The organism is Pyrobaculum organotrophum (assembly GCF_055384425.1).
Genome location: NZ_AP042430.1, coordinates 1,597,828 through 1,651,958, shown reverse-complemented (window position 1 = coordinate 1,651,958; position 54,131 = coordinate 1,597,828). Strand labels below are relative to the sequence as shown.

65 protein-coding genes and 1 pseudogene (2 of these 66 only partly in view) are annotated in these 54,131 nt (G+C 53.9%); 40 read left to right on the top strand and 26 right to left on the bottom strand.

The window, feature by feature from the left end:
- On the top strand, window positions 1–507 hold the 3' end of the coding sequence (locus ACZ49R_RS10080; protein WP_464732989.1) for an elongation factor EF-2. Its footprint begins 1,716 nt before the window's first position; the window shows 507 of its 2,223 coding nt (coding positions 1,717–2,223); its start codon lies beyond the left edge, outside the window; its stop codon occupies window positions 505–507.
- Between the two features lie 384 nt (window positions 508–891).
- Here ACZ49R_RS10080 and ACZ49R_RS10075 read toward each other — a convergent pair whose 3' ends face one another.
- Complete coding sequence (locus ACZ49R_RS10075; RefSeq protein WP_464734125.1) at window positions 892–2,145, bottom strand: zinc ribbon domain-containing protein; 1,254 nt, start codon at window positions 2,143–2,145, stop codon at window positions 892–894.
- Window positions 2,146–2,370: 225 nt separating this feature from the next.
- Between ACZ49R_RS10075 and ACZ49R_RS10070 the strand changes: the two genes are divergently transcribed.
- The 4 genes from ACZ49R_RS10070 to ACZ49R_RS10055 all read left to right on the top strand — a co-directional run bounded on the left by ACZ49R_RS10070 (window position 2,371) and on the right by ACZ49R_RS10055 (window position 4,955).
- The gene (locus ACZ49R_RS10070) at window positions 2,371–2,496 is read left to right on the top strand and encodes a hypothetical protein (RefSeq protein ID WP_464732988.1); all 126 of its coding nucleotides are present in this window, start codon (window positions 2,371–2,373) and stop codon (window positions 2,494–2,496) included.
- Between the two features lie 143 nt (window positions 2,497–2,639).
- Complete coding sequence (locus ACZ49R_RS10065) at window positions 2,640–2,804, top strand: hypothetical protein (RefSeq protein WP_464732987.1); 165 nt, start codon at window positions 2,640–2,642, stop codon at window positions 2,802–2,804.
- A complete protein-coding gene (locus tag ACZ49R_RS10060) occupies window positions 2,785–3,543 on the top strand; it encodes an extracellular solute-binding protein (RefSeq protein WP_464732986.1) in 759 nt (252 codons plus the stop codon). The genes ACZ49R_RS10065 and ACZ49R_RS10060 overlap by 20 nt, the downstream gene beginning before the upstream one ends.
- The gene (locus ACZ49R_RS10055; protein WP_464732985.1) at window positions 3,504–4,955 is read left to right on the top strand and encodes an ABC transporter permease family protein; all 1,452 of its coding nucleotides are present in this window, start codon (window positions 3,504–3,506) and stop codon (window positions 4,953–4,955) included. The genes ACZ49R_RS10060 and ACZ49R_RS10055 overlap by 40 nt, the downstream gene beginning before the upstream one ends.
- On the opposite strand, the gene ACZ49R_RS10050 is transcribed toward ACZ49R_RS10055, so the two are convergent.
- The 4 genes and pseudogenes from ACZ49R_RS10050 to ACZ49R_RS10035 form a co-directional block, all read right to left on the bottom strand.
- Window positions 4,952–5,695, bottom strand: coding sequence for an ATP-binding cassette domain-containing protein (locus ACZ49R_RS10050; protein ID WP_464734124.1), 744 nt, complete (start codon window positions 5,693–5,695; stop codon window positions 4,952–4,954). The two genes, ACZ49R_RS10055 and ACZ49R_RS10050, sit on opposite strands and share 4 nt — an antisense overlap.
- 67 nt (window positions 5,696–5,762) lie before the next feature.
- Window positions 5,763–5,876: pseudogene (locus ACZ49R_RS10045) on the bottom strand (ABC transporter ATP-binding protein); the annotation flags it as partial.
- Window positions 5,877–5,988: 112 nt separating this feature from the next.
- Window positions 5,989–6,567, bottom strand: coding sequence for a hypothetical protein (locus ACZ49R_RS10040; protein WP_464732984.1), 579 nt, complete (start codon window positions 6,565–6,567; stop codon window positions 5,989–5,991).
- A 371-nt stretch (window positions 6,568–6,938) separates the two neighbouring features.
- A complete protein-coding gene (locus ACZ49R_RS10035; RefSeq protein WP_464732983.1) occupies window positions 6,939–8,111 on the bottom strand; it encodes a (Fe-S)-binding protein in 1,173 nt (390 codons plus the stop codon).
- 87 nt (window positions 8,112–8,198) lie between these two features.
- On the opposite strand from ACZ49R_RS10035, the gene ACZ49R_RS10030 reads away from it, so the two are divergent.
- Window positions 8,199–8,774 (top strand): hypothetical protein, encoded by a 576-nt coding sequence (locus ACZ49R_RS10030; RefSeq protein ID WP_464732982.1) that lies wholly within the window; start codon window positions 8,199–8,201, stop codon window positions 8,772–8,774.
- On the opposite strand, the gene ACZ49R_RS10025 is transcribed toward ACZ49R_RS10030, so the two are convergent.
- Window positions 8,751–9,089: a TusE/DsrC/DsvC family sulfur relay protein gene (locus tag ACZ49R_RS10025; RefSeq protein WP_464732981.1), complete on the bottom strand. Its 339-nt coding sequence runs from the start codon at window positions 9,087–9,089 to the stop codon at window positions 8,751–8,753. The genes ACZ49R_RS10030 and ACZ49R_RS10025 overlap by 24 nt on opposite strands.
- 103 nt (window positions 9,090–9,192) lie before the next feature.
- Here ACZ49R_RS10025 and ACZ49R_RS10020 point away from each other — a divergent pair, with 103 nt between their 5' ends.
- On the top strand, window positions 9,193–10,335 hold the full coding sequence (locus ACZ49R_RS10020; protein ID WP_464732980.1) for an acyl-CoA dehydrogenase family protein: 1,143 nt from the start codon (window positions 9,193–9,195) through the stop codon (window positions 10,333–10,335).
- On the opposite strand, the gene ACZ49R_RS10015 is transcribed toward ACZ49R_RS10020, so the two are convergent.
- From ACZ49R_RS10015 to ACZ49R_RS10005, 3 genes are read right to left on the bottom strand one after another with little or no spacing between them, the layout of a single operon-like run.
- Complete coding sequence (locus ACZ49R_RS10015; RefSeq protein ID WP_464732979.1) at window positions 10,332–11,468, bottom strand: amidohydrolase family protein; 1,137 nt, start codon at window positions 11,466–11,468, stop codon at window positions 10,332–10,334. The two genes, ACZ49R_RS10020 and ACZ49R_RS10015, sit on opposite strands and share 4 nt — an antisense overlap.
- Before the next feature lie 2 nt (window positions 11,469–11,470).
- Window positions 11,471–12,613: an RAD55 family ATPase gene (locus ACZ49R_RS10010; protein ID WP_464732978.1), complete on the bottom strand. Its 1,143-nt coding sequence runs from the start codon at window positions 12,611–12,613 to the stop codon at window positions 11,471–11,473.
- 14 nt (window positions 12,614–12,627) lie between these two features.
- Window positions 12,628–14,238 (bottom strand): alpha-amylase family glycosyl hydrolase, encoded by a 1,611-nt coding sequence (locus ACZ49R_RS10005; RefSeq protein WP_464732977.1) that lies wholly within the window; start codon window positions 14,236–14,238, stop codon window positions 12,628–12,630.
- Window positions 14,239–14,274: 36 nt separating this feature from the next.
- Between ACZ49R_RS10005 and ACZ49R_RS10000 the strand changes: the two genes are divergently transcribed.
- Complete coding sequence (locus ACZ49R_RS10000; RefSeq protein WP_011763690.1) at window positions 14,275–14,604, top strand: tunnelling fold family protein; 330 nt, start codon at window positions 14,275–14,277, stop codon at window positions 14,602–14,604.
- On the opposite strand, the gene ACZ49R_RS09995 is transcribed toward ACZ49R_RS10000, so the two are convergent.
- The 3 genes from ACZ49R_RS09995 to ACZ49R_RS09985 are packed head-to-tail and all read right to left on the bottom strand — an operon-like array spanning window position 14,601 to window position 17,097.
- The gene (locus ACZ49R_RS09995; protein WP_464732976.1) at window positions 14,601–15,326 is read right to left on the bottom strand and encodes an ABC transporter permease; all 726 of its coding nucleotides are present in this window, start codon (window positions 15,324–15,326) and stop codon (window positions 14,601–14,603) included. The two genes, ACZ49R_RS10000 and ACZ49R_RS09995, sit on opposite strands and share 4 nt — an antisense overlap.
- Window positions 15,313–16,179 carry an ABC transporter ATP-binding protein gene (locus tag ACZ49R_RS09990; RefSeq protein WP_464732975.1) on the bottom strand — a complete coding sequence of 289 codons (867 nt, stop codon included), beginning with the start codon at window positions 16,177–16,179 and terminating at the stop codon, window positions 15,313–15,315. Before ACZ49R_RS09990 ends, ACZ49R_RS09995 begins: the two co-directional genes overlap by 14 nt.
- Before the next feature lie 36 nt (window positions 16,180–16,215).
- A complete protein-coding gene (locus ACZ49R_RS09985) occupies window positions 16,216–17,097 on the bottom strand; it encodes a winged helix-turn-helix transcriptional regulator (protein WP_464732974.1) in 882 nt (293 codons plus the stop codon).
- A gap of 111 nt (window positions 17,098–17,208) precedes the next feature.
- On the opposite strand from ACZ49R_RS09985, the gene ACZ49R_RS09980 reads away from it, so the two are divergent.
- Window positions 17,209–18,327 carry an MFS transporter gene (locus ACZ49R_RS09980; RefSeq protein ID WP_464732973.1) on the top strand — a complete coding sequence of 373 codons (1,119 nt, stop codon included), beginning with the start codon at window positions 17,209–17,211 and terminating at the stop codon, window positions 18,325–18,327.
- Here ACZ49R_RS09980 and ACZ49R_RS09975 read toward each other — a convergent pair.
- Window positions 18,324–19,577, bottom strand: coding sequence for an MFS transporter (locus tag ACZ49R_RS09975; protein ID WP_464732972.1), 1,254 nt, complete (start codon window positions 19,575–19,577; stop codon window positions 18,324–18,326). The genes ACZ49R_RS09980 and ACZ49R_RS09975 overlap by 4 nt on opposite strands.
- Before the next feature lie 55 nt (window positions 19,578–19,632).
- Between ACZ49R_RS09975 and tenA the strand changes: the two genes are divergently transcribed.
- From tenA to ACZ49R_RS09960, 3 genes are read left to right on the top strand one after another with little or no spacing between them, the layout of a single operon-like run.
- Window positions 19,633–20,271: a thiaminase II gene (gene tenA, locus ACZ49R_RS09970; RefSeq protein ID WP_464732971.1), complete on the top strand. Its 639-nt coding sequence runs from the start codon at window positions 19,633–19,635 to the stop codon at window positions 20,269–20,271.
- On the top strand, window positions 20,258–20,848 hold the full coding sequence (locus ACZ49R_RS09965; RefSeq protein WP_464732970.1) for a thiaminase II/PqqC family protein: 591 nt from the start codon (window positions 20,258–20,260) through the stop codon (window positions 20,846–20,848). The genes tenA and ACZ49R_RS09965 overlap by 14 nt, the downstream gene beginning before the upstream one ends.
- Before the next feature lie 14 nt (window positions 20,849–20,862).
- Window positions 20,863–21,717: a PD-(D/E)XK nuclease family protein gene (locus ACZ49R_RS09960; protein ID WP_464734123.1), complete on the top strand. Its 855-nt coding sequence runs from the start codon at window positions 20,863–20,865 to the stop codon at window positions 21,715–21,717.
- Between the two features lie 120 nt (window positions 21,718–21,837).
- On the opposite strand, the gene ACZ49R_RS09955 is transcribed toward ACZ49R_RS09960, so the two are convergent.
- Window positions 21,838–22,713, bottom strand: a complete 876-nt coding sequence (locus tag ACZ49R_RS09955) for a PD-(D/E)XK nuclease family protein (protein WP_464734122.1) — start codon at window positions 22,711–22,713, stop codon at window positions 21,838–21,840.
- 52 nt (window positions 22,714–22,765) lie between these two features.
- On the opposite strand from ACZ49R_RS09955, the gene ACZ49R_RS09950 reads away from it, so the two are divergent.
- The 3 genes from ACZ49R_RS09950 to ACZ49R_RS09940 all read left to right on the top strand — a co-directional run bounded on the left by ACZ49R_RS09950 (window position 22,766) and on the right by ACZ49R_RS09940 (window position 23,818).
- Complete coding sequence (locus ACZ49R_RS09950; protein WP_464732969.1) at window positions 22,766–22,948, top strand: hypothetical protein; 183 nt, start codon at window positions 22,766–22,768, stop codon at window positions 22,946–22,948.
- Window positions 22,949–23,001: 53 nt separating this feature from the next.
- Window positions 23,002–23,307, top strand: a complete 306-nt coding sequence (locus ACZ49R_RS09945; protein WP_464732968.1) for a zinc ribbon domain-containing protein — start codon at window positions 23,002–23,004, stop codon at window positions 23,305–23,307.
- Window positions 23,308–23,494: 187 nt separating this feature from the next.
- Window positions 23,495–23,818: an aspartyl protease family protein gene (locus ACZ49R_RS09940; RefSeq protein WP_464732967.1), complete on the top strand. Its 324-nt coding sequence runs from the start codon at window positions 23,495–23,497 to the stop codon at window positions 23,816–23,818.
- On the opposite strand, the gene ACZ49R_RS09935 is transcribed toward ACZ49R_RS09940, so the two are convergent.
- Together ACZ49R_RS09935 and ACZ49R_RS09930 are read right to left on the bottom strand one after the other, a co-directional pair.
- Window positions 23,778–24,785, bottom strand: a complete 1,008-nt coding sequence (locus ACZ49R_RS09935) for a hypothetical protein (protein ID WP_464732966.1) — start codon at window positions 24,783–24,785, stop codon at window positions 23,778–23,780. The two genes, ACZ49R_RS09940 and ACZ49R_RS09935, sit on opposite strands and share 41 nt — an antisense overlap.
- Window positions 24,766–25,461, bottom strand: coding sequence for a hypothetical protein (locus tag ACZ49R_RS09930; RefSeq protein WP_464732965.1), 696 nt, complete (start codon window positions 25,459–25,461; stop codon window positions 24,766–24,768). Before ACZ49R_RS09930 ends, ACZ49R_RS09935 begins: the two co-directional genes overlap by 20 nt.
- 74 nt (window positions 25,462–25,535) lie before the next feature.
- Between ACZ49R_RS09930 and ACZ49R_RS09925 the strand changes: the two genes are divergently transcribed.
- The 3 genes from ACZ49R_RS09925 to ACZ49R_RS09915 are packed head-to-tail and all read left to right on the top strand — an operon-like array spanning window position 25,536 to window position 28,675.
- Window positions 25,536–26,081, top strand: coding sequence for a TorD/DmsD family molecular chaperone (locus ACZ49R_RS09925; protein WP_464732964.1), 546 nt, complete (start codon window positions 25,536–25,538; stop codon window positions 26,079–26,081).
- Complete coding sequence (locus ACZ49R_RS09920; RefSeq protein ID WP_464732963.1) at window positions 26,065–26,922, top strand: 4Fe-4S dicluster domain-containing protein; 858 nt, start codon at window positions 26,065–26,067, stop codon at window positions 26,920–26,922. Before ACZ49R_RS09925 ends, ACZ49R_RS09920 begins: the two co-directional genes overlap by 17 nt.
- A complete protein-coding gene (locus ACZ49R_RS09915; RefSeq protein WP_464732962.1) occupies window positions 26,912–28,675 on the top strand; it encodes a tetratricopeptide repeat protein in 1,764 nt (587 codons plus the stop codon). The genes ACZ49R_RS09920 and ACZ49R_RS09915 overlap by 11 nt, the downstream gene beginning before the upstream one ends.
- Here the strand turns inward: ACZ49R_RS09915 and ACZ49R_RS09910 are convergent.
- A complete protein-coding gene (locus tag ACZ49R_RS09910; protein ID WP_464732961.1) occupies window positions 28,646–29,074 on the bottom strand; it encodes a hypothetical protein in 429 nt (142 codons plus the stop codon). The genes ACZ49R_RS09915 and ACZ49R_RS09910 overlap by 30 nt on opposite strands.
- Window positions 29,075–29,159: 85 nt before the next feature.
- On the opposite strand from ACZ49R_RS09910, the gene ACZ49R_RS09905 reads away from it, so the two are divergent.
- The 14 genes from ACZ49R_RS09905 (at window position 29,160) to ACZ49R_RS09840 (ending at window position 43,886) form a co-directional block, all read left to right on the top strand.
- On the top strand, window positions 29,160–30,047 hold the full coding sequence (locus ACZ49R_RS09905) for a 4Fe-4S dicluster domain-containing protein (protein WP_464732960.1): 888 nt from the start codon (window positions 29,160–29,162) through the stop codon (window positions 30,045–30,047).
- Between the two features lie 4 nt (window positions 30,048–30,051).
- A complete protein-coding gene (locus ACZ49R_RS09900; protein ID WP_464732959.1) occupies window positions 30,052–30,774 on the top strand; it encodes a cytochrome b/b6 domain-containing protein in 723 nt (240 codons plus the stop codon).
- Window positions 30,714–34,733: a molybdopterin dinucleotide binding domain-containing protein gene (locus ACZ49R_RS09895; protein ID WP_464732958.1), complete on the top strand. Its 4,020-nt coding sequence runs from the start codon at window positions 30,714–30,716 to the stop codon at window positions 34,731–34,733. Before ACZ49R_RS09900 ends, ACZ49R_RS09895 begins: the two co-directional genes overlap by 61 nt.
- Window positions 34,730–35,296, top strand: a complete 567-nt coding sequence (locus ACZ49R_RS09890; protein ID WP_464732957.1) for a hypothetical protein — start codon at window positions 34,730–34,732, stop codon at window positions 35,294–35,296. Before ACZ49R_RS09895 ends, ACZ49R_RS09890 begins: the two co-directional genes overlap by 4 nt.
- A complete protein-coding gene (locus tag ACZ49R_RS09885; protein ID WP_464732956.1) occupies window positions 35,293–35,682 on the top strand; it encodes an ATP-binding protein in 390 nt (129 codons plus the stop codon). Before ACZ49R_RS09890 ends, ACZ49R_RS09885 begins: the two co-directional genes overlap by 4 nt.
- A 36-nt stretch (window positions 35,683–35,718) precedes the next feature.
- Window positions 35,719–36,207: a hypothetical protein gene (locus ACZ49R_RS09880; RefSeq protein WP_464732955.1), complete on the top strand. Its 489-nt coding sequence runs from the start codon at window positions 35,719–35,721 to the stop codon at window positions 36,205–36,207.
- Window positions 36,189–36,869, top strand: a complete 681-nt coding sequence (locus ACZ49R_RS09875; protein WP_464732954.1) for a formate dehydrogenase accessory sulfurtransferase FdhD — start codon at window positions 36,189–36,191, stop codon at window positions 36,867–36,869. Before ACZ49R_RS09880 ends, ACZ49R_RS09875 begins: the two co-directional genes overlap by 19 nt.
- Before the next feature lie 59 nt (window positions 36,870–36,928).
- A complete protein-coding gene (locus ACZ49R_RS09870) occupies window positions 36,929–37,138 on the top strand; it encodes a hypothetical protein (protein WP_464732953.1) in 210 nt (69 codons plus the stop codon).
- Complete coding sequence (locus ACZ49R_RS09865; protein ID WP_464732952.1) at window positions 37,135–40,641, top strand: molybdopterin-dependent oxidoreductase; 3,507 nt, start codon at window positions 37,135–37,137, stop codon at window positions 40,639–40,641. Before ACZ49R_RS09870 ends, ACZ49R_RS09865 begins: the two co-directional genes overlap by 4 nt.
- 2 nt (window positions 40,642–40,643) lie before the next feature.
- Window positions 40,644–41,480, top strand: a complete 837-nt coding sequence (locus tag ACZ49R_RS09860) for a 4Fe-4S dicluster domain-containing protein (protein WP_464732951.1) — start codon at window positions 40,644–40,646, stop codon at window positions 41,478–41,480.
- 35 nt (window positions 41,481–41,515) lie between these two features.
- Window positions 41,516–42,223, top strand: a complete 708-nt coding sequence (locus ACZ49R_RS09855; protein ID WP_464732950.1) for a cytochrome b/b6 domain-containing protein — start codon at window positions 41,516–41,518, stop codon at window positions 42,221–42,223.
- Entirely contained in the window at window positions 42,207–42,788 is a 582-nt protein-coding gene (locus ACZ49R_RS09850) for a formate dehydrogenase (protein ID WP_464732949.1), read from the top strand. Before ACZ49R_RS09855 ends, ACZ49R_RS09850 begins: the two co-directional genes overlap by 17 nt.
- 116 nt (window positions 42,789–42,904) lie before the next feature.
- On the top strand, window positions 42,905–43,690 hold the full coding sequence (locus ACZ49R_RS09845) for a sulfide-dependent adenosine diphosphate thiazole synthase (protein WP_053240513.1): 786 nt from the start codon (window positions 42,905–42,907) through the stop codon (window positions 43,688–43,690).
- The gene (locus tag ACZ49R_RS09840; protein WP_464732948.1) at window positions 43,674–43,886 is read left to right on the top strand and encodes a hypothetical protein; all 213 of its coding nucleotides are present in this window, start codon (window positions 43,674–43,676) and stop codon (window positions 43,884–43,886) included. The genes ACZ49R_RS09845 and ACZ49R_RS09840 overlap by 17 nt, the downstream gene beginning before the upstream one ends.
- Here the strand turns inward: ACZ49R_RS09840 and ACZ49R_RS09835 are convergent.
- Window positions 43,864–44,919: an amidohydrolase family protein gene (locus tag ACZ49R_RS09835; protein ID WP_464732947.1), complete on the bottom strand. Its 1,056-nt coding sequence runs from the start codon at window positions 44,917–44,919 to the stop codon at window positions 43,864–43,866. The two genes, ACZ49R_RS09840 and ACZ49R_RS09835, sit on opposite strands and share 23 nt — an antisense overlap.
- A 106-nt stretch (window positions 44,920–45,025) precedes the next feature.
- Here ACZ49R_RS09835 and ACZ49R_RS09830 point away from each other — a divergent pair, with 106 nt between their 5' ends.
- The gene (locus ACZ49R_RS09830; protein WP_464732946.1) at window positions 45,026–46,189 is read left to right on the top strand and encodes a helix-turn-helix domain-containing protein; all 1,164 of its coding nucleotides are present in this window, start codon (window positions 45,026–45,028) and stop codon (window positions 46,187–46,189) included.
- Here the strand turns inward: ACZ49R_RS09830 and ACZ49R_RS09825 are convergent.
- Entirely contained in the window at window positions 46,186–46,671 is a 486-nt protein-coding gene (locus ACZ49R_RS09825; RefSeq protein ID WP_011763724.1) for a hypothetical protein, read from the bottom strand. The two genes, ACZ49R_RS09830 and ACZ49R_RS09825, sit on opposite strands and share 4 nt — an antisense overlap.
- 128 nt (window positions 46,672–46,799) lie before the next feature.
- Here ACZ49R_RS09825 and ACZ49R_RS09820 point away from each other — a divergent pair, with 128 nt between their 5' ends.
- The 4 genes from ACZ49R_RS09820 to ACZ49R_RS09805 are packed head-to-tail and all read left to right on the top strand — an operon-like array spanning window position 46,800 to window position 48,811.
- Complete coding sequence (locus tag ACZ49R_RS09820) at window positions 46,800–47,735, top strand: tRNA guanosine transglycosylase family protein (RefSeq protein WP_464732945.1); 936 nt, start codon at window positions 46,800–46,802, stop codon at window positions 47,733–47,735.
- Between the two features lie 41 nt (window positions 47,736–47,776).
- Window positions 47,777–48,199 (top strand): Trm112 family protein, encoded by a 423-nt coding sequence (locus tag ACZ49R_RS09815; protein ID WP_011763726.1) that lies wholly within the window; start codon window positions 47,777–47,779, stop codon window positions 48,197–48,199.
- The gene (locus ACZ49R_RS09810; RefSeq protein ID WP_464732944.1) at window positions 48,199–48,543 is read left to right on the top strand and encodes a DUF134 domain-containing protein; all 345 of its coding nucleotides are present in this window, start codon (window positions 48,199–48,201) and stop codon (window positions 48,541–48,543) included. The genes ACZ49R_RS09815 and ACZ49R_RS09810 overlap by 1 nt, the downstream gene beginning before the upstream one ends.
- 34 nt (window positions 48,544–48,577) lie before the next feature.
- Window positions 48,578–48,811, top strand: a complete 234-nt coding sequence (locus tag ACZ49R_RS09805) for a hypothetical protein (RefSeq protein WP_464732943.1) — start codon at window positions 48,578–48,580, stop codon at window positions 48,809–48,811.
- 121 nt (window positions 48,812–48,932) lie between these two features.
- On the opposite strand, the gene ACZ49R_RS09800 is transcribed toward ACZ49R_RS09805, so the two are convergent.
- From ACZ49R_RS09800 to ACZ49R_RS09785, 4 genes are all read right to left on the bottom strand, one after another.
- Window positions 48,933–49,352 carry a hypothetical protein gene (locus ACZ49R_RS09800; RefSeq protein WP_011763729.1) on the bottom strand — a complete coding sequence of 140 codons (420 nt, stop codon included), beginning with the start codon at window positions 49,350–49,352 and terminating at the stop codon, window positions 48,933–48,935.
- Between the two features lie 18 nt (window positions 49,353–49,370).
- Complete coding sequence (locus tag ACZ49R_RS09795) at window positions 49,371–49,787, bottom strand: hypothetical protein (protein ID WP_464732942.1); 417 nt, start codon at window positions 49,785–49,787, stop codon at window positions 49,371–49,373.
- A complete protein-coding gene (locus ACZ49R_RS09790; RefSeq protein WP_464732941.1) occupies window positions 49,771–50,223 on the bottom strand; it encodes a hypothetical protein in 453 nt (150 codons plus the stop codon). The genes ACZ49R_RS09795 and ACZ49R_RS09790 overlap by 17 nt, the downstream gene beginning before the upstream one ends.
- A gap of 91 nt (window positions 50,224–50,314) precedes the next feature.
- A complete protein-coding gene (locus ACZ49R_RS09785; protein WP_464732940.1) occupies window positions 50,315–50,950 on the bottom strand; it encodes a superoxide dismutase in 636 nt (211 codons plus the stop codon).
- 191 nt (window positions 50,951–51,141) lie between these two features.
- On the opposite strand from ACZ49R_RS09785, the gene ACZ49R_RS09780 reads away from it, so the two are divergent.
- From ACZ49R_RS09780 to ACZ49R_RS09770, 3 genes are all read left to right on the top strand, one after another.
- Complete coding sequence (locus ACZ49R_RS09780) at window positions 51,142–51,435, top strand: hypothetical protein (protein ID WP_464732939.1); 294 nt, start codon at window positions 51,142–51,144, stop codon at window positions 51,433–51,435.
- Window positions 51,429–51,833: a hypothetical protein gene (locus ACZ49R_RS09775; RefSeq protein ID WP_011763734.1), complete on the top strand. Its 405-nt coding sequence runs from the start codon at window positions 51,429–51,431 to the stop codon at window positions 51,831–51,833. Before ACZ49R_RS09780 ends, ACZ49R_RS09775 begins: the two co-directional genes overlap by 7 nt.
- Before the next feature lie 169 nt (window positions 51,834–52,002).
- Window positions 52,003–52,167 carry a hypothetical protein gene (locus tag ACZ49R_RS09770; RefSeq protein WP_464732938.1) on the top strand — a complete coding sequence of 55 codons (165 nt, stop codon included), beginning with the start codon at window positions 52,003–52,005 and terminating at the stop codon, window positions 52,165–52,167.
- On the opposite strand, the gene ACZ49R_RS09765 is transcribed toward ACZ49R_RS09770, so the two are convergent.
- The 3 genes in view from ACZ49R_RS09765 to ACZ49R_RS09755 are tightly spaced (at most 21 nt apart) and all read right to left on the bottom strand, a layout consistent with a single transcriptional unit that may run on beyond the window.
- On the bottom strand, window positions 52,154–52,924 hold the full coding sequence (locus ACZ49R_RS09765) for an ABC transporter permease (protein WP_464732937.1): 771 nt from the start codon (window positions 52,922–52,924) through the stop codon (window positions 52,154–52,156). The two genes, ACZ49R_RS09770 and ACZ49R_RS09765, sit on opposite strands and share 14 nt — an antisense overlap.
- Window positions 52,921–53,874: an ATP-binding cassette domain-containing protein gene (locus tag ACZ49R_RS09760; RefSeq protein ID WP_464732936.1), complete on the bottom strand. Its 954-nt coding sequence runs from the start codon at window positions 53,872–53,874 to the stop codon at window positions 52,921–52,923. Before ACZ49R_RS09760 ends, ACZ49R_RS09765 begins: the two co-directional genes overlap by 4 nt.
- Window positions 53,875–53,895: 21 nt before the next feature.
- Window positions 53,896–54,131: the final stretch of a signal peptidase I gene (locus ACZ49R_RS09755; protein WP_053240517.1), read on the bottom strand. Its footprint extends 307 nt past the window's final position; 236 of the gene's 543 nt are visible here — the last part of the coding sequence; its start codon lies beyond the right edge, outside the window — the gene reads right to left on this strand; its stop codon occupies window positions 53,896–53,898.

Sequence of the window (54,131 nt, the reverse complement as noted above, 5' to 3'; positions counted from 1 at the left end):
TTTAGATGGGCCACTGAGGCAGGCCCCCTGGCGCAAGAGCCTATTAGAGGCGTAAAGGTAGTTCTAGTAGATGCAGTAGTACACGAAGACCCCGCCCACCGCGGCCCTGCGCAAATTATGCCAGCTACAAAAAACGCCATATTTGCAGCTATGTTGTCAGCCAGGCCAACGGTGTTAGAACCTTTGTTAAGACTAGATATAAAAGTAGCCCCTGATTACATAGGCGCGGTGACCTCTGTGCTTAATAAACACAGAGGGAAGATACTCGATATGACACAACAGGAATATATGGCGTATCTAAGAGCTGAACTCCCCGTATTAGAGTCTTTTACAATTAGCGACGAGCTCCGCGCGGCGGCGGCCGGCAAGATCTTTTGGTCAATGCAGTTCTCTAGATGGGCGCCTGTGCCGGAGTCTATGCTTCTCGACTTGGTAAAACAACTTAGGAAGAAGAAGGGGTTGAAGGAGGAGATTCCAAAGCCGACAGATTTCGTCGAAGTGTATTAATTCAGTATAGAAACACTTCTTCACGTTTCGTGTCACGGCCGTTTCATCATCTGTTTTTCCAACTGCCTAGCTTAATATTTTTATAGAGATTCGAAATTTCTTGCATGTCCATTAGGACTTTATTGGCGGTTGTAATAATAATAGCCGCCCTCTTGGCGGCGCTCTTGGCTTGGCAAGCGTTTCAACAACAGTCGGCGAAGAGACTTGTGATAGTGGCTCCCCTTTGTATAACCGGCCTTCCCCGGGGGAGCTCGGGGCGCGCGCCCGAGCCGCACAGGGGCAACCCAGGCGCGCGGGGGCCCGGCCGTGCCCGGGCGGAGGGGCTCGCCAGGTGTAACAGTCGGCCGGATCCCCAAGGCCGGTTGGTTCATGTAGGAGAATTAGTTACGAGGTTAAAAGTAAGATGGACGCCAAAAAAGCGGGTTGTTTTGTCTTCTGGAGGATTTCCCAGTAGCGTTTTTTGGCCCATATCAGTGGCACGTTGTCTCTGTGGTCCGTAAAGCCGCAAGCGGGACAACGCATTATGCGCTTTCTCTCCTCCTCCATTTTCGCACCACAGCGGGGGCAGATGGTTGAGTACAACCTCTCCTCTACATACGGCAAGCCGTACCACTGCGCGAGCGCTTGTAGGCGTCTCCTCAGTTGGCCCAACCCGTCTAGGAGGTGTTTCTTCTCTCCACTCCAGTTGCCCTCCTTGAGCTCTCGATATGTTTCGTCTTCCATTGTGTCTACCACGATTGCGGCTTGGTGTTCCCTTGCTAATTTTATGATTTCGCCAACGATGTCTTTAATGACACCTCTTATCTTCCTAAACCGCTTTGATGCAAGGTGGCGCGCCCTCTCCTCGAGACGTCTCTTTCTCACGGGGTCCGCCTCCCTCGCGGCTCGCTCGTCGAGACGGCTTATCTCCTCGTGGAGTCTTCTCAGCTCTCTCACCGCGTCTTCGTCTAGAAGTCTCAACGTCTGTCTCAGTTTTCCGTCCACGAGGAGACCAACCGCGACGCCGTGGTCGAGGCGGTTTACGTCGACAACGACAATAGCCCTGGGCTCCACCGGCGTCACCTCTCTGGCGAATACTAGGGCGACGTAGAGTCTTCCATAGCTCGGTTCCTTCTCACAATCTCTCTTCTCAACGCCGAGGAACGCCAACTTCAATTTAGCGCCCTCTTCTACCCTCTCTCTTATCCATGCGACGTTGCCCTTCTTCAACTCGACGGCGAAAGGCGGTATGCCGAGTTTTCTTACTCTGAGAACGCCGCTCTTGAGATCGACGAAAACCGCCTTACTCGTATTTCTTTCGTTTTCGATCCTAAGTTGGGCGTTGAGCGGAACCGCCCTAAAGAATACCATATTGCGCCAAAACACCTTTCCCTGGTCTATGAAGTACTTCTTGAGACCGTACTTGGGAAACACCTCCTCGATAATCCGGCGCGCCAACTCCCGCTTGTCCGGCATGAGGAGTCTGTCCAACTCCTCCGTAGTTAGCTTCGGCTCCTCTTGCCCCGCAATCTCCTTCAACAGCCTTCTGGCGTACTCCTCCACCGCTAGGCACATCCTCGTGACGAGGTTTAGGACGTCTGGCCTCTCTTCTACCAACTGCCAGGGGATTTCCACCTTCAGCGTTCTGTATACGTACATGGCCTTGTATGTGGTGGGGTTGAAATCTCTGTTGGTTATAGAAGACACACGGGGGCAGGCCAAAAGTTTTACAAGACAAACCCACGGCGCCGTGCCCCGCCTCTCCTCAGAGCCGGCGAAACCCGCCCCTCTCCCCTGGCGCCGTCGTGAAGGCGGCGTTGAGAGATGCGTGCCGGCCATGTTGCTAATCTTCGCCGCCACTAGGGCGGTTGCCGTCGTGAGCTATTGATACCCGCCGGTGTCATACACACGCCGCCGTTGCCACCCCTCGCGTTGTTCATACCAGTGCCGATAATTGCAATGTTGACGGCGCTTATGGTGAAAACCACAATAGAACAAACTCGTTTTTAACCCACCCACACCTCTAAACAACGCAACCACACACCACTTTCTACTCCCTCGGTTCACCTGCCTGACAGCGACGACGTGGGGCAGGTGTGTGAAAGGAGTTGAAAGGGCACGTCAAGCTTTTCCGTACATGTGGCGGGAGAGGTATGGGTCCGCTGTTACTCGTGGTTGGGCTCGCCGCCGTGGCGGTTAGCAATGTGGTGTTGGCTTTGTCAAACTTCGCCGTGTTTGCCAATGCGGTGGTTGGGTTTCTGTCGCGGGGTAAGAAACAGAGACAACCCGCCCTGGGACGTGGCCATTGGGGTGCCTGAGTTCTACTACATGGTGCTTATCGAAAGGGGCGTGCTATATTGTCCGGGCTTCAAGGTGGAGGGGGTGCCGGCCGAGGAGTACTGGGATCCCCACGGCTGCGTTTACCCGCTTGATAAGTCGTACATAGGGATTGTCTACAACGAGACAGCTCTCGCCGCGCGGGGCCTCAAGCCGCCTCAGACCCTCGACGATCTTCTGAAGCCGGAGTACAGGGGGCTTGTCACATATCCCAACCCGGTTCAGTCCGGCACCGGCCTCGCCGTGCTCTCGTGGGTGATGTCTGTGAAGGGGGAGGAGGAGGGCTGGCGCTACCTCAAACAGCTGGCCGGCCAGATCTCTAAGATCGGCTATCCTTCAGGATTTACGCCATTGAGAAGCGCATTGAAGAGGGGTGATGTATTGATCGCCCTCTCGTGGTACAGCCACGCCATCGACCCAGGCACGCCGAATATAAAGGCCGCGACGTACAGCGCCTTCTTGTATAGGGAGGGGGTTGCTGTGTTGAAAAACGCCAGGAATAGAGACCTGGCTGTGGAGTTCGTCAAGTTCGCACTGAGTAAAGAGGGGCAAGATCTTGTCGACCCATACAACTACATGCTCCCGGTTAGGCCAGACGCCGTTATTAAAAACAACAAGGGCCTCCCGCAGCCCCAGTCTGTGGTGGTGTACAACTCTGCCCTGGGCGCAAAGGCCGACGAGTGGAGGCTGAGGTGGCAGAGAGAAATCGCCTCTGGGTGAAGCCCTACGGAATCCCAGCCCTCTTTTTCTTAACTGTATTTTCAACGCCATATGTCCTACTCCTGACACAATTCGGGGTTTCCCTCCAGCTGGACTCCTATACTCTCTGGGTTTTTCTCTTCACGGTGGTTCAGGCAGCCGCCTCCGCCATCTTGTCTATAGCGCTGGGGCTGGCGCTCCTCCCCGCCTACCTGAGGGCCCCCTGGGTGAGACCTCTTGTTTTAATTCCATTTTTCGCCCCTGCTCTATCAACAGTAGACGCGTTGGTTCGTATCCACGGCGACTTTATGTACGGGCCTTGGGGGATTGTTGTTGCGCATGCAGTTTACTACAGCCCCTACGTCGCTTTGCTTCTAGAGTCTAACCTGAGGTCCATCCTCTCAGATCTTCTTGACGCACTTATTCTTTATACAAGACGCCGCATAACTACCATAAGGGTCTTCTTAGCAGAGCTCAAGCCATCTCTCCTCTACTCTCTATATACGACCTTTGTCTTTAGCTTCTTGAGCTTTACCACGCCGCTTCTCCTCGGCGGGCGCTGCCCAACTGTAGAGCTTCTCGTCTATATATACGCTACTTCCTTCGCCACAACAAACCTAGTCTCTACGTTGGTCTTGGTTATGTTAATATCTTCAATAGCTCTCGCCATCCCCCTTTTTAAGATCCCCCCACCGCCTGCCGCAGGCCCATCTCTCTCGGCTCCCCGTCCAAGTCTACTTATGCTGTTTCTCTCATTTATAGTTGTGTCATATTTCGCGGCAGTTGCCACATATATATTCCTTCCTCTGTCAAATCCTAGAGGTCTTGAAGCTATGGCGCAACCGCTTGCTAATAGCGTTTCTGTAGCTTTTGTTTCCTCGGCGGCGGCTATAGCATTTTCTCTCGCTCTTTTAGTTGGAGACGTAGCGATGTCTAAGACGTCGGCAGTCGCATATGTAATATCTCTTTCGCTTTCTAGAAGTCTTTTTGCACTCGGCTTTTTCCACCTTGCGCAACCTCTCTACGGCACGCTTTTTATTCTCGCCATAGCACACGCCCTGGTACTTACGCCTCTAGTATACTCAGTTATAAAGCCGGCGTGGGAGAAAATTAGGGCAGACGCGAGAGAGTCTTGCGTACTTTATCTAGGCCCACTGAGGTGTGTTTTAAGAGTGGTCACAGAGTCTCTAGGCCCCACTCTAGTCCAAGCCTGGCTTATAGCCTTTGCCGCATCTATTTCAGAAACTACGCTGGCGTTTATACTTACCGCCGGCGGCGCGTCGACACTTGCGGCAGAGACAGCACGTCTTCTCACCTCTAGAGCGCCGGATTTTATAGAAACGGGGCATTTTTACTCGGCGGTTCTTGCGGCTTTAGTTATGGCGGCTGTGGCTATCTCTAGAGTTATTAAACCGCGGCCGTATTCGTTTTAGACAGAGAAACACCTCCCCCTAACTATATCAAATGTCACAACTCCAGAGGCCGGAGGCTGCGGCAGGATTAGCCTCACCGGCTGCCCGCCGACTTCAGCCAAAACTTCGTAAAGCCCAGCCCGATACCAACTGGCTAAAATACGGCCGCTGTATTTACCGCCTGGCGTTATGTCCCAGGGTCTGAAATATAGATAGCCACAGTCGGCTCTGATCTTGTTGACGTAGCCTAAAAACTCTGCCACCTTAGGCGCCGGGGGGTTTTCAAATAGCTCTACGGCGTCTCCATCTGCTACAATACGCCCATCCATAAGGACTACGACCCGCTTGGCTATATACGTAGCTTCTTCAAAGTCATGTGTCACATAGAATACAGTCCGCCCTCGAGATGCCTCGTATATATATGGCAGAATCTCGCCGCGGAGCGGCGGGTCTAAGGCAGTGAGAGGCTCGTCTAATACTAAAATCGGCGGGTCTGCCGCCAGAGCTCTCGCTAATGCAACTCTCTGTTGTTGCCCTCTGCTGAGTTGTGCAGGATATCTACCGGCTAGATGCCCCAACTCAAGTCTCTCTAAGACCTCTTTCGCAATTTTAAATGCCTCTCTTTTTGCAACCCCCCTAGAGAGGAGGGGCTCTGCCACGTTTTCTAACACAGTTAGAGAGGGGAAGAGGGCTGGGCTTTGAAATACAACTCCAACACCGCAGCGCCACGGCTCTGTATCTGTTACGTCTACTCCGTTTATATATATATATGCATCCCCTATCTGGTTTTATAAAACCCGCGACTATGCGGAGGAGAGTTGATTTTCCAGAGCCCGAAGGCCCTATGATAGCCACTCTCCCGCCGTTTTCAATATCGAGATTTATGGGGCCTAGGCGGAAGTCTCTAAAATTCTTCTTAACGTCCTTAAGGACTATCGACATCAACCGCCCTCACCTAAACAATTTTTATACACAAGCGCCTAACCCCCTCTGCGAGTGACAAAATTCCCGACTGTCCTCTGTAACATGATCACTTTTAGAGAGGTAAAGGGGGTTACTTTTTCAGCGCTTTGACGCGGAGGATTCCTGGCGCCGTTACAACTTCTTTCAGCTCGTAGCCGAGTTCCTCTAGTAGACACTGGACTGCCCTGGCGGTGGCTTGTACACTTTCTATACTATAGCCAACCCCTACTGTATCCATGGAGAACTCTCCCCCTTTGGCCTTGATTTCAAAACGTCTGGCTGGCACAACTCTAGCTAAATGTGGCAACAGCTCTACTGCTTTCTCTAGGTCTCCAAACACCGCCTTTATATATGCTGCGAGCATCCTCCCTGCGTCACACCAGGCGCGGTGTACGACCTCTGGGTTTTCTTTAGCCATATCTGTAATCATTCTATCGAGTAGTCTGCCGGGCACAGGCACGCTCTCGAGTTCTATCATAACTTTGTAAAATAGTGTAATTTCTTTAATTTGAGCCAGGCTGTAGCCTTGGCGTAGAAGTTCAAGCCCTACGCCGAGGATTTGATTCGCCAACGCATATTGCGTCATGCCGAGTTCTTCAGCTACCTTAGCCAGCTCTTCTGCGATTTCTTTAGCAACAGCTATGTTAACACGGTCTTTTCTCATGCTCATAGTCTACAAAAATCCTCAGCTTTAAAAATATTATATAAACATAACCACAATTATATGGCATATATCCAATCTAACAAGGGGGTATAACATCTCTATGTGTTGAAGTACATACATAAACGCTTTCTCAGCCTTTATGTACGTAACATCTATCTTAGCTGTTTTAGTCGGCTAGGGCGCTGGTCTTGGGGAAGGCTATAACGGGGAAACCACGGTATTTCTCTCACATGAACCAACCGGCCTTGGGGCCCTGGCCGACTGTTACATCTGGCGAGCCCCTCCGCCCGGGCACGGCCGGGCCCCCGCCCACCAAGGCGTCTGGCGGGGGCGAGCCCCGAGCCCCCCGGGAAAGGCCGGTTGTACAAAGGGGGACATTAGTCGGCCGCTTTATACAATAATTCGACGACCCCCGTCGTCTCTGCCTTTATACCCATTGTGTTAAACACTCGTTTTAGCTGTGCTTTACATGTCGCGCAAGGCCTTACGGCAGTTGTAAATTCAATGCCGCCATATGCCCTTTTCCAATACTCCACAGCTGTATTTAACATCTCTGGCGCTATGAGTCCGCCACCTCCTAGACAACATAACGACTCTCTTGGGTTTTTCCAAAGTTCTACATATTGGCCAACCGCCGCTTTTAACAACGCCCTTGGCTCCTCTATTAGGGGTACAGCCCCTCTGCTGTAGTTACATGGGTCCATATACACAACAGGCCCTCTAGTCTCTATACGCCTAATTTTCAACTCTCCACGTGTCAAAGCTCTATGGAGTATCTGGTGGATATGGGCGGAGGGCCGCGGCGATTTTGGAGCTACAAGTCTAGTGAAGATATGCCAGCCGTGGCCGCATTCGCCAAATATCGTAATGTGTGGCGAAACGCGTTTAATCTCCTCTAGATACATATTGGCAATTTTATACATATGCGCCCCGCTTAGGTAATAGCCGTAGTTTGCTGTGTCTGCAAGCCGTAGACTAATAACAACGTCGTATCCCACTCTATTGAGCAGATATATATAGCCCTTGAGCGCGTCTTCAAATTCAAAAATGTCGGAGGAGGAGGGGAATAGCAAGGCGTATCTACCGGAGGGCTTAACCTCGGCGCCTGAAACATCGGTGAATTTCTCGCCGTCGTATAAATATAAGCGCGCCGTCTCGCCTTTTTCACTCTCAATTTTTTTCACAACAACTCTGAGCGTCGCGGCTACAACTTTCGCCGGCATGCCTATGTTATTACCTCGCCTGAGGAAATTCTCAACGACTTTAGCCACATATGGTTGCGCCATCCCCCTAGCCGCGAGGAAATCTCTAACTTGTCTAGTCACTTCTGCGACATCCAGCCCCAGGGGGCAGAAGTAGGCACATCTCTTACACATAGTACATAACGAAAAAACCTTAAATTTCTCCTCCTCAGAGGCTCCCTTCCTCAACAGCTCAAGTCTACCCATTGGTGAATATTTTATATCTCTAGTGGCGATATATGAGGGGCAAATCTCGACGCAGTTTCTACATTTAACACAAGCTCTCGCGGCTAGGGAGGCGTATGCCATATGCGTAATTCGGCGCGTGGATTTATACAGTCTGAAGCGTGCAGTATTTGCACAAAAAGCCATATAAAAAGACACATGTATATTGTCATGTTGACGGCCTTTCTCCTAGTCTTGGCGGCTTCGGCAGTTGTAACACTCTATAGAGCCTATAGAGCTATCTCTACATCTCCAACTGCCGTAGCTCCACAAGAGTTTATGCGGTTTTTGACATTTGGCGCGGTTAGAGATAGGAGATTTAGAACTACATCATTGGCCTTTCACATTGCCATAATTACATCATTAATGGGGCACCTCTTTATATTTGTAAAAAATGTACCAACGACGTTGTCTAAGGCAGGCATGGCGATTGGCCTAGTTGCCCTGGCGTCTCTAATCGCCTTGATAGTGAGGAGGATTTTTACGGGCGATGTTCTTGCAGTATCTCTCCTAGCTTTGGCAACTGTGCTGACGGGGACTATGCTTGGCTTTGTCGCGCCGAGGGATTACCTAGTGGAGATAGCCCTCTCTATGCCCACGTCGTTTGATTTAGCCACGGCGTTGTTGTTGATACATGTCGCGTGTGCATCTGCATTAGCCGCCGCGTTGCCTATCACCTCTATGTGTCATATTACGGCTGTCATCACATATTTTGTCTATAAACTACGTGGAAGACAACATTTTTGACAGACAGCCGGCGGGAGGCTCCGCCCCCGCGAGTATACAAATGGCGTCGTAACTCCCGCCAAAGGTCTCTAGTAGCGTTTTCCTATCGATATTGAGCTCAGACTCTATTACAGAGACAGGGGGACATATCTCGTTTTCCAGCCAGAACCTCCTCACGTATTCTACAACTCTCCTGGCTGTTTCTGTAAATTTTATGCCGTTTATCTCTGCCAACAATTTTGCAAGTTCTAGACTCCACTCGCTACGGTTTTTGGGTATGCAGTTTTCTAGCTCAATTTTCTTGCCTGATATCACAACGGCGTTGGGACATTTCACAGCTATGTCTACAAGTCTCTTCTTAAAAACTTCTAAAGAGATGCAAAAAATGCATTAACAGATGGCGAATAACTATTTTTAATGTGGCGATAATCGGCATTTAATGTTTCCACAACTAGATGAAATACACGCACTTGTTAGAAAAACAGCAAGAGAGTTTGTAGAGAAGAGAGTTGAGCCTAACGCTCGGCGTATAGACCAAGGCTGGTATCCCAAAGAGTTGCTTAGAGAAATGGGAGAACTCGGCTTGCTGGCGCCACACGCTCCGCCGGAATATGGAGGACCTGGGCTAGATTTTAGAAGTATGGTAATTGTTGTCGAAGAACTCGCCAAGGCAAGCCCCGCTTTGGCTACAGTTACAGAAGTCCAGGGGTCTATGATAGTTTACGACTTGATACATTATGCAAGCAGCGAGTTAAAAGAGAAGTGGCTTCAGCCGGCGGTTAGGGGAGAGAAGATAATTGCTTTTGCTCTCTCTGAACCTTGTTGTGGTTCTGACGCCTTTTCGCTTGAAACTACTGCCGAGCGCGTCGGCGGCTCCTGGGTGATAAACGGAACTAAGCTATGGATAACCTCCGGCCTCTATGCCGACGCTTTTCTTGTCGCAGCTAGAACGGGGTCTCCAAAGGAGAAACACAAAACGGTAACGCTATTTCTCGTAGAGAGAGGGCGTTGTGTAGAGACCGCCCCAGTTGCAGTAATGGGCGTTAGAGGAACTGGCACAGCTGAGGTTAAGTTTAACAACTGTGAGGTAGGCGACGAGGCTATCGTCGGCGGGTTAAATGGCGCGTTTAAAGTTGTCCTCGAAGATTTAAACAACGGACGTACTTGTGTTGGGGCTATTGGGCTCGGCATAGCACAAGGCGCAATTAAAGAGGCCGAGTCTTATACAAAGAGGAGAGTTGCGTTTGACATGCCGATTATAAACTTCCAGGTGGTTCAACACTACATAGCGTCAATAAAGGCACAGATCGAGGCTGTGAGAGGCGTTGTTTATACGGCGGCGTATTTTAGAGATAAAAATAGCGAATTATTCCCACTATACGCCCAGATAGCGAAATATCTAGGTTCTCGACTTGCCGTAGATGCAACTAGGACAGCTATGCAGATCATGGGGGGCTTCGGCTATTCAACAGATTCAAAAGTAGAAATGTTATATAGAGATGCAAAAGCCACGGAGATATATGAAGGTGCAAACGAGATTGTGCTCAACACTCTCTTTAAACTAGCGGAGAAATACGGCTAAACGTCGTACACTTCGCCATTTCTAAAGAAGATTTTTCCGCCAACTGCAGTGGCGACGACTACGCCAAATGCTCTAAACCCCTCAAACGGCGTATATTTACACCTGCCGGCAAATTCCTCCCCCCTTACTGTAAACTCCTCGAGCTTGATAATTGTAAATACGCCGCCTATAATATCGTTGTTTACATTGAGGAAACGCGCGGGTCTGTGGGAATATAGCCGTACGACGTCGTCTAGTGTTAACACCCCCCTCTTCCAGAGAGAAAGCAACAAGCTGAGCGCTATGTCTAAGCTACATATGCCCGGCGGCGGGCTGTCTGACTTTTTCTCCTCCAGCGTATGCGGGGCGTGGTCTGTGGCGTATATATCCACAAGCCCGGCGGCGAGACGGGCGAGGAGTAGTTTTCTAAGTCCCGGCTCCCTAAGCCTCGGGTTGACTAGACATAAACCGCCTAGCTTACAGTTCTCTCTGTCTAGAAATAGATGGTGTGGAGTTACGTCCACCGTGGCCCAGCCCCTGGCTATATCGACAGTCTGAGGTAGAGAGACATGTGTCAGATGGACTCTGGCCTCTGTATCCCAGGCGAGACGTCTCACCTTTTCAACACACGCCATCTCAGCCTCCGGCGGCCTCTCGCCGTCTTTAAAATAAGCCGGGTCCTCACAGTGGAAAATTAATGTACATCCAAGGCCGGCACATCTCCTCGCGAGCGCCTCTATATGCCCCCAGCCGAACTCTGCTACATCCTCTGGGTAAACCTTCACAGTAGGAGGCCTTGCTCTATCTAACTCTCTAAGATCCACAGGCACTCCCATATGCACTCTGTATACTATGGGCAACCGCGCCCCCTCCCCTAGCCTCTTCTTGTAGAGCTCTGCAGTTCTAATATGGGGTTTTGTATTTGGCATATCGCCTACGGCGACTACGCCTCCTGCCAACGCCGCGGCGGCTCCGCCTTCCAAAGTCTCCTTATGTGCCAACTCCCAGTCGCGGAAGTGGACGTGTATATCAACCATCCCGGGCAGTATTATGTAGTCGTTTGAAAACTGTACAGTCTTACACCCCTCCCTCCCCAGTCTTATCCGGACGAAATGTCCACCTATATACGCTCTGCCTTCGACTCTTATACACACGTCTAACAAACAAGGCGGGGCGCCGGCTGCGTCTCAAAACGACATACGGCCCTCCCACTGGGTGTATACACCACGGCCTGATCCCGCTTTATATACGCCACGGCGTCTGCAAAATATCTAAAGCCAAAGTCTCGCTTAGCGCCTGCCAAAATTGTAATGCCGAGGTTTCTCAACTCGTCGGTTTCAAGCCGATTTATCTCGAGAGCTTTCCTCCCATATACTAAATATTCGACGTCAATACCTTCTGACACAACTACGTCTGCGTCTGTCTCAGTCAGCGCGTCGTAGAGACTTTTTACATGGGTGAAGTGACTCAGAGGGCTAGGCGACGCCCTTTGCACTACGGCCTTTCCACCGAATTTTTCAACAAGCTTAGAAATCACGTCTACGTCTCCAGAGAAGACGCGATAAAGTACCCTAAGTCCCTCCTTAGACAACTCAGCGGCTGTTTTTGCAAGAAGCGGCGTCACCATCTTTCCAACCAGGAAATACACATGTCCGCCAGCCAAGGGCCCAAAAGCCGGCGAGAGAGACTCAACCCATTTATTCCATGGACCTCTCTTATGCGGTTTTGGCAGTTCGTCTATAAACACCACGCCCCGTCCCTCTAATATGTCAAACTCGATATAGTACCCGGCCCGTCTTCCTCTTGCTTTAATTATACACATCCTTCTCTCTGCAACGCCGTTTTCCATCCGGAGCTCTAGACGTATGAGGTTATCTGCTATATAATCCAGAGGCGTTGTAGTCTCTTCTTCGGCGATTCCTATAAAGTCTATTTTTGCAGGTTTAAACACTCTATATACGGCATTTATAAGCCACTCCCTGCTCTGAGTCCCCTCTATAAGGGCCGAGATAGAGTCTGCCACAACCAGGTGATACTCGTTTTGAGAAACGGCTGAGACTATCTGGTTTAATATAATGTCTGGTCTTACAAAGATCATGTCCCAAAACTCGGCATTTGAAAGATCATACCCCAGCCTGGTTGCATTTTCGAGGAAGGTCTCTCTATCTTCATACAGCGAGACCCACAAAACTCTCTTCCCTCTTGTCAAATATTCGTGGGCGATACGCATGGCGAGACTAGTTTTACCAACTCCCGGCCTTCCAGAAATTGCTGTAACACCCCTAAAGTTAAACTCCATATTTAATACAACACCTATAAAAACTTGTGTTCTATATATCTCTCGGTATTACTCACTGTAAGTTTATTTATGCCAACGGCGACGTCTACAGCCCCCCTGTGTATAACGAGCTCAGAGCGCCTTGTCTCAACCCACGCAGGCCCTTTGTAAAGAGCTAGTTCTCTCCTCGTCGTGTATAATCTCTTTAAAAACTCCCTAAGTGGGGAGTCGGGACAGGGGCTGTAAGGCCTTCTATTAGTGTGGTCTTCTGCTCTGCCGACTTCTCCACATTCGCCACCTGCGTAAATAGAGGGGACTCCCGGCAGTGAGAAAATCAGAGCATACCCTCTATATAGCGTATTTATGTCAAAAATAGAGGCGGCTCTGTCTGTATCATGGTTTTCAAGAAAGGTGTTCATATATGGCAACGCCGCCGGCGGCGTAAGCGCTATGTATAAGTTTATCCACTTCACAAATCTATCTAGGTCTTTAGCCAGCCAATCTACCGCCGCCTTGTAGAGTAAATACGCTGTAAACCCTGGTACTGCCCAATAGAAAGGCGCTGGGTTTCCCATGTGTTCTCCAAATATATAAAGCCCCTCCGCCGGTTTTAAAATCTCCGCCCAGGCGCCAGGCGGAATTCCGTGAGCTACATCTAGCCTAAATCCATCTACGTGGCTTTTCCAAAACTCGACGACTTTCCTCCCGTATTCCACAGCGCTGGGCTTTGAATAATCGAGCTTTGGCATTAGCCAGACGTCTAGAAAAGTCTCATATGGCGGCTCCCCCCTAAATAATTCGCGAAGTGCCTCCATAGGCATCTTCTCTGCTATCTTCTTGACAAGATGTGTATAGCCTAGGTTTTTAAAAACAAAGGGGCCCTCTGGAAATATGGCGTTTCGCAACCCCACGTGGTAAAGCACGATATCTAACACAAGCTTCATCCCCCGCCGTCTCAATGTCTCTCTCATCGTCACAAAGGCGCTCCAGCCGCCTAGTTTTTCGTCTACCTGTAGGTGGTCAACTACGTCGTAGCGGTGGTAGCTCATTGCGGGGTATATCGGGTGGAGATAGAGCGTATCTGCTATATCAAGCGCTGTAATTGCGAGCTTAGCCACATCTTTTAACGTCCCGCCACAGTAACCCCGCCTGAGGTCTCTACAGCCGAGTCTATCGGCGGCTCGGTCTGGCAGAACTTCATACATCGCAATCACTCCAGGCGCATTGGCCACCGGTGGGGATTTAAAACGCCTAGTTTTACCACAACAACGGAGTGTATACCTCCTCCCTTTGACTAACCCGAGGTAGATAGAGAAGGGCCCTAGGTCTGCAAGTTTTACAACTCTGCCACGCCCCACCTCGGGCTCCTCTGGGGCGTATATACGGATTTCTACAACATCTCCCCAGTCCACCGCCATGTAGGGAACTGCGAAATGCCATGGGTATTCAGGCGGCGCCACTACGCACCCCTCTCGTCTGCCGTCTACAACAACCTCATAGACCCCCGGCGGGAGCTCTACGTACTCTCTAAAAGCCCCGCGGATCCAGCCTGAGAAATCGCCTACAGTCTCGCCGCCGGCTATTCGTACTTTAGCAACCTCGCCGTAGTAGGGATGCGCCCTCCAGCCCTCAACTACGCAAGTCATGTGCACAAGTTCAAATAGTGTTAAATATGATGGGTTATGCTCAAGCTTTCTAAAAACCCCTCTCTAGTCCGTTTGAAAACACGTGGCGAGTCTATATGCCCCATTAGCAAAGTGGTAGACTCCTTTGAGATATCTCTAGAGTATATCCCAAGAGGCGTCGCGTTGTCTATAGAGGAGTTTAAAAAAATGGTAGATAGCTATAGAGGCAGAGAAATACTTCACGAAGAACTCGCCGTAGATATAATGGAGAGAGTAAAAGCGGCTGTCAACCCGCCGTATGTCAAAGTAGTTGTAAAGTCTATATATATGGGCGTTGAGGTTGAAGTTATAGCTGAGTCTGGGGGCGTCCCGCCGGTGTATATCTAAGGCTCCCGCCACTTAGCCAGCTTAATAAGGAAGTAGAGGCCAGATATGCTCTGTATAGCTAATGCAACCGCCGCGGCGACAGTCAGCCAAATATCATAAGCCGCAAGGCCGGCGGCTTGTTGTATAAGTATGCCGGCGGCGCCCGTGGGCATCACCACGCCGAGATACGGACTCGGCAAAAGACTTGCGGGGTAGTAGACGGGGGCGGCCACTGTGAAGACTGTAGATAGTATCTGTGGCAGAGACCAAGCATATCTCATGTGTTTAACAAGAGAGGAGAGAGTGAAGCCAATTCCGGCTGAAGCTAGCCACAGCGTTATTAAGGCATATGCGGCGGGCAGCGTGAGGAGCCCCAAGCCAAGCCACAGCGAGATAGCTACATACGCCGCTAGCGTTGGCAGAGAGAAGACAAAAGAGCTGAGGGCGAGGCCTAGGGCGTAGCCGATGGGAGATACAGGGGCCGCCGTGAGCATACTCTGGTATTTAATAGCTAAGCGGTAGTAGGCGGCGTCGCCAATAAGAGAAATTCCGTTGGAGGCCACAGTCCACACCAAGCCGCCTGCTAGCCCCCACCTAAGGCCCTCGGCGCCTCCATAAACGGCGAGAATCGCTAAGAAAGACAGCGGCGTGATGGCATTTGTAACTACCCACACCCAGCCCCTAACTGCGGCAATCCACCCATTTATCCAAGCTATGACGAGGGCGTCTCTAATCGCCTTCATGACCCCCCACGGCGCCTATCTTAAGGAGGATGTAGTCTTCCAGCGACTTAGGCCTTACAACTGCCCCCTCTACATAGGCGGGGGTTTCGACATAGTAAAGTCTCCTATCTCCCACCTCAGCAACTGCGAGACTGTTTAGCTTAGTTCCATCTCTGCCGTAGATCTCCACGACGTATCTACCGGGCACGCTTTCCACAAGCTTTGCGGGCGGGGCGAAGTCAACTACACGGCCGCCATTTAAGACTAACACCCAGTCGGCGAGGGCTGCCGCCTCTTCTGCGTAGTGAGTTGTCAATACGACAGTGGCGCCGCGGCGCTTTAACTCAACGACGGCGTTCCAAACGACTCTCCTCGAATACACGTCTAGCCCTGTCGTCGGCTCGTCGAGAAATACCACCTCTGCCTCTGCCGCAAAGACAGCAGCTACGAGAGTCCTCCTCTTCATCCCCCCGGAGAGAGTGTCTATCTCTCTATTACGCACATCCCATAAGCCGAACTGTTTCAACACCTCGGCGCCCCGCCTCTTGGCCTCTTTGAGAGAGTAGCCCCTCAGGAGGAGGTAGCTTACTACAAACTCGTGGGGGGTGAGGAAGTCGATCGGCCTAGCCTCCTGAGGCACAGCGGCTATAACTCTCCTCAGCTTCTCCGCCTCTCTCACTACGTCAAACCCGGCGACTTGCGCCCTGCCCTCTGTCGGCGCGAGCTCTGTAGTCAATATTCTAACTAATGTCGTCTTTCCAGCGCCGTTGGGCCCCAGCACCGCCAGCACAACGCCCCTCCCCACCTCAAAGGTCACCCCCCTGAGAGCCCACGAACTGCCGAACCTCTTCCCGAGGTTTTCGCACAGGATCACAATTTTGAAAATTCTAGATGCCCCCTTAAAAACTCTTTAGGTCGTGTAAACTTTCCGCCTGGGGTCTGTGGGGTCTATAATAGATTTTACCAAACCGGCTTTTCTAAGACGCTCAAGCGCATATCTAACAGTCCTGGGAGATAGGCCGGAGAGAGCGGCTATCTCTGAGGCGGCGAGGGGCCCTCTTTCTTCAATAATCTTCTTCACCAATAGAGCACTTGGGGGGAGCCCCGCCGCTTGTTGGAAATTCTGCACTCTCGTCACAAGTCTAGCTGTGCCGACTTTTCTAACAATGGCAACTCCCCTGTATTTAATCTTCTCTACGCCGTCTCCAATTAAATAGACGTCTGACCTACTTTTTACATCGCGGAGTTCTATTACTACGTCCGATGGAAATACATGTGGCGGCTTTCTCAACGCGGAATTTACAGGCACCACCTCTACAACATGTGCCCTTGGGTTTATAACTGCGCCGCCTGCAGACAGAGCGTAGGCGGTTGAGCCTATAGGCGTTGAGATTAAACAGCCGTCTCCCATGTCGTTAAACACAAAGGCCCCATCTACGTAGAGCGAATACCGCACAAAAGTCGCGGGTTCTGCAGACAGAAGCGCCACCTCATTTATTGCAGTCGCCCTCTGGCCCCCGCTCTCGGCTTCAAGCCTTATTACGTCGATGATTTCAAAGACAAACTCCGCCAATAGCGGCACCTCTCTAAGCTCCAGCGCGGCGAGTTTTGCATCTACCCCAGGCGGCGATATTCCCAACACAGGTCTCTCTTCGACACGGAGAGCTCTAAGTATGTCGCGGTCTCTGCCATATACAGCCACTACTGGCGCCCCCTTCCTCACCTCTATACCGTGTTTTACAAGCACCTCGGCAAGTGTCGTGCTGTCAGTTTCCACTTCTGTAATTTTCACAGCGGCTTTACTTAGGTGAAATAAAAATTTGCCGGGTCTCTTATGTCCAAGAGAGGGAAGGAGGAAAATTTTGACATATATACACTTAAAAAAGCGAGTTTTGCCAACTGCATGATTTCCCAATGGAAGTTGATAACTATAACAGGCATAGGCTGGCTCTTCGACGCCATGGACGTCCTCCTCTTGTCGTACATACTAGTGGCGTCGGCGGCTGAGCTAGGGATGGGGGTCTGGGAGAGATCCGTAGTGGTACTAGCGAACAACCTCGGCATGTTAATCGGCGCAACTGCCTTTGGGAGACTGTCAGACAGGCTTGGCAGAAGGGCCGTCTTCACAGCGACACTCCTCCTCTACAGCCTTGCCACGGCTGCCACAGCCTTTGTAAAAACCGGATGGGAGCTCGCAGCTGTGCGTCTTATCGCCGGGCTGGGCCTAGGCGGCGAACTCCCCGTCGTCGCCTCCTACGTATCTGAGCTCTCCCCGCCAGACAGGAAGGGGAGAAACGTGGTGATTCTAGAGAGCTTCTGGTCTCTCGGCGCGTTGGCGGCAGCCGCCGTGGCGTACTTCCTCTTCCCCCACCTCGGCTGGAGAACCGCCCTGCTCCTCCTCAGCCTCACCGCGTTATACGCCGCGGTGATAAGGGCAACGCTCCCCGAGCACAAACCCGCGGCCAAGGGGGCTGTCTCTATTGAGACGAGACGGCTCTACCCAGTGTGGTACATATGGCTAGTGCTGGCGTTTGGCTACTACGGCGTCTTCCTCTGGCTACCCACCATCCTCGTCAGAGAGAGGGGACTAGCCGAGGTGCAGACCTACCAGTTCATGTTAATTACGACAATTGCTCAGATCCCCGGTTACTTCACCGCCGCCTACCTCGTGGAAAAAATCGGGAGGAAACCCACCGCAGCGATCTTCTTCCTCGGCTCCGCCGCATCGGCGGCCGCCCTCATATACAGCGTTAGCTTGCCCCAGCTTTACATCTCCGCCATCGCGCTGAACTTCTTCAACCTAGGCGCCTGGGGCGTGGTATACGCCTACACGCCCGAGCTTTTCCCAGAACACGTCAGAGGTTTTGCCACTGGGACCGCTGGCTCTGCCGCACGGGTGGGGATGATCCTCGGCCCCTGGCTCTACCCGGCGGCCGGTCTCTACGCCCTAGTGGCAGTGCCCCTCCTCTGGCTCACCGTCCCCGCCGCCGTATATACCCTTCCGGAGACCAAGAGACGCTAGGCCAGCTCCTCCAGCTCTCTCGCCGCGCTCTCAACGCCCCTCCTGTGCCAGTAGCCCGCTGCGGCCGCCCCAGCCGCCCACAAGGCGACGAGAAGGGCGAAGAAGGCCTCCGCGCCTAGGACGCCCTCTGTGAAGACGGCGCCGGCGTTTATCAGCCAAGCCGCCGCAGTCACCACTCCCACGGCTGTCGACCTAACGGCGGTGGGGAAAAGCTCGCTCTCTAACACGCTCACCGCAGCCCACGCCCACTCGGAGAAGACCAGGTTGACGAAGAGTACGGCGAAGTAGAGCGAGGCGGAAGCCCCGTGCACCGCGGCGAGCGCCGTCGCAGTTGCCAAACCGCCGAGGAAAGCTACTAGGAAGGACGCCCGCCTAGATCTGTCTATAAGCGGGAGGAGTAGGAAAGCCCCGGCCGCCGCCCCCGCGTTGGCCACGGCGATGTTCACCGCCGCCGCGTCTGCGCCGTAGGCGAAGCCCGGGGCGTAGGGGAGGTAGTAAGCCGCGATGTTGTACGTCAGTAGCTGGGCGGTGAAGGCAGCCGCCAGGATGGCCACCCTCCCCCAGTAGCCCCTCAGCGAGGAAGACGCCGGCTGCGCCTTAGGGAGGGGAACTCCGTATCTCTCTGCCAAAGCCCTCGCGTCGCCCTCCCTACCCCTTGCAAGTAGCCACCGGGGGGACTCGGGTATGTGGAGTCTCGCCAGAAAGACGATGGCGGCAAGCGCCACTGCGGTGAGGAAGGTGTAGAAGACGGCGGTCTTGGGATCCGCCGCCAGCGCCGTGTAGTAGAGGGAGGCCACGGCGATAGCCGCCGCCCCAATGTTCCAGAAGTTGGTAGAGAGCATCAGCGCGGCGCCCCTCCGCCTAGGCGGCGAAAACTCAGCGAGGGCGGCGTAGGCCGGCCCCACCTCGCCCCCCACGCCGAAGTTAATGACGGAGGTGGAGAGGAGGGCAGACGCGAGGTCGAGCCGGCCGGCCCAAAACGCCGCGGCAAACCACAAGGCGCCAGCCGTATATATGGCGAGGGAAATGACAAGGCCCAGCCGCCTCCCCACTGCGTCCCCCAGCCTCCCGAGGAGGAAGGCCCCCAGCATGAAGGCTAGGGAGTTAGCGGCGAATATTACGGGGGCGTGTTGCGCCAGATCTGTCAGATATATAGTGGTGGGGACTAGGCTGAAGAGCACCCCGTCTAGGAAAAAGCTGGCGGAGACTATCGAGAAGAGAGTCCAGTGCACCCTCTTCCACTCGGCCATAACTAATTGATCTTTTCCATATAAAAAATTTTTATAGGCGGAAGATCTGACGTATATGGCAACGGAAAAACTCCGGGCCTGGGCAGACCCCATCTGGCAGGAGATCTTCCGCCACCCCTTCGTCGTAGAGGTCTACCGCGGCTCTCTCCCCATGGACAAGTTCAGATACTACCTACTACAGGACTACAACTACCTCGTCAACTTCGCCAAGGCCCTCTCCCTAGCCGCTGCCAGAGCCCCCGGCGTGGAGCAGATGAAGACGGCGCTAGAGCTGGCCTACGGGACTGTCACAGGCGAGATGGCCAACTACGAGGCCCTCCTCAGGGAGGCCGGCCTCACGCTGAAAGACGCCGAGAGGGCCGAGCCCAACTTCGTAAACGTGAGCTACATGTCCTACCTCCTCTCCGTCTGCTCCCTGGAGGGCTTTTATCAATGCATGGCGGCCCTCCTCCCCTGCTTCTGGAGCTACGCCGAGATAGCCCAGAGGCACAGAGACGCGCTGGAGAGAAACCCGGTGCCGCTGTATAGGAGGTGGGCCTCGGTCTACCTAACGCCGGAGTACAACGCCCTTGTGGAGAAGCTACGCGCTCTGCTGGACAGCTCCGGCGCGCCGCCGGAGGCCCTCTGGCCCTACTTCAGACAGGCGTCGATATACGAACTCAAGTTCTGGCAGGCCGCCTATGAGGGTCATTGAGACGCTGAGGCGGGAGCTCGAGCCTCTAAACAGGGAGATACTAGCCGCCGCCAAGCCCAGCCGCGAGGCGCTTAGGCGCTTCGTCGCCAACCAGCTCTACATAGTCCCCCACGACTTGAAGGCCCTCTCAGCCGCCATGGCCAAGGCCAGAGAACCAGACGAGTACAGACTAGTCAAGATGCTCATAGACGGCGACTGGGAAGCCCTAAAGGCCCTCTGGGAACTCGCCGCCGAGCTCGGCGCGGAGTTCACCTGGGATCTGCTCGACCCCACCGCCGTGGCCTACACCCACTTCCTCTCCTGGCTGGCGCTAAACGGCACCATGGGGGACCTAGCCGTAGCCGCCGCCGTAAACCTCCCGGTGTGGGGCCAGAACTGCGCCGCCTTCGCCGCGTGGGCGAGGCAAAACGGCGTGAGAAACACCAGGTTCATGGACCTCTTTGCCGGCCCCTACACAGAGCTGGAGGAGCTAGCCGAGGGAGTGGCACAGCGCCACCTCAACTGGCCAAGATACCGCTTCGTAGCAAAGGCGATCCAGAAATACGAACTAGACTTCTGGAGGGCGATAAGTTATTAAAAAACAAATAATGTATATACGTGGTAGAAGAGGTTAGGAGGGTTTTGCTTGAGCATCCTGAGATTATTGCTGAGGCTCTTGAGGCTAGGCCTGAGGTGCTCTATAGGGCACTTGCCAAGCTTATGCCGTGGCAAAACCTAGCCACCAAGGAGGACGTGAGATCGTTGAGAGAAGAGATGCAGAAGATAGAGGAGAAGATGGCCACTAAAGATGACCTAAAACACTTGGCAACTAAAGACGACGTCAGTAGGCTTGAGGAGCGGCTTGAGGAGACGAGAAGAGAGATGGCCACGAAGGAGGAGGTTAAGGGTCTCGCCACTAAGGAGGAGCTCAAGGCGCTTGAGGCCAAAATGGCCACCAAGGAAGATCTCAAGGCCCTGGCCACGAGAGAGGAGCTGAGGGCTCTCGAGGAGAGGATGGCCACAAAGAGGGACGTGGAGGAGCTGTGGAGGGCTATCAACAGGCTGGAGAGGAAGCTGGACGCGCTGGGGGCCAGGTGGGGGGTAATCAGCGAGGAGGCGTTTAGGGAGGGCATGAGGGCTATGTTGAGGGAGGCCGGGTGGTCGGTGTCTAAGGAGATCCTCTACGACAGGGAGGGCTACGTATACGGCACCCCCTCTGAGGTGGACTACGACGTGGTGGTCAGAGACGGGAGGCTGATAATCGTCGAGATCACGTCCTCGCTGAAGCGGAGCGACCTGCCCACCATAGTGAAGAAGAGGGAGCTCTACGAAAGGGCCAGGGGGGCCAAGGTAGCCGCCGTCTACGTGGTCACCCCCTACATAGACGACAGATACCCCGAGCGGGTAAAGGCAATGGCCAAAGACCTAGGGCTGGAGGTGGTCTACCCGGCCCCACCCCAGGAGTAGCAACAGATAGAGGGTCTGGAATTTGGGAACACCGGCGGCGGCGCGGTAACGAAGGCCTCTGGTGGACGGCTCAGTCATCTCGCCAGCTGGTGTCGTTGAGTTGCGGTTCGCCTACAGCCGCTAGAGGTCTCCGGGGGCTACGATGTCTATGCCGTACTCCTTTGCCTTGGCTCTGACCAGGTCTGGGTTTCTGTCGTGTATAAACGGCGTCACCACTATCACTCTGTCCAGCGGCCTGCCGGCTGTCCGCTGGTAGAGCTCGGCCTTCTTTTTGACGTACTGGAGGTCTCCCCTCTTGAGGGCGGCTGTGAGCTCTACGGCTATTGTTTTGCCGTCTTTAGCCACGACGTCTAGCTCCACCTCCGCCGGGTAGCCGTAGACGTAGCCCTCGCCGTCGTAGTAGACCCACCGCTCCACCGTGTATCCCACGTCCCGCAGAAGCTCCCTCACCCCCTCTCTATATATATCCTCGCTGATTACCCCCCATCTAGCCCCCAGCGCGTTGACATACGCCATGAGGCGTTTTTCAAACGCCACAAGTTCATCCTTCGTAGCCATAACTCTTCTCACCTCCTCCAACTGCTCTTCGAGTCTCTTAAAGTCCTCCTTTGTGGCTAAGGCCTTGAGATCCTCCTTCGTAGCCATGTTCTTTCTCACCTCTCCCACTTGCTCCTCAAGTCTTCTCACGTCTTCTCTAGTGGCCATCCTTGCTTCAATATCCTTTATATCGTCCCTGGTGGCCATCTCTCTTCTCGTCTCCTCAAGCCTACTGACGTCGTCTTTAGTTGCCAAGTGTTTTAGGTCATCTTTAGTGGCCATCTTCTCCTCTATCTTCTGCATCTCTTCTCTCAACGATCTCACGTCCTCCTTGGTGGCTAGGTTTTGCCACGGCATAAGCTTGGCAAGTGCTCTATAGAGAACCTCAGGCCTAGCCTCAAGAGCCTCAGCAATAATCTCAGGATGCTCAAGCAAAACCCTCCTAACCTCCTCTGCAATACTCACATTATATCTTTTACAATGTCTTATAAAAAACTGACGGCCCTCGACTGTGGCCGATAGGCGGGTAATCGCTTCGGTTTCAACTCCCGCCGCGTCCTCCGTTATCGTCCTCAAGGACTTCGGCATGAGGATACGCCGGGGTGATAAAGTGGTCTGGGAAGCAGGGAAGGCTGGAGATCGTCTACAAGTGCGGCAGTTTCGGAGGTCTACGTCGGCTATCCAGAGAACATAGCCCACGATCCACAGAATGAGTACGTAGTCGGCGTCTGGGGCTACAGAAGGCTTATGCAGAGGCTTAGGGAGGTGTTGACGGAGTACGGGATAAGGCTGTACGCCGCCGACGAGCGCAATACGTCCAAAACGTGCTCTGTCTGCGGCGAGGTGCATGAAAACAGCAGAGTGCATAGGGGGCTGTACGTCTGCAAGAGGTTTAACGTCGTTCTGAACGCCGATGTAAATGCCGCGAGAAACATAGCCGCGAGGGTCGGCCACAAGACGCCGACGCCAAGGAGGATAGAAGCCTATTATCCCACGTCGAACGGATTAACTCCGGACAACGGCCGAGACCCCCACAGTGGAAACCCCGCATGAGCGGGAAGTGGTTACTGTAAATACAAGCAGAAGACCTAAATACATGCGCACACCCCCTTAGGGGCTCTGTCCCGAAGACGCTCGCAGAGGGCCGCGTGCCGCCCGGCTCCACGCCCGAGGCATCGTGGATGCCCATAAAGGCGTGGGCAAGGAGAAACCCCGACCTTTAAGGCGGGGAGCGCGGTTTGTGAAGGTTCGGGTTAAGATTTTCAACCTGGTTGAGCCTGGCACTTCTCTAGAGGTAAAGGCTCTGGTTGATACGGGAGCTATCTACAACGTGGTGGGGAGGGATTTGCTTGAGCGTCTTGGGGTGAAGCCGCTTGAGAAGACGAAGTTTAGAGTTTTCGGCGGCGTTGTGGAGAGGGAGGTGGGTGTGGAGCTGATGGGGAGGAGGACGGTGGTGGTCTTCGGCGAGACGGGGGATCCTGTGGTGTTAGGCGTGACGGCTCTTGGGCGTGGGGTTGATGTCGTTAGGGGGGTTCTGAGGGAGGCTGAGCTGTTGTTGTTCTAAGGTAGAGGCGGCGTGGCTTTATCTCTACGCCGTAGATCTCCAGCTTGGGCTTGAGCCTGGGTATCTCTATGTCGAATTTGGCGAGGGCCACCACCCTCTTGCCCCGGTACTTCGCCAGCATCTTGTGGCCTACCGCCTCTACTGTGGGGGCCACTACCTCTCCGCCGTCTACATATACGCCAAATTCCTCGTCTAGCTGAGCCGCCACGTCTATGCGCTCCACTTGGAAGATTGCCTTCTTCGCGGCTTCTCTGTAGGTGGGGTTGAGCCTCCGGCCGTCGAAGACGCCGGGGAGTAGAGCAACATCGCCTATGAACTCGTCGTAGGGCACCACAGGCGTGTCTTTAAAGACGGCGGATCTGAAGTAGGCATAGCCCCTGGGGTTCCAGAAGAGCCTCTCCACAAAGCTCTTGACGTAGGCGTAGGCCTCTCCGCCTAGCTCCTCCTTAACCGCGGCGGAGATCCGCTGGAAGACGGTGCTGTACCATCTGGGGGAGCAGTAGAAGTGTCTCGAGAGGGTTGGGTCGTACTTCCTGTAGACGAGGCCGGCGGCCCTCAGTTGCTCTGGCCGGCCCTGAGCCATCGCCAGGTAGGCCTCGAGCTCCTCGGCCTCCATACAGCGGCTGTAGGGCCCCTCCTCCGTCTCCCAGTAGAGGTGTTTGATGTAGAGCGACGCGGGGCCCCACAGCTCCTCCCTCCCGATTACGGCCTGGGAGATCCACTGGTGGAGGCCGTTGAGGAACTGCTGGTCTTGGCCTAACTGGCTTAGAACCTCGGCCAACAACTCCCGCTCCAACCGCTCTACGGCTTGCCTCACGTAGCTCCCCAGCTCCCGCGGTAGGCCCATGGCCTCTGCCTCCTCAGCTGCGTCGCCTCCCTCGAACTCCACCAAGACGAGATAGGCCAGCGGTGGGAAGTAGCGGAGGAGGTTCCTCACTCCCGTCTCTTTAATGTGAAATGGAAGCATAAATGATCTTCCTCACCTCTGGACATTCGTCGGGAAAGTCGTGAGAACATGTCCTCCACCGGGGACATCGGGCTGCAACTATATCTACATCCCCATTTCGAACTCTTATGAAGATCTCTATGTTGCCTCTTCTAAACATATAAGGCTTCATAATTTCGAGATGAGCTTCATAAGCTTTCGCCAGAATCTCTTTTTCTATGCCGAGAGTGTCACTAAGCGACCTAAATCCTCCGCGGATAAACTCGGAGACATATACGGCGGCTCCGCGGGGTGAACAAATATAGGCCGATTTTATATCAAAACCGAGCTTAGAAAGCGACGCGCCGAGGATTATAAGCCAAGCGAGAATGGAGAGAGGAGGGGCTGTCAGACCCCATATCTTAGCCACGTAGGGCAACGCCAAGGTATTGCCGTGGAAGAGAAGCGCTATGGCGGCTTTGACGCTGGCGATGTATTTTCCCCCAAGCAACGGAAGAACTAGTCTATTATACGCTAGTCTTCTAAAAGCTTTGTATACTGAAGAAAGTTGTAACGGCGTATTCTTATACACCTCGTAGGGACTACAGGGAGAGGGAAACCTAGAAAGACAGTATTCTAAAATAGCTCTCTGGTTCTCCGTAAGAGAGGGAACTAAGCCTTTCCACATCTCTCTAAATCGAGAGAGAAAATATTCCATAAATTACCCTACCGACATTTTTTAAGTTTTTACTACACCGCATAGGTATAGCAAAGCTCATATATTTCTGCGCCATGAGACAAGTGTCTAGTGCTGGGATGTATTTCTTCTTAGGCAGATTAATTCTCAAGGAGCTTGAGCCGAGCGAGTTACCTCTGGTGGAGAAAGTCGCCGCCGAGCTTCCAGAGCCCTATAGAAGCGCTATGTTAGGCGAGTTGAAAAAAGAGGACGCTTACCTCAGGCTGAGGGTGGATTACACCAAGACCTTTATCCAGTATGTCCACCCCTACGAGTCTGTCTTTAGAGACCCCTCTGGTTTGCTCTGTACAGATATATCAAGTGAGGTGATGAGGTTCTATAGGAAGATGGGCTACGAGCCCGACCTCAGGGAGGCTAGGGTGAGATGTGGAGATCACCTAGGCCTAGAGCTGACCTTCGTTGGAATACTCCTGGAGGGGGGTAAGACGGCTGAAGCCCTCCAGTTTCTAGAACAGCACCTACTTAAGTGGGGGCCTCTCGCCGGGATCGCCATTAGAGAGACCGCCTCTACCCTCTTCTACTCGGCGGTGGGAGATCTCGTCGTGAAGTTCCTACTTGAGGACTATGAAAATCTACGCTGACTTCGGCAGGTGCGTCAGGAGCTTCTGGACAAGTGCGAGCTGTAGAAAATGCGTCGACGTGTGTCCCGCGGGCGCGCTCTACGTCGACGGGAGGTGGGTAAAGGCCGAGCCAAGCCTCTGCGTTGGCTGTGGCGTCTGCATGTCTGCATGTCCCACCGGCGTCTTCACAGCCCAGCTGGGGCCCTACATCAGCTGTAGAGAGGGCGGCGTCTGTATAAACGGCCTAAGGGCGGAGGACTATGTGAAGCTGGTGGAGAAATACGGCGAGGTTACGGTAGACGCCAGATGCGACGACTGTAGCCTCAGGGGTAGGGGGCTAGAGGAGCTTGAGAGGGCGGTGAAGGCAGGTTTAAAAATTAGGGTTATCAGAGGCCGCGGCGGCGACGTAGGCAGAAGGATGCTCCTCCGGAGGGGCCTCGCCAAGCTCGCCGGCGGCGATAATCTACTTGAGGTGAAGTGGGGTCCGCCCCGGCGTATCTCTTACGACAGAGAGAAGGCGGTGGAGCTAGGCCTAGTCAACCCCAGGAGGCCAGTTATCGACATGGAGAAATGCACAGCCTGTTTCCTATGCGCCGGCGTGTGTCCAACTCAAGCCATTGAGGTAGACGAGGACGAAGTTATGCTAAAAGTAGATAGCTACAAATGCGCGGAGTGCGGCCTCTGCGCCGAGGCTTGTCCAGAAGGCGCGATCAAGCTCGTGGAGGGGGGAGAGCCCGTGGAGACCTACCTATTCGAGGTGGAGCAGTGCCCCAACTGCGGCACGGTGTATCCCAAGAAGAGGGGCGTGTGTCCTGTGTGTGGAGTTGGGAGAGAACTGATTAGGGAGGTATATGGAGTGTAGCTACTGGCCCAGGCCCGTTGACCGGGAGGTGCTGGCAGATCTAGAGCAGAGGAGGCCCGGCGCGTTGTTAGGGCCGAGGAGATCCGGCGTTTCTACAACGGCAAAGAGACTAGCTAATATCGCAGGGGTGGAAGTTGGCGAGGATTTAAAATGCGGTTCTTACGCTGTCGTAGAAGTCTCTCTTGCAGAGGTTGAGAGGGCCGTCGAGTGTGGCGCTTTTGCAGTAGCCACAGGGCCGCTTGCAGAGGTGATGGAGGTGGCTGGGAGGGTTGGGGCCTACGTTATGCCGCCGATGAGCAAGGCGGAGCTGCTGGAGTTTCTCGCAACGTTTGGCCAAACGACTGATCCAGACGTCGCCGAAGACTTGATATACGTCACAGGCGGCTACCCCGAGGCCCTTTGCGCTGCCCTCGAGAAGTTGAACTACCCTGGGAAAATTACAAAAAGACACATTGAAGAGCTGGGCTTGAAGCCGCGGTGGTTTTTAGAAGCTGTGGAGTCCTTCGGGCCTGACTTTATAAAGGGCGCAATCCTCGGCTACCTCTCGGAGGAGGAGCTAAAGCAACTCGGCATTAGGCCGGGAGTGTGGTTCGAGAAGCGGGGTGACACATACGTACTTAGGTTGCCGTGGCTTCAGTTTTTTGCCGTGAAGTACGACCCGGAGCTGGCCAAGGGGCTTCTAGAGGAGGCGTTGAAGATAGTAAAAGACCCCGTCCGCCGGCTCTACTACGAGGCGTTGCTCTGGAGGCTGGGGGTCGATAAATACTTGGAAGACAGTGCAAAATACGTTGACGCCCTCTTCCAAGCCCCACCGCAACTGGCCGCCGACTTAGCTATTTACTTTCTAGAAAGTCAGGCCGGCGGGAGGAGAGCTGAGGCGAAAGCACTTCTAGCCCTAAGCGAGGCTATGCGGTATTTAGAATTCACCACAGCCGACGTCGTATATCTCGCCAGAAGGGCCGCCGCATTGGCGCCGGCGGAGGAGGCCTACCGTGCCCTCTATAACCTGGGAGCCCTCCTCCTGGGCCGGGGGAAGTACAGAGAGGCGGAGTCCGTCTTCTCGATAGTTGAGGACCTACTCTTCAAGCTGGAGGGCGAAGACTGGATAAGGGCAAAGAGAGTTCTCCACCTCCTCCTCGCCTATAGAGAGGCTCTGTTAGGCAACTGGAAGGAGGTAAAGCGCCTCCTTGAGGAGGAGTACGCGGCTCTCCGCCTGGAGAGGAGCTTTGAAGACGTGGTGAAGCTAAACTTGGGCTGGGCCTACATCGTGCTTGGGGAGTTCAAGGCGGCGCGGGAAATACTGAGGAAGTACAAGAGCTTCCAAACTGCGGCGTTGTTCTTCCTAACGTCGAAGAAGGCCGCTGCAGTTAGGGAGTACGCCAGGAAGGTGGGGGCAGACGTAATCGCGACGCTGGCTGGCCTAGCCGCGGGCTTAGACGTCAGAGGCGAGCTGGAGAAACTAGACATCAGGCCAGAGCTGAAGACGTTGTTGAAGCTGTTGGCCGAGGGGGCTGAGCCGAGGGCGCTCGCCTCTGTAGCCTCTAGGATAGACCCGATGGACAAGCTGACGCTGTTTTACCACGCGGTAGAGGCATATCTCCTCTTGAGATGGGGCGCCGCGAGGAGGGAGGAGGTGCTGGAGTTCTACGAGAGGCTGAAAAACGCGGTTGACCAAGCCGGAATCCCCGGCGCGGCGCGGTTTATGAAGCCGGAGCTCCCCTCTCTAGCGAGACTGGCTGTATTCTTTCTTTAGCCTTAGAAAGCCTTGGTAGATCCTGGCGGTCTCCCTAATCCTCTTCTTCAGCTCCTCAACCCTCTCAAGACTCCACCTGAGGTACTCGCCGGCCTTTGGATACTTGTTTACGTAGGTGGCCACCTCCCTCGCCCTTTCGTCTATGAGCTTAGTTAACTCCTCTAGAAACGCGTCTAGCTTCTCCATGTCGAGAGCCGCCTTCATGACCTCCTCGAAAAACCACTGCCTATCGTTGCGAGGCATGGCCGGCACGCCGAGAGATTCGGCGATCTCCAAAACGTCGGGCACCGAGATGTAGAACCCCACCTTAGCCGGCGTAGAGAGAAGCCTAGCCAACTGCCTAATTGCCACAAGTACGCCGTAGCCTTGTACATACAGCTTCTTTTCATCGAGACTCACCCACAATGTTCTATCTCTAGTTTATAGACCTTGCTACACCGGACGTGGGAAATTTGCAATATAAAACCTTGGCAGTAAAAGGGATATGCCTAAACTCGCGATGGCCACGATTGAGGACCTCTGTATGCTATGTTGGGCGTGCGTCGCGGCGTGCAAGCAAGAGTTCGACGTGCCACTTGGAAAATGGAGGCTGTTTATAACAGAGTATTACACCGGCGAGTATCCAAACGTCGTTGGCTACATACTCCATTTGCCCCAGTGTAACCACTGTGAAAACGCCCCCTGCGTCAACTCGTGCCCCACCGGCGCTCTTAGACATAACCCAGAGACGGGCATAGTCCAGCTGGACAAAGACCTCTGCATCGGCTGTAGGGCGTGCACCAGGGCGTGTCCCTACAATGCCGTTTATATAGACCCCCGTACAAACAAGGCGGATAAGTGCACCTTCTGCGAGCACCTTGTCTACTCGGGCCTCCTCCCTGCATGCGTCGCGGCGTGTCCCACGGGAGCCCGCATATTTGGAGACATCGAAGACCCCAACTCCCTCATTGGGAAGCTCTACAGAGAGGGGAGGATTAAGCCAGTGGGCAAGGTGGCGGAGGTGGTGAAGCCGAGGCTCTTCTTCGCGCCGTTTGGAGCAGAAAGGCCCATAAACACAGACGCCGGCGCGTTTAAGAAAGTGGTCACAGCCGAGGCCAGCAACAGAGCTCTTGTCGACACCGTCGTCGACCTCAGCACTTGGAACCCAAACGCAGACCCTGCGCTACAGCCCGGCGCACACCCCGAGTGGTCTCCTGAGCCAAACGTGCTGGGGCTCTGGAAGCAGTACAGACCGACGAAGGACCCCTCAACTGCGGAGCTGAGCAACGCAGTTAGGGATACCCGCCAGGCGTTGGTATACGCGGCCATTGCGCTGTTGGTAATCGCCGGCGCGGGCGCGGTATGGACAGGGCTAATAAAGCCGGCGCACTAGGGCTATGAGGCCGTTGATAAAGACCGAGGGGGGCAAGGAATACGTCCTTAGGTTTAAGCCCGCTACGCAGATTGCGCATTTGTTCCTACTCGTGGGCATGACCATCAACTTCATAACGGGCCTCCCCATGTTCTTTAAATTCGGCGAAGTCAACATATTCGAGGGACTTGGGGCGGCGCTAGGCCTGTCGGCGCCGCACACCTCCGGCCAGCTGATAAGCATACTCCACGACTGGGTTGGGCCAATACTGATGCTCATAGGAGTGTTGATTGTCCTGGCCGCCTCAGACAAGAGGGCTGGGCTTAGGGAAATCACGAAGTTCGGCGAGGCGCTCCGCGTGCTTAAGGAAGTCGCCGAGTACAGGCTAGGCCGTAGAAAGGAGTATCCGCCCACGCCGTTCTACCACCCGTTCCAAGTTGTGTGGGTGTGGGGCGTCATCTTGGGGCTACTCCTCCTGGGCGTATCCGGGCTGTTCCTGGTGGTGGAGAAGTGGTTCTATATGCAGATCCTACCGCCTTGGTGGAGGGGCTTCATGTCGCTGTTGCACATATTCGGCGCATTCATCTTCTTCGCCGCACTCCCCATACACTTCCTCATGGCGATCTTCCCCACCAACTGGCCGATGCTGAAGTCGCAGTTGTTGGCGAAAGGCTATGTGCCGATTGAGTGGTGGATGGCGCACCACAAGGCGTATGTGGAAGAGGTGAAAAAGAGGGGTGGGCCATGACGGAGGCGGTTCTCTCTAGGAGAGACTTCCTAAAGGCGAGCGCCGCGGCGATAGCTGTGGGGATCGCCGCCGGCGCCTTTGTAAAAGCTCAGCCCTACAGCGAGGTGGAGCAGGACCAGAACTGGTGGAGCGGCGCCACCGGCAAGTTCAAGGGGTACCCAACCCTCTACCGCGTCCCGCCTACTGGCGGGGTGAAGGAGGTGGGCGGCTCCTTCGAGGTGAGCACCCCCGACGGGCTGAAGACCATATCTCTGAAGTGGTGGGAGAACTGGATAGACTGGCGGGAGTACGACGCAAAGGCATGGCCTAAGCCCAGGGAGAGGAGGTACTTCATAGCCACCGGCGGAGTCTGCGGCGGGTGCGAGGTGAGTTGCCACTTCGTGGTGTGGATAGACAAAGACACGAGACTGGCGCGGAAGGTAATGGTCAACCCGCTCAACAAGAGCAACTGGGGGCTCTGTGTACGCGGCCAGAGCGCCGCCGCCGCGGCGGCCCACCCAGACCGGATAGTGTATATACTGAGCAAGATAGACCCCAAGACGGGCAAGAGGGTAGGCGCCAGAGGCGACGACAACTTCGTGAGGATAACCTACGACGAGTCTCTCGAAATCGTGTCTGACTACTACGCCAAAGCCTTCTACGAGTATTTCGTCGAGGGCAACCCCATAGGCTCGACGAGGTTGCACTGGCACGAGGGCAGACCTCTACAGACCGGCTACTTCACCCACCACCCCTGGGTTAAAGACTGGGAGCAACAACACGCCTTCGGTAGCCACACCAACCTGTGTTCGGCTGGTGTCCGCCTAGCCAACAACCTCTGGATTGCCATGGACCGCAACTCGCCGGATTACTACAGGGCCAAAGTAGTTGTTCAACACGGCATGGGCCACCTAGGAGACGCTGCTCACTTCTTAATGTCCCACGGCCCTAGGCTGGCGGTGGCGAGGTTCAAGGGGGCTAAGATCATCTCGGTGAGAGAGAAGTACTTCCACACGGAGCTTCTAGCCGACTACTGGGTGGCTCCGTGGCCTGGCACCGAGGCGTGGCTGTGGGCGGCTGTGGCAAACGTCCTCATCAACGAGCTAAACGCGGTGGATTGGGAGTTTGTCAGGAGGTGGTGGAACTGGGACTGGTTCCTGAGGGATAGGAAGCTGTTGCAACACCTCTACAACATGGGCTACATAAAGACGCTCCCGCCCGATGACATATACGGCGTGACGGAAGACGGCGTGGTTTACATAAAGGACTACGCCAAGGCCTGGGACTACTTCCAGAAGTTCCTAAGGGAGTACTTCGCGAACTTCACCCCCGAATACGCCGCGTGGGTCACAAGGCTAAACGCCAAGACGCCGCCGCCCGACCCGTTGAGTGAGGAGGAGGTCAGAAACGCCGCCACCTTGATACGCGCCATAGCTAAAGAGGTCGCCGCGGCGGGCAAGGCGCTGTCTATAAACCAGTGGCGCGGCCCCGGCCAGACCTACGGCGGGTGGATGCTGGCGAGGATGTTCTTCTTATTAATAGCGCTGACAGGCGCCGTCGGCACTGTGGGAGGCACCGGCGCGGCCTCGTGGCACAACACCGACTTCATGTACTACTGGTGGCAGGGCACTCTCGCGGCCCAGGTGCTGAAGAAGAAGCTAGACGGGCCCGCCGTTTGGAACATAAACATGATAGCGCCAGAGGAAAGCGCCTTCGGGGCCTACGACCCCACCAACACCATACCCTTCAGGATGTACGACCCCGAGTGGCAGGAGTACTGGAGAAGCCTCGGCTTCGCAGTGCCCGACAGAGTGTATGTATGGATATGGCGTGTGGTGAATCCGCCAGCCACATATCAAGCCGGCGCCCAGTGGGTGAGGTTCTTCGCAAACCCAGATAAAGTAGAACTTACTGTACACATGACCCAGTTCTGGAACGAGAGTTGCTACTTCTCAGACCTCTGTATATCTGAGGGGCACTGGTTCGAGCGCCACGACCCCCAGCCGGCCGCCCCCGGCATATATGCGCCAGATAGGTGGTTCAGCGTGCGGTGGCCCTCCTACGTCATATTCTTGATGAGGATGGGCTGGAGGCCGAAGGACCCGCACAGATCTGCGCTTGAGGCCCACCAGCAGATAGGCCTTGGCGACGTCATCTCGCCGGAGGAGTGGTATCTGGAGTTGGCCTGGAGAACTATAGCGAAGACGGTGCTTATGGCTAAGAAAAACGGGAGGCCAGTGGAGGACCTGCTGAGGGATAAGGAGGTGGACTACCTGGGGGCTAAGGTGAAGATACCCAGTCTCGCCGACAGGCTGGCCTTCCTAATCGATGTCAACAGAGGCAAGCGCTACGCGGCGCAGCTCGGCATTCCGCCCGAGCAGTTGCCCGAGAAGCTGATTAGGGACCTTTACGACGGGAAGATTACCTACGAGCAGTTCGTAAATGACATTAGGAAGCAAGTGATGCCGACGATATGGGATATGTACAACTGGGCTGTATACGCCTACTCGCCCACCGTCGTCAAGTTCTCAAAGGACAAAGGCCTGGAGCCCGTGGAGGCGCTGGAGTTATACCAGTTCGTCATACACGACACTAACGTATACGCCGAGAAGACCTACCTAAAGAAGGTGCCGAGGGAGCAGGTGGCTAGGGTAGACCCCATCACGAAGCTGGCTTACGATAGCGCTGGCAACATAGTCGGCATAGAGATCGACGGCGAGATATACCTCGGGTTCAACGTCCTCGGCACCGTCACCCACACTCTGAAGCTTGAGTGGTACAGCCCGGCCATGGCCGAGCAGGAGCTAAGAGAGGTGTCTATACCCATTATCCCGTTGGAGGCGGACCTAAAGAAGGCCATTGCAGGAGACTTGGCGACGGTACAGAAGCTGATAAACGCGAAGCTACACTTCGTCATACCGATTCACGACTTCTGGGCGAGGATCCCCGGCTTAACCACCGGCATCGACCCGAGGAAGGGCGAGTTCGACTTCGTCGCCAACTCCCGCTTCTTGTACCAAGGCGAGAACTCCCGCGTGCAGCAGATGTGGTACTCCTTCGAGCTGTGGCCCTCGCTCTACCTCTGGATGAACCCCATAGACGCCCAGTTGTTGGGCCTCAAGACCGGCGACGCGGTGAGGGTGAGGTTCTTAATCCAGGCGTTGAACGACCTAGAGGTGTCTAGCTTTGTAACAAAAGTGTGGGTCACTCCCAGGGTGAGGGAGGGCGTCGTGGTGCTTTTACACGGCGCATATAGGTGGAGGCCAGCTTGGTGGAACTACAGCAAAGTGTTGGAGGTCGCCGGCTCCTACCCAACCTCCGCGGTCTTCCAGACCGTCGACATCAAGGTAGACGGCGCAAGCCTCGTGGATAAGATACGGGCGGGGGACTTCAACTGGAAACGCCTCAAGTGGACTAAGGTCGCCGACCCCGCGCCTGTGTCTGAGGAAGAGCTTGGCAAGATCGCGATTACGAAGCTGTACAAGGAGAGGGGCATGCCCTATTGGGACCTCGCCAAGTACGTCTGGTGGAAGGAGACCGGCACCACCTACGACTTCGTACTCCCGCAGACCAACGACCCCATCGCCTGGACTAACCTCTGGCACTTCAAGGTCAAGATAGAGAAGGCGGACCCCAAGGAGTACGGCTCTATGGAGTTCGACTTCGAGGCCGCGAAGGCCGCCTTCGACTTCTTCTACAAACTACTGACACACGGCAGCAGGGGCAAGCTGGCCCAGGGCATATACAGCCTGTGGTCCCAGAGGTGGGGCGGGCTGAGGCTGGAGTTCCCACGTATACTCGGCATAATCAGGGGAGAGGTGCTGTGCCCCAACAAGAAGCCCGGCGCGCCCGGTTGCGCAAGACCCGACCTCATTGGGATGAGGCGCACGTTCCTGTGGGGTCTGGGCATAGGCCCCAAGCCCGCCAAGTCTGCCTACTACTGGCCGCCGAAGGTGCCGGACCTCCGCGAGCTTCCGTGATATACATATACTCCGTCCCCGAAACCCACCCCTTTTTGATAAACCTCCTGAGGGGGAGGGGCAAAACCCTCTCCCTCCCCCTGGCCCACTGCCCTCTCCTCATCTCCCATGTCTATGGCTATCTCTCAAAGAGACAACTGCTCGAGAAGACGGGCTTCTCTGATGCCTTCTACGCGAGGGGCGAGAGTCTCATTAGACAGTTGCACGCCCTTACGAAGAGGTTCGAGGTTAGGTGCTACTACGACCCCGACCTAGTAAAAGGCCGGGAAAGGGCGATGTATCAAGCGGCGCAACTGGCCTTCCTCAAGCTACGGGGGGTTGAGGCAGTTGTGAAAATCGAGTTTCCAAGACTAGGTGGTTGCGTGGAGGGGGACTTCGTCGTTGTCGACAACTACATCGACTTCCTCACGCTGAGGGGATGCGGCGAGTGGCTCTACCTCAGGGAGCCCAAGCCAACTCCCGTCGAGGAGCTCATACTAACGGGAGATCTCGACGTGCAACGCTACCTAGCCTACCTCTCAGTGGCCCACAGAGAGGGGCTGGCCCGAGCCCTCTCGCTATGAAGCTCACGAGGAAAGTTGCGGCGATAGACGGAGACAGATGTGTTAAATGTAACCTCTGTGTAAGAGCATGTCCTACAAGTGCTCTGAGACCTCCGCATGTCCTCTATTCGCGTTGCACTGGCTGCGGCCTCTGTACGTATACATGCCCAAGGGGGGCGATAAAGATGGCGACTAGGCTAAGCCTTGCCGCCTACGTATTTATCGTGGCGGTGGCCCTTGCCGGCGTAGCCCTAGCTGGCCTTGCAGTGCTAACTCCATACTTCTACCCAAGCAACCACCCCACGATAAATTTTACTACAAACATAACAATACCCACCTTCATCCCCGTCAATGTTACTATGCCCACAGGCGAGGAGGCCGCCGGCGCAGGCTCCGGCTTTGGGTAGTGAGAAAACTTAAGTATACATAGCTATTAACGATAGGTGTCGGTCACGTGGGTTCTGAGAAAGGCCTTGGAGTTGGGGGTCTTTTCTGTCTACCGTCTGGCTCGCCTCTCTCCATTTTCCAACTCTACGGTCTACTACGCGGTGGAGAGACTGTCAAGAGAAGGCGCTGTACGTTGTGCAAGCGGTGTATGTAAGACAGAGGCCGGTGCATACCTAGCCTACTACCGGTCTTTTGGCTGTGACGACATATTGACGGCGGCTGTTAGGAGGGAGTTTGGCAAGTTTGATAGAGACGAAATCTGTAGCTTTTTCGAGTTGGTGAGGGGATGCAGGGGGGGAACGTGGCTGGATCTAGCCGCAGTGGCTGTGCTCCGCGGCGCTAGAAACCGGCTTGTAGCTGCTGTGGCGGCGAAGTACGGCGTAGAGATAGACGGCCTTCACAGAGGGATCTATATAAATGGGGTGTTTGCCGGTTACTGCAAGAGATGTGGTCTAGTGGTGTTGCCATGTCGTATAGAGAGGTAGGCAGTATTAAGATCGCTGTAGATGCGGAGGTAGAGGTTTATATAAATGGGGAGAAGTCCGCCGTGTTTATATCAGCGCCTGTCGACCTCGAGGCTCTTGCATATGGTTACCTATATTCAGAGGGATATATAGACGACATATCTCAAGCCCGCCTAAAAATAGAGGGTACAAGGATTTGGGCAGAGGTGCCGAGAGGCAGAAGGACTATGGTTGTCTCATACACAGAGGATTGCGGTGTGGCGCCCCTTATTAAATTTAGGAGAGGCGGAGAGGTTCCGCTTGAGGTAGCTGTAGAGTTGGCGAGGGAGTTTACAAAATACACAATTTGGCACGTCGAGCCTGAGTTGGCGATGCACACCTCGGCCCTATACGTGGACGGGGTTTGGCTTGTTGTCCACGACACAAGCCGCCATAGCGGCGTTGTTAAGCTCGTGGGGAGGTACCTAATGGAGGGTCTTAAAGGTCAGAAAAAGATCGGATTTACGACTGGTCGCGTTTCTGCAGACATCGTGAATAGGCTAGCTTCTATAGGCGTCTCGGCAATAGTCTCCCTCCGGGGGCCTCTCTACAGCGGCGTCGAGGCGGCGTGTAAACTTGGGATACCGCTAATAGCTAACGTAAAAACCAGGGGCTTCACCCTACTCTGTCCATCCAATATATAAACATTATTCGAAGCCATTTCGAACATAGTATAAATGCAGCTATTTTATTCATGTTGACTATGGCAGATGTATTTTTTGAAACAGCTTTTAAAGCAGTGGAGCTTCAGTATGCAAAGTTAAGGGGGGACCTGGATAAATTGCTAGGTGAGATTCCCGAGGCGGTAGACGGGCTCTCTAGTCTTTACGAAGCTACGGAAGATTACACATGTTTCACTGCCAAGAAGCTGTTAGGTAGGAGAGACAAGGGGGCGGCGAGGAGTGTGTTATGACGCTGGCGACGACTAGGAGAGGTCTACTGAAGATAGCTGCAATCGCAGGTAGCGCCTTCGCGTTTCCAGCGTCGGCGCAAGTGCCGTTTAAAGAGTGGAAGACTCAGTGGACTCTCGGCGAAATAGGCAGGAAGACTGACATAATAAAAGCCTCTGTAGTCCCAGTCGTCTGCCCCTATTGTTCCATAGGATGTTCTATAGACATGTACGTAGTGGGTGACAAGATAGTCCACATCACGGGGTCTCAAGATTCTTTCATAAACAAAGGGGCTCTCTGTCCTAAGGGCAAGGCGGCGTTTCAAGTTGTTGATAATGAGCTTAGGCTGAAAAAGCCGATGATTAGAACAGGCCCCAAGCCTCCACCTGAGGAGCTACTTAGGGCTAAGAGTTGGGATGAACTTGTGGCTATTGCTAAGAAATATCCGCCCAATTGGAGAGAGGTAAGTTGGACTGAGGCGCTACAATACATTGCGGAGAGACTAGGTGAAATTCTAAGCCGCTGGAGACAAAACACAAGGGCTCCGGTGCAAAAAGACGGATATTACTACGTGGGTAAAGATGTGCCTGTACAAGTAATTGGCTCGTCTATTCTTGTAAATGAAGAGTCATATCTAATTAGAAAGTTTGCGGCATTTATTGGTACGTCTAACATGGACGCCCAATACCGTAAATGTCACTCAAGTACAGTGGCAGCACTTGCTGTAACATATGGATGGGGGGCAGAAACGGCCACGCTAGAGGATCTCGCCCTAGCAGATGTAGTGCTTTTCTTCTCAAGTCCCGCCGAGGCTCATCCAGTGTCTCTTGCACACTTTCTCAAGGGTAAAAGAGAGAGGGGTACTATATTTATCACTTTTGACCCAAGATATTCCAGAACAGCCGCCATTTCTGATATATGGGTTCCCTTCCGTTCTGGTACAGAAACAGCTATACTACACTATATACTACATTACGCCTTCTTTGAGAGAAACCCGCCCATAGATCAACTCCCTGAGTTTCGCAGACTTATGAGCCGCTGGAATATCACAGATGACGACTTGGCGGACTTAAAGGAATTGCTTAAAGATTATACAGCCGATGAAGTATCAAAAATATCGGGCGTCTCTGTCGACCTCTTAAGGACTGTAGCGCAGATCTATGTAGAAAACAGCGGCGTGGTTACAAACCATAAGAAACATGGCGTAATACAGTGGGCGATGGGTGTCACACAACACACAAATGCCACTATAAACATAATTCGGGCTATTGCTATTGTCCAATTGCTGTTGGGCAATGTGGGCTATCCAGGAGGTGGTGCACATCCATTCCGCGGTCATAGTAATGTACAAGGGACTACCGATATGCATGGCGGCGGTTGGGACGCCTTACCTGGCTACCACGGCAATCCCACCAGCCCCTTTGAGGTGCGATTGTATCAAGACTGGAAATTACAGGGTATGCCCGATGCGTGGAGTTGGGAAGTTCCACAGTGGGCTCGCAACGGATTTGCCACAACAGCACCTGATAGAGGTAAAGCCGACTTAGTAAAGGTATTGCAAGTGTATAAATTCTACGGCTGGCGTAGGCTAGAGCTTGCTTGGGGCTTATTCTGTGGGACAAAACCAGAGGAAGACCCCGTCAACGGCGTCGTGATATGCGATTTCCCATTTGGGGCTGGCTCTTCTGAAATAACATTTGTGCGGAGGGCGTTAGCCGGCGAAATTAAGGCCGCGTTTATATTTGGCGAAAATCCGGCAGTAACTAATCCAAATACTAAGCTTGTTTGGGCTGCGCTATCTTCTCTAGAATTACTTGTGGTTACTGATATATTTCAGAGTGAAACAGCGTGGTTTGCTGATGTAGTTCTTCCCGCTGCGTCATTTGCAGAAAAGGAGGGTACTAGGACAAACACAAGCGGAGTAATTCAGTGGACTTATAGAGCTGTGTCTCCAAGAGGAGATTCAAGACCTGACTATTGGATTGTTGCGAAAATATATGAATATCTACGGCAGTACGGCGTTATTAAACTACCGAGTGAAGTCGCTGGTGTAAAAACTGAGAAAGTTACGTTTAGAAGGGGCGGGAAGCTTATATTTATATATGAGAGGTCTCTGAAACCAGATGAAAGTTGGAACTACGCAGGAGGTTTGGGCAGGAGCGCGCCGGTTTCGCCTATAGAAGCTGAGGTTAACCCAAGGATAATAAACAAGGAGATAAACTTCGCGGTATTGTTATACCAAGGGATCTACGACCCGATAAGAGACGAGTTTACAACTATGAGAAGAAGCACAAGACTAAGAGAGGAGGGCGAGATAGATGGCGTGTTTAGTAAAAAGTTTATGGTGTATAAAGACTGGGGCTGGTCCTGGCCTATGAACGTGAGGTTCCGCTACAACTATGATGTTCTAAAGGTGATGTTGGGGACCGAAGTTAAGGTGAAGGCGGCAGGTAGGGAGTATGTAGTCACAGGCGAGACAGGGGAATGGATAGATGAATACACTGGCGAGTATAGGCCAGCATTTCTCCCAGGTCATAACTTCTGGATTCCAAGAAGTTTTAAGCGGAAGTTAAGCGGCGTGGCAGACCTCTTTGGTGGACTAGATGTAGTTACATATATTAGAACAGGGGAGGTAAAGATAGACGGAAAGTTTGTAGTAGAGGAGGGCGGCGAAGTAAAGACTTTAAGCTTTGAGGAATATGTTGCAAAAACTGGTATGAAATATCTCTGGGTTAACGATACGCTCTACTGGGATGAGGAGACTACGAGTTTTAAAGCTGCTGTGAAAAGACCCTTTTTCTCTGGTGGCGGATGGCGCGCCTTTAAGCCAAAGATGGAACAGATGCGGGAACTCCTACGTAAGTATTATCAAGAGTCTGGCAGTCTTAAAACTGCTGTCTTAAAAGCTATAGGCGATATGGGCGGATGGTATGCGGGTTATAACTTCCAGTGGCCTATACACACCGAGCCTGTAGAGTCGCCTGATATAGAACTAGCTATAAGATATCCCACGTTGGCGTGGCTAAATCCATACAATATATCTGTACTGAAAGAAGAGCCGGATATTGTAAGGGGCAAACCTGTTGGTGTAGCATTAGAGCCAAAAGATTTAGAGAGTCTGCCAGGAGAACTTGTAGTAATAACAAGCAATAGGTTGACTGAGCATTTCCACAGCGGTACTATGACCAGAAACTCTCCCATGTTAGCAGAATTAGTGCCAGAGCCCTTTGTATATGTACCTAGAGCAATTGCTCAAAAACTAGGGATTGCGTCAGGCGATTATGTGGATATAATAACAGCAAGAGGGTCCATAAGGCTTAAAGCATATGTAACGGAGGGGATGGCGTATCTAAATATAAATGGTAAGAAAATACCCGTTGTAAGCGTTGTCTGGACGTTTGGCTTTTTGGGATATATAGGCGGCGCTGTAGCTAATTTTATAGTTCCCGACGTAGGAGATGTAGTTACTACAATACAAGAGTCTAAGGCATGGCTTGGCAAAATAAAGAAGGCTGAAATGGTGTAACTATGGTGTCGATAAAGTTTCCCAAACCAGACGAGGGCTTTGCTGTTTTAGTAGATTTAGACAGATGTATTGGATGTAGAGCTTGCCAAGTGGCATGTAAAGAGTGGAATGGATTACCTGCGGAACGTACAACATTTACAGGTAGCTTAACTTCGCCACAATCGCTAACAGCAAAAAGTTGGAAGGTTGTATTTTACTATGAGGGTGTAACTAAAAAGTATCTGTTAACACCAGCTGGAGAAGTCGCTTTTAGTCAGATAGAAATTTCATCACTTCCATACAACTGTATGCATTGTGTTGAGGCGCCATGCGCAAGAGCTTGTCCTGTTGGCGCGATAAAAGTTACCCCCGAGGGCGCCGTTGTAATAAATAGAGACGAGTGTGTTGGCTGTGGCTACTGCCAGATGGCATGTCCCTACGACGTGCCGAAGAGGGGAGACGACGGAAAGTTCTACAAGTGCACCTTCTGTGTAGACAGAATACAAAACGGTAAGGAGCCTGCATGTGTCGAAGTATGTCCAACTAGAGTGTTTACCTTCGGGCCGGCGAGGGACATAATTGAAAAGGCTAGGCAGGAGGAGGCTAAAGGCAGAAAGGTATATGGCCTCAACGTGGATAAATACGTCGGCGGCTCTGTCAGGTGGATATATGTGACCTCTGAGAGGAGGAGCTTTGCCATAGACAGACACTTTGCCGACAAAGGCAAGCCCGTGGCTGTGCAGGAAGTCAGAGAAGTTTTGAAGCCGCTTGTCACCATAGGAGGCGTTGCGCTTGCCGGCGTTCTTGCTGTTTTGGGTTTTGTTGCTTGGCGTCGGGCGAGGGTAGAAGAGAAAAAATAATAGAAAAGTTTTTAAACTTCTACTTAGTTTTATACATGGATAGAGTGGAGGTTGTAAGTATTGGGTATAGGGTTGCCCACCAGTGGAATTTGTTGTTATTTACTATGTTGGCGATTACTGGCGGCGCTCTATTTGCTATAGAGGTTTTGGCCCCTCTGGTGTACGCGGTGGGCGCCCCTCTTGCGGCGGCGGTGGGCACAGACGCCGTTACAGCCGGCGTGCAGTTGTTTAGAATTGCCCACAGATTTCTAGGGCATATATGGGGGGCGTTGCTCTTGGTGTACGCCGTCAATCTACTCCTCTTTAAGAAGGTGAGAATTTTCGACGCCCTCCGCAAGCCGCTTGGCCAACAGATTAGGGAGGCTAAGGCGCTGGCGGGGCACTACCTCTTCGGCAAGCCGCTTCCCGAGGACGTCAAGGCGTCTATGGAGAGACACAACGTGTTTGTTGCCTACATGGCGCTTGTGCTTATCGCGTCCGTGATCCTCCTCTCTATTAGTGGCGTGGTGCTTGTCTATAGAGATGCCCTAGGCCTATCTCTAGCGGAGGCGAGGCTTATGCTGTTGTTACACGACGTCGGCTTCGCCCTAGGGCTACTCTTCGTGGCGCTTCACATATTCGCCGTACTACACCCCACAAACAGACCACTACTCAACGCAATGTTCAGCGACGGAACCACCCCACTAGACTGGGCAAAAACACACATGCCAAACTACTTAAGAAGACGTGGAATCGCTGTATAGAGCTCTCTGTGGCGAAGACCAAGAGTGTCTTAGAGAGACTAGGGAAACCTCCCGTTTTTTATCCGAGCTCGACCAGATAGCGAAAAGTCTGGAGGTCCATGTGGATAAATCACCTGCCCAATATGTCATTGAGTCTATCGACGTTGAGAGACTTAGGAGGGAGGCAGAGGAGAGGGGCGTCCCGAGGCAGCTGGTGGACTATGTAGTTAGGAGGGCCCTCTATTTTAGGTTTGGGGGAGGCGGAGTAGGTGGCCGTTGTAAAAACTGCGGCGACCCTGCCTCTCTTGTTGTGCTGAAACGGGAGGATCTCGGTATTTACGAAAGACAGCGGACGGTTGCGAGGTGCGTATGTGGTTCTGAATGGGAATTTGAAATGTGGCGCTGCCCCAATTGCGGCACCCAGGGCAGAGACAGCTTTGACGTCTACATTTACAGCGACGTCTATATCCTCTCCTGTAAAAAATGCGGCTATAAATTCGGCATGATAGAGGAGAAGCCGGATCTCCACGTCATGCACTTTTATATACACATACTGAGGTGGACCTTGCCCTCTGGAGATACATAAAAACCGCCTTTTTCACATTTCTGTGTTCTGCATAAGTAATTTCATGATGTTAACCCCCGTCTCTTAGGGGCTGTTCAGCGGTGAAAAGATATTTATTTATACCACATTTATTACTTATGGAGTTAAAAATCGCGAGGGCGATAATAAAACATGGGCTTGAGGATTTGTATGAATATAGCGATGTAGATGTGGCTATAGTTGGGGCAGGGCCTGCCGGCCTAACGGCCGCTAGATATCTCGCCGAGAGGGGGCACAAAGTTGTGGTTTATGAGAGAAGGTTTTCCTTTGGCGGTGGGATTGGCCCAGGTGGGAACATGATTCCGAAGATTGTGGTACAGGAGGAGGCGGTTCCTGTATTGAGAGATTTTAAAATTAGGTACAAGCCTGTGGGCGACGGCCTCTACACGGTGGACCCCGCCGAGTTGATTGCCAAGTTGGCCGCCGGCGCTATAGACGCCGGAGCGAAGATAATCTTGGGAGTCCACGTAGATGACGTGATCTTCCGGGGCGATCCGCCGAGGGTAGTTGGATTGCTTTGGGTGTGGACGCCGATACAGATGTCTGGATCGCACGTCGACCCGCTCTATACTCAGGCCAAGGCTGTTCTAGATGCCACGGGTCACGACGCCGAAGTCATCTCTATTGCGGCTAGAAAAGTGCCAGAGTTGGGCATAGAGGTGAGAGGGGAGAAGTCCGCCTGGGCTGAGGTATCTGAGAAGCTCGTGGTAGAACACACCGGGAGGGTGGCGCCTGGCCTCTATGTGGCGGGCATGGCGGTCTGTACAGTACACGGCCTGCCGAGAATGGGCCCCATCTTCGGCGGGATGCTCCTCTCCGGCAGAAGGGCGGCCGAGATAATACATAAGGATTTGGTAGAGGAGGTCTATGCCGTTCGAGCTTAAGATCCAGAGGCCGGCCGAGCTCCGTTGCTCCAACTGCGGCAAGCTGGTCGGCGCTGGGGCCATAGTAGTCAAGACTTGTTGTGTCAACAAGCCGTGGGTCTTCTGTTCAAGGGAGTGCTACCGGCAGTTCGTGGCGAAGTGGACTAGGAACCAGGAGGCGGCGGGGAACCGCCTCAGGAGGGGGGCGGCTCTATAGAGGCGCCTTCCACCAATGCCACTAGGTCTGTGTGGGCGGCCCTCTTCACCAAGAACTTCAACACCTTTTCTCCTGCGTATGGCGCCGCCACGGCGAGTGCCCTGAGCCTGTGGCCGGGCTCAATCGGCGGGATGCACCTCATTTTTTCCCAGCCCCAGACCGTGGCCATTGCGAGTATCTCTTTCTCGCCCAGTCTCCAGCCAGAGGCGGCGGCGTAGGCGTGGAGAAACTTCATCTCGGCCCAGGGGTCTGGTTCGTTCATAAAGACATTGTCTGTGCCGAGTAGGGGCTTTAGGTGTAGTAGCTGGGGCACCGGCGCCACCCGCCCAACGAAATAGGCGTTGGCCCTGGGATTTACCACGACAGTCTTTGACGGCGGGATCTCCGCGACCTCCTCGGGCGTGATATATACAAGGTGTATTAAAACGTCCGCATTTAACACCTTTAGCGCGAGCTCTAGATCGCCGGCTTCGTGGCAGTCTTCTGTCTCAGAGACGTGGGTAGAGACTAGCTTATACCTGGCTCTGAGTTGCCGGAGGTACTCTGGGGGGTGGTCGACGGGAGTGGCCACTTGGACGTTGGGATAGTTTGGAAAGCCGCCATGGGCCTCTTGGAAGACTACAGTCTCTACCCCCCACCGCCGGAACACCTCTTCTACGTCTCTCGCCGCATATTCTGCGTATACCAGGGCGCACCCCACGCCATATCTCCTCATTCTCTTCGCCACCTTCTCTAGAAGTGGGATGTGTTTACCCTTCTTTACAAGTTTTTTAACGACGTGGTATTTCACGCCGTGGGGCCACCCCACTAAGTCGTCGATATACATATCGTCTCTGTCTAACATGGCGACGTCTAAAACATGTACATGGCCATTGACGAGCTGAGGCATAAGCACTACGTTGCCAAGATCGGCGGCGACACCCCCAGTGTATTTACCCACCCCCGCCACCACGCCCTCATCGTTTACCTCTACGACGCCGTTTTCTACAACTTCAAGCTCTCCCGTGAGGATGTAGCGCGCGCGGAGACGCACGCCAGAGAGGAGACGCGCCTATATAAATTCGAATTTACAATAACACACGCCGGCTTGTCGCGTCGTATTGACAAAAAGCTTTATCTTCAGCCGCAGAGATATCCACATGGACCGCGTTTTCGAAGCCCTCGCCCACCCCATTAGGAGGAGGATACTAAAGCTTCTTGAGGAGAGGCCGAGGAGCTACAGCGAGTTGATGGAAGAGCTGGGTGTAGACAGCCCCACCCTCGCCTTCCACATCAAAAAACTTGGGGGTCTCGTAGAGAAAAACGAGAGGGGGTTCTACATTCTGACAGAGACCGGGCGGAGGGCTCTCTCTGTGGTAAAACAGCTCGAGACAGAAGCCGCTCAGTCTCTGGATATAAAAGAGCTTGAGCTCAGCGACAGAGTCTTTCTAAAGGTGGGGAGAGACCTCTTGGAGCTAGCCAAGCGAGAGGGGAAAAAGGTGCGGATTTTCGACACGGCAGTGGTGGAGTTTGAAAAAGACATACCGCCGGAGCTCTTCTACGAAGTAGTCGAAGAGATTAGAGACGTGGGGGTTGTAAAAACGCCGAAACACCTCCGCCCATACGTAGAGACTAGGGTAAGAGACGTGGGGATTGTCACTGAGAGAGGCCTCTTGTCCACTCTCCTAAAGCTTGTTGTAGAAGTCCTTGCGCTAGGCGGCGTGAAGTCTGGAGTTAGGCGGAGGAGAGAGCTTGTGGAAGTGTACCGCGGCCCCCTCAGCCACGGGGGGAGGGTGGAGGTGGAGGTGGCGGGGGGCAGAGTGAAAATCTTCGGGGGGCCTAACCAAGTGGTGGCGAGGTGTGAAGACGCCAGAGATTTCGAAGTGGGAGACGGCCGCATCTCTGCCGAGGGGTGTGAAGTTGAGATGGCGCTTTTAGAGGTCAAGTCTCTATCTCTCGACGTCGCAGGCGGCGATGTAGAGATCTCCCTCAGTCTCTCAAACTTAAAGGCCGACGTCTCTGGCGGCGTTGTTAAAGCCGACCTAGCCCTGGCCGGGGGAGATGTAGAAATTGACCTCAGCGGCGGAGTTTTTACAGGGAGGCTGAAGTACAGCGTGTTTGAAGGCGCCGCCAGCCTAAAGCTAGATCTAGCCGGAGGCGTTGCTAGGCTAAAGCTAGACCTCCCGCCGGAGGTAGGCCTCTTTGTTGCGACAGAGTCTGAAGGAGGCGTTGTGAGAACTCCCAAGCCGAGGCCCGGCGGCCGGGGCGTTTTACAAACATATATAAAGGCGGCGGGAGGAATCGTGGATATCGCGCTGGACTAGCTTTTTCTAAGTCTCCTGCCGGCTTCTAACGTCACTTCTCTCCACTTGTCTTTAAGCTTTCCCATGACTGTCGGCTCTATATCTAGGGCAAGTGTTATGTTTATCAATCTCTCGTATCTCTTGGCTAGATCTCTATACCAGCCGGATAGGCTGCGGTCTTTCCCCGACCGCATCTTCTCCAACAGTCTCTCCATTTCTTCAAGCATAGCTGTGGCAATTTTCTCAACTACGCCTCTGGCAAGCGGCCTTACCTCTTTATACTGCTCTTCTGTAAGTTCGAGAACTGCCGCTTCGAAAAGAGGGCCTTTGCCCTCTTCTTCCCAGCGTTTAATCACGTCTTTTTTTATTGCGTCGACAGACTTGACAATTTTCTCTCTAGGCGCCCAGGTTAAGTAGACCCCTGGCGTTAGCTCTAGGCCGTCTAACATCTTCCATAGCTTTTTTGCAATCTCTTCTTCTGTCTTTACAATTATTAGAAACATGGCAGGGAGAGAGTAGACGGTTAAAAACCTCGCGTCTTTAATAATATCTATGTATTATATCTTACAGTTCACTGAAAGTTTTAGCCAACTCCAGGGGCCTGTTTTATAAATCCAATAGATAAAATAAAGTGAGAGTAGTCTTAGGAAGCCCCCTTTCTGCAGTGCCAAAGCCCTGGCTTTACTTCGACGTGCCAGGCGTAATGATAAATGCAATTGAGATAAAACGCGACCCCCGGCGGGTGCTTGGATACGAGGGAGAGCTCTGGGTAGACTCAGGCGGTTACCAGATATTAAAGAGGGGGCTTTTGCTAGACGTAGACAAGATCGCAGAGATATACCGCCGGGTCGACGCCCAGCTATACCTCTCTCTAGACATCCCGCCGTCTCCAGAAGACCCCCCAGACCTCGCCGAGAAAAAAATGCGGAAGTCGTATCAAAACTGGCTAAAGCTTAGAAAGTCTGTGGGAGACGCCGTAGTGCCGGTGTTACATGTCTATAGTGACCCGGCGCTCTTTGAGAAATACCTCTCTCTCTACCGAGACGCGCCAGCCCTCGCCATAGGCGCCGCCGTGCCCTACGTCTTAATTACAAGAGGCGTTCCCAGGGGGTCTAGAGAATACGCCCTCCGCTTGATTAAGAGAGCTAGAGAGGAGTACCGGGGGCCGCTCCACGTCTTAGGCATGGGGAGCCCCTCTGTAACTCCCATACTCGCCCTACTTGGCGTAGATAGTACAGACAGCGCCACCTGGCGTCTCAAGGCGGCCTATGGCAAAGTGCTTCTGCCGGGGGGCGGCGAGCGTCACGTCACAGACAGAGTTGTAAACTTCGGCAGAGCCAAACCAAAAGACGGAGAGCTTGAGGAACTCAGGAGATTTCTAGCAGAAAACGGCTTCCCAGCTCTAGACGGCTTTTACGAGAGGATAAAGACAAGTTTTGAATACCGCGCCCTCGTCAACGCCTTTGTTGTCATAAAATCGACGTCACATCTGCCGAGGTCAACAGCATTTAGAAAACTATATGTAAAAATAGCAGAAGAGGTCTCTAAAGCCGCCTCGCGGCAGTAACGCAAGCTCATTATTTATATTTTGACATATTCTTGTACAGTATGAAGTATAGACTTATGGACGTCTTGGCCTGCCCCTACGACAAGACTTTTCCACTCCGCCTGATAGTCATAAAGCGGACGGAGCACCCCGAGAGGCAGTACACCTGGCCCCGCAAGCCCTTCTGCGAGGAGTACTGCTCATACCGCGACCTAAAGATAAAGGAGCACCCCAAGCCAGACGCCCTCCCCTGTGAAGAGTGCCACAAGTGGGAGATAGAGACCGGAGTCATCTACTGCCCAACCTGCGGCAGGTGGTACCCAATAATCGAGGAGATACCCAGGATGCTCCCAGACGAGCTGAGAAACGAAAAGGAGGAACTCGCCTTCCTACAGAACATAGCCGAAGACCTAAAGAAATTAGCCCCAGATCTAGCAGACAAGATCTTATACCAAGGCAAGCCCTTCGCGCTTAAAAAGCCTTAATGGGCCAGCGCCACCGGAGGCGCCACAGACACAGCTGGGGGCTGGCTGGGGCGAGGACAGAGATTACAACAACCCTCCCTTTTGAAGAGCTATTATATATACCCATAAAGGAGGCTGCCGGTCTCCACCCCACGCACTACGTAGAGCTCTGTAGCTACGAGATAGAGGCGATGTATTTAATACATGTGGCAGGTCTTACAACAGAGGAGGCAGCCGAGAGAGTGGGGGTCTCCAAGGCGACTTTTTGGAGAATTCTTGAACAAGCTCGCCACAAAGTGGCGAGAGCCCTCGCCGAGAGGCTCCCCCTGAAACTAGTTTCATGTAGAAAAGAGGGACCACCATAGAAAAATTTAAATACATGTGAAACATATTTCATACATGGGCTGGTGGAAGTGGTGGGGAGGCTGGCCCGGGAGAGGTCCTTGGAGCCACCTGCCGCCATACCTAAGGCCAGGCTTCTGGGGGATGTGGGGCGTCGGCGCATGGGGCCTGTACCCCATGCAATGGGGCAAAGAGGCAGAACTTAGATATCTAGAGGAGCTGAGGCGGTATATAACAGAGGTGTTGCTAAAGGAGATAGACAGGAGAATAGAGGAGCTTAAAAAACAGTAAACTCTTTTTTCAACTATCTTTGTTAAGCCTGCTCCTTTTTAAATGGGTGTTGTTTCATGTGATGTCTTAATACATGTGACGCCTCTGGCGTTTTGGACGTTGACTACAGCTGCGGGGATTTTTACTCTAGTAAGGCGTAGGTTCTACAGCCTGTGTCTATGTGCAACACCTCTCTCAGGGTTTTACACAGCGCAGCGGCGCCTATTTTCGCCGCGTAATTCCAAAGGAGCCCCCGCTCTAGCGGCGTCACCTCGGCGTCTGGCTCTAAGTGGCGGGAGACTGAGTCAACTAGGACATATATAGTTCTGCCGAGAGAGACGGCCTTCATTTTTACATCGAAGTGGGGCCAGAAGTCGCCACATTTATAAACTGCGGCGAGAGCCTTGGCGCGTATCCTAGGCCATATAAAAGAGAGGACGTCTATCCTGATGTTAGCCGCGACTTTACACGGCCTGCCAAACGAGACAGTATATTCCGCGGGGCCTGACGCAGAGAGCTCTGGGTTTTCTAACTCTAACTCGCCGAGCTCTGGAAGCTCCACGTCTAAACCCCCGCCCCTCTATTTATGTATTGCCGTCGCTCTGTAAAACCTGCCCCCTCTAAATATCAACACGGCACATCTCCCCGCAGCTAAAACGGCGTCGAAATCTCTTGTCACTACGGCACAGCCGGCGCCGCATTCTGTTTCACAAAGCTCTACGGCATACAGCTCGGCCGGCCCCCTCTCGGCTAGTCTACAGTCTAGGCCATACGTTTCGCAAAGCTCTATATATCTCCTAGCCAGGCGGAGGTGGACCTCCCCCCATGCGTCTATTATAAAGACGGCGTCTAGCCCTGCCTCCGCTGCCGAGTGGAAAATCTCCTCAGGCCGCGCGAGAGAGACGGCTATAGAAAAGACGTCTACATAAAGCCGGTGGTAGTTCTGAGGCGCGTCTGGGACAAGGCGGAAGACGCCCTTCCTATTTCTCACTTTCATAAGCCTCGGCCAGGGCCTCGGCTACCGCCGCCGGCATTTTCTCGCCTAAGAGCTCCATGAGGACATAGCCGCCACATTTAACTACAATACGTCCCCTCTTAGATATAACTAAGATTTTAAAGCCGCGTGGAGAAGGCTTGAGATACAGCCGGCCGTTTGCCTCAAGTCTCCCGGGGCACTCCACCTCGGCCTCTGCAACGTAGAGATAAGCGCCTTGGCTCATTTCAAGAGCCCTTCTATAGGCGATGTACAGTTGGACTGCGGCTATGTGAGTACAGGCACGGCGGCCGCAAGAACAGAACCACTTGCCCTCCGCCGCCGAGTACCACACTTGGTACTGGGGCTTCCAGTCTCCGAGCTCCGGCCTCCCCGCTACTATATACAAACCGCCCGCCGCCTCAGCGACATCTCCCAACCGCCTCAACGCCCTTTTCACCCAAGATGCGCTCTTGCCGGGAAATCGCCTCCTGAGATATGAAATCGCCTTGTCAAAAGGGCTCCCAATGGGGAAAAAATACGTGCCGTTTTTAAATCTTGAGGGCGATCTGGCCGTTTAAAGCCTTCTCAAGACGCCGCTCTACGTCGTCCCAATTTACCACATTCCACCAGTTGTCTACGTAGCTACCGCGGTCGTTCTTGTACTGGAGGTAGTAGGCGTGCTCCCAGACGTCTAGCACCAGGAGGATCTGGGCGCCTGCGGCGTGCATAAGGTTGTGCTTCTCCACTTGCAACACCAGGAGCTGCTCCTCCAGCGGCTCGTATACTAGGATGGCCCAGCCTACGCCCTCTACGTTTTTGGCGGCGAGGCTGAACTCCTCCTTGAACTTCTCAAAACTGCCGAAGAACTTGTTTATCAAGTCGGCAGTCCTCCCGCCGGGCTTGCCGCCGCCCTTGCCGGGGGGCGCCATGTTTGGCCAGAAGATGGAGTGTAGTATGTGGCCGTTGAGGTTGAAGGAGAGGTCTCTGAGCACCGCCCTTATGTCAATCTGGGCCTCGCCCCTCCTAAACTTCTCCAGCTTCTCGAGGGCGGCGTTTGCGCCGTTGACATAGCCCTGGTGGTGCTTCTGGTGGTGGAGCCTCATTATCTCCTCTGCGATGTACGGCTCCAGGGCGTTGTAGGCATAGGGCAAGTTCGGAAGCGTGTATTTCTTAACCGAAGCCATGACATCTACCCGTCTACACCATAAAAATATTTCTATCAAAAAAGAAATACGGCTTCAATACTCCTGCCGACGACGAGACACGCCTCCGCCGGCCCTGGCCTCTCCTACAGCTACCAAGAGTTTTACTCTCTCAGAGCCGGGAGTTCAAAAAACGGGCCAAAAGATTGATAAATAGAAACAGGCTGTTGTTTATGCACGTGGTGAGTAACCTCGGCGTTAACATATACAAGACGCGGGACTTCTACTCGACTTCTAACTACGAGCCGATGGCGGCTCCTCGTGCTGTGTTGCAACCCGAGGTCAAGGTGGTGGACAACACGTTGATAATTAGGCGTTGGGAAGAGCCGCCTGCGGCGACTGTCGCCGGTCTCGCCGAGGTTGTAGTCTATCTAGACGGGGATGGGAGGATCTACAACGTGGAGATTGAGTTTCTGAAGTTCTACTCAGAGAAGGGGCGCGAGGCGCTTCAAAGAGCCAGATGGTAGAGGCAGTCGAGGCCTCTATAGTGGAGTATAAGCCGGCCGTTGCGGTTTTTGAAACTCCGGAGTTTGGTAAAGTGACGGTGAGACTTATACCAATTGTGGCAGAGATCCAGAGGGTGGGCGAGGGCTACAACGTCGGGCTTGTCCTGAAGACAGCGGTGGAGGCGGAGAGGAGGGTCTACGCAGGGCTCCTCTGTTCGCAAGAAATTCCCCTAAGGCCGGTGCCGCTTGAAGATAAACAGATTGGACGTGTATTAGTCAGAGGCGAGGACGGGACTGTGCTGGAGGCGTATATAGAGGTCGACAGAGTTTTCGTGGGGGTGGGAGCCTCCGACAGATTAGGCAGACCCTGTGTAAACGTGGTATGGAGTTATGGGATCAGGATGCCGCCACGAGGTTGACATAGCACACATCGAAGGGAGGGGACATCACCGGCACCTCTGGGATTATCTATCTCAACGCCTCTTCCTAACGCCCGACTGCATTAGGAAGGTTCTTTCGGCGCTGTTGGGAGAAGAGGCGGCCCGTAAAGCGACCACGTTCGGCGAAAACGTTTACGGGGGGAGATACGTGATGTGCGTAGGCGTGGGGTCTGTGGGGCGTTGGATGGGGGTGAGGCTTGTGGTGGAGAAGACCGAGAGGTGTCTGAGGACCAGGACTGCGTATCCTGACCCCGGCTGCGAGCCAGCCTATAGGGTTGTGGTCAGCGACTTGTGTCGTGTTAATCTGCGTTGAGCCACTTCTCTACTGCTATGACGCCGGCGGTTAGGGTGGCGGCGGCGAAGGCGGCTGTGGCCAGGGCGGCTGTGGGGCTTGGGGGCGCTCCGTATACGAGGGCCTCGCGTCCGAGCTCGGTGAGGTAGGTGAGGGGGTTCACCTCGCTTATGGCCTTTAGCCAGTCTGGGAAGAACTGCTGTGGGAAGAGCGCCGTTGAGGTGAACATGAGGGGCATGGTGATGAAGTTGCTTATTACGCCGGGGGCGTGGACGTCTGTGGTGTTTACCGAGAGGGCTGTGAAGAGAGCGGCGAAGCCCATCCCGGCGGCGGCTAGGGCGGCGGCCCAGAGGGCTAGGGCGGCTGGGTTTATGTTGTATCTCACGCCGAAGGCGGCGCCGACCGCCAGTATGACGGGTATCGTGAGGAGGCCGCGGGTGGCGGCGCCTAGGGCCTTGGCGAGGAAGACGGCGGTTTTGGGGGTGGGGGTCACCAGGACCCTCTTTAGGTACCCCACCCTCTTGTCGAAGACTAGGCTCATGGAGGCGAACATGCCGGTGGTGAGCATGACTATGGAGGCCATGCCAGGTATCATATAGGCCAGGTAGTTCTCGACGCCGAAGTACTGGGCGAGGAAGCCCCGGGGGAGGCCCGCCAGGCTGTTGCCGAAGAAGACCACCCAGAGGATGGGCTGAGCCGCCACCATGAGCCACATGTATCTACTCCTGAGGAGACGGAGGACTTCTCTCTTGTATAGGGCGTAGAGCTGGGAGATCATCTCCTGGCCCGGCGGATCTTCATATATAGCTTTTTCACGTCTATGTGCTCCCCCTCGAAGGTGGCCCCCGTGAGGTTTATAAAAACCGTCTCGAGACTGGCCTTCCTCACCCGCACGGCTTTGACGGCGTCGACGGCCTTAACCACGTCGGCCAACACCTCCTCAGCCTTGGCCACCTTGACCACCACCCTGCCGTCTGCCGCAGTCGTCTCGCCAAAGCGGCTCAGTCTCGCGAGGTCCACAGGCCCCGACACCTCCAGCTCTATGACGTCTACGCCGTATTTCGCCTTGAGCTCGTCGGGCGCCCCCAGCGCCACTATCCTCCCCCGGTTGAGGATGGCCACTCTGCCGCAGAGAGACTCAGCCTCCTCCATGTAGTGCGTCGTGAGGAGGACGGTTACGCCGAACTCCCGGTTTATCTGCCTAACCACCTCCCAGAAGCCGAGGCGGGCCCCCACGTCTAGGCCGACGGTTGGCTCGTCCATAAAGAGAACCTCGGGGCCGTGGAGGAGGGCCATGGCAACCTCCAGCCTCTTCCGCATGCCCGTGGAGAACTTGCCCACGGGCCTCCCAGCCGCCTCGTATATCCCAAAGGCCTTCAACAGCTCCGCCGCCCTCTCTCTCCACCCCCTCACCCCCATGAGCCTAGCCTGCACCTCCAGATTCTCCCAGGCGGTGAGATCGTCGTCAAGGATAACCTCGGAAGATATCCAGCCAATCCTCTTCTTCACCTCCAGCCCCTGCTCAACGACGTCGAAGCCCGCTACCCAAGCCCTACCCGCCGTCGGCTTGGTCAAGCCGGTGAGGATCTTTATAGTGGTGGTCTTCCCAGCGCCGTTTGGGCCAAGGAGGCCGAAGACCTCCCCCCTGCCGACGGAGAAGGACACGCCGTCTAACGCTACAACATCACCATACCTCTTGACTAGGCCCTCCGCTCTTACAGCCTCCACACAGACCGACACGTCTACCCCTTATATAGCTTTCCTCCCCCTCCTACGCCTAGGCTCGCCCCCCTTGAAATACAAGTAGAAGAGGTAAGTCGCCACAGAGAAGAGAGCCAGCCTCCCCAACCAAGCCGCCACGGCCTCGCCCCCCACCCCCTGAGGCCTAACCACCAGCGGAAACACCCCCACATACGGCACTGTGAAGAGAACCTTCCCAATTATGTTATTTGTAACTGGGGGCTCCCCCGCCGCCTGGTCAGGCG

Excerpts from the sequence above, each read along its gene's own strand:
- ACZ49R_RS10075 (WP_464734125.1), bottom strand. The coding sequence starts at position 2,145 with ATGTACGTATACAGAACGCTGAAGGTGGAAATCCCCTGGCAGTTGGTA.
- ACZ49R_RS10065 (WP_464732987.1), top strand. The coding sequence starts at position 2,640 with ATGGGTCCGCTGTTACTCGTGGTTGGGCTCGCCGCCGTGGCGGTTAGC.
- ACZ49R_RS10040 (WP_464732984.1), bottom strand. The coding sequence starts at position 6,567 with ATGAGCATGAGAAAAGACCGTGTTAACATAGCTGTTGCTAAAGAAATC.
- ACZ49R_RS10035 (WP_464732983.1), bottom strand. The coding sequence starts at position 8,111 with ATGGCATACGCCTCCCTAGCCGCGAGAGCTTGTGTTAAATGTAGAAAC.
- ACZ49R_RS10030 (WP_464732982.1), top strand. The coding sequence starts at position 8,199 with ATGTTGACGGCCTTTCTCCTAGTCTTGGCGGCTTCGGCAGTTGTAACA.
- ACZ49R_RS10020 (WP_464732980.1), top strand. The coding sequence starts at position 9,193 with ATGTTTCCACAACTAGATGAAATACACGCACTTGTTAGAAAAACAGCA.
- ACZ49R_RS10010 (WP_464732978.1), bottom strand. The coding sequence starts at position 12,613 with ATGGAGTTTAACTTTAGGGGTGTTACAGCAATTTCTGGAAGGCCGGGA.
- ACZ49R_RS10005 (WP_464732977.1), bottom strand. The coding sequence starts at position 14,238 with ATGACTTGCGTAGTTGAGGGCTGGAGGGCGCATCCCTACTACGGCGAG.
- ACZ49R_RS10000 (WP_011763690.1), top strand. The coding sequence starts at position 14,275 with ATGCTCAAGCTTTCTAAAAACCCCTCTCTAGTCCGTTTGAAAACACGT.
- ACZ49R_RS09995 (WP_464732976.1), bottom strand. The coding sequence starts at position 15,326 with ATGAAGGCGATTAGAGACGCCCTCGTCATAGCTTGGATAAATGGGTGG.
- ACZ49R_RS09980 (WP_464732973.1), top strand. The coding sequence starts at position 17,209 with ATGATTTCCCAATGGAAGTTGATAACTATAACAGGCATAGGCTGGCTC.
- ACZ49R_RS09975 (WP_464732972.1), bottom strand. The coding sequence starts at position 19,577 with ATGGCCGAGTGGAAGAGGGTGCACTGGACTCTCTTCTCGATAGTCTCC.
- tenA (WP_464732971.1), top strand. The coding sequence starts at position 19,633 with ATGGCAACGGAAAAACTCCGGGCCTGGGCAGACCCCATCTGGCAGGAG.
- ACZ49R_RS09965 (WP_464732970.1), top strand. The coding sequence starts at position 20,258 with ATGAGGGTCATTGAGACGCTGAGGCGGGAGCTCGAGCCTCTAAACAGG.
- ACZ49R_RS09945 (WP_464732968.1), top strand. The coding sequence starts at position 23,002 with ATGCAGAGGCTTAGGGAGGTGTTGACGGAGTACGGGATAAGGCTGTAC.
- ACZ49R_RS09935 (WP_464732966.1), bottom strand. The coding sequence starts at position 24,785 with ATGCTTCCATTTCACATTAAAGAGACGGGAGTGAGGAACCTCCTCCGC.
- ACZ49R_RS09930 (WP_464732965.1), bottom strand. The coding sequence starts at position 25,461 with ATGGAATATTTTCTCTCTCGATTTAGAGAGATGTGGAAAGGCTTAGTT.
- ACZ49R_RS09925 (WP_464732964.1), top strand. The coding sequence starts at position 25,536 with ATGAGACAAGTGTCTAGTGCTGGGATGTATTTCTTCTTAGGCAGATTA.
- ACZ49R_RS09920 (WP_464732963.1), top strand. The coding sequence starts at position 26,065 with ATGAAAATCTACGCTGACTTCGGCAGGTGCGTCAGGAGCTTCTGGACA.
- ACZ49R_RS09915 (WP_464732962.1), top strand. The coding sequence starts at position 26,912 with ATGGAGTGTAGCTACTGGCCCAGGCCCGTTGACCGGGAGGTGCTGGCA.
- ACZ49R_RS09905 (WP_464732960.1), top strand. The coding sequence starts at position 29,160 with ATGCCTAAACTCGCGATGGCCACGATTGAGGACCTCTGTATGCTATGT.
- ACZ49R_RS09900 (WP_464732959.1), top strand. The coding sequence starts at position 30,052 with ATGAGGCCGTTGATAAAGACCGAGGGGGGCAAGGAATACGTCCTTAGG.
- ACZ49R_RS09885 (WP_464732956.1), top strand. The coding sequence starts at position 35,293 with ATGAAGCTCACGAGGAAAGTTGCGGCGATAGACGGAGACAGATGTGTT.
- ACZ49R_RS09875 (WP_464732954.1), top strand. The coding sequence starts at position 36,189 with ATGTCGTATAGAGAGGTAGGCAGTATTAAGATCGCTGTAGATGCGGAG.
- ACZ49R_RS09870 (WP_464732953.1), top strand. The coding sequence starts at position 36,929 with ATGGCAGATGTATTTTTTGAAACAGCTTTTAAAGCAGTGGAGCTTCAG.
- ACZ49R_RS09865 (WP_464732952.1), top strand. The coding sequence starts at position 37,135 with ATGACGCTGGCGACGACTAGGAGAGGTCTACTGAAGATAGCTGCAATC.
- ACZ49R_RS09860 (WP_464732951.1), top strand. The coding sequence starts at position 40,644 with ATGGTGTCGATAAAGTTTCCCAAACCAGACGAGGGCTTTGCTGTTTTA.
- ACZ49R_RS09855 (WP_464732950.1), top strand. The coding sequence starts at position 41,516 with ATGGATAGAGTGGAGGTTGTAAGTATTGGGTATAGGGTTGCCCACCAG.
- ACZ49R_RS09845 (WP_053240513.1), top strand. The coding sequence starts at position 42,905 with ATGGAGTTAAAAATCGCGAGGGCGATAATAAAACATGGGCTTGAGGAT.
- ACZ49R_RS09840 (WP_464732948.1), top strand. The coding sequence starts at position 43,674 with ATGCCGTTCGAGCTTAAGATCCAGAGGCCGGCCGAGCTCCGTTGCTCC.
- ACZ49R_RS09830 (WP_464732946.1), top strand. The coding sequence starts at position 45,026 with ATGGACCGCGTTTTCGAAGCCCTCGCCCACCCCATTAGGAGGAGGATA.
- ACZ49R_RS09825 (WP_011763724.1), bottom strand. The coding sequence starts at position 46,671 with ATGTTTCTAATAATTGTAAAGACAGAAGAAGAGATTGCAAAAAAGCTA.
- ACZ49R_RS09815 (WP_011763726.1), top strand. The coding sequence starts at position 47,777 with ATGAAGTATAGACTTATGGACGTCTTGGCCTGCCCCTACGACAAGACT.
- ACZ49R_RS09810 (WP_464732944.1), top strand. The coding sequence starts at position 48,199 with ATGGGCCAGCGCCACCGGAGGCGCCACAGACACAGCTGGGGGCTGGCT.
- ACZ49R_RS09805 (WP_464732943.1), top strand. The coding sequence starts at position 48,578 with ATGGGCTGGTGGAAGTGGTGGGGAGGCTGGCCCGGGAGAGGTCCTTGG.
- ACZ49R_RS09795 (WP_464732942.1), bottom strand. The coding sequence starts at position 49,787 with ATGAAAGTGAGAAATAGGAAGGGCGTCTTCCGCCTTGTCCCAGACGCG.
- ACZ49R_RS09785 (WP_464732940.1), bottom strand. The coding sequence starts at position 50,950 with ATGGCTTCGGTTAAGAAATACACGCTTCCGAACTTGCCCTATGCCTAC.
- ACZ49R_RS09780 (WP_464732939.1), top strand. The coding sequence starts at position 51,142 with ATGCACGTGGTGAGTAACCTCGGCGTTAACATATACAAGACGCGGGAC.
- ACZ49R_RS09775 (WP_011763734.1), top strand. The coding sequence starts at position 51,429 with ATGGTAGAGGCAGTCGAGGCCTCTATAGTGGAGTATAAGCCGGCCGTT.
- ACZ49R_RS09765 (WP_464732937.1), bottom strand. The coding sequence starts at position 52,924 with ATGATCTCCCAGCTCTACGCCCTATACAAGAGAGAAGTCCTCCGTCTC.